54 protein-coding genes (2 of these 54 cut by a window edge) are annotated in these 56,664 nt (G+C 63.4%); 24 read left to right on the plus strand and 30 right to left on the minus strand.

The window, feature by feature from the left end:
• Positions 1-618: the 5' portion of a PhnD/SsuA/transferrin family substrate-binding protein gene (locus tag CK230_RS01610; protein ID WP_095815449.1), read on the minus strand. 222 nt of this gene lie to the left of the window's left edge; only the first 618 of its 840 coding nucleotides appear in the window; its start codon is at positions 616-618; the stop codon falls past the left edge of the window.
• Between the two features lie 75 nt (positions 619-693).
• Positions 694-1,695 (minus strand): fatty acid desaturase, encoded by a 1,002-nt coding sequence (locus CK230_RS01615; RefSeq protein ID WP_176479980.1) that lies wholly within the window; start codon positions 1,693-1,695, stop codon positions 694-696.
• A 248-nt stretch (positions 1,696-1,943) separates the two neighbouring features.
• Between CK230_RS01615 and CK230_RS01620 the strand changes: the two genes are divergently transcribed.
• Both CK230_RS01620 and bmt read left to right on the plus strand, forming a co-directional pair.
• A complete protein-coding gene (locus tag CK230_RS01620) occupies positions 1,944-2,801 on the plus strand; it encodes a helix-turn-helix transcriptional regulator (RefSeq protein ID WP_095815450.1) in 858 nt (285 codons plus the stop codon).
• Positions 2,802-2,968: 167 nt separating this feature from the next.
• Positions 2,969-3,985 carry a betaine--homocysteine S-methyltransferase gene (gene bmt, locus CK230_RS01625; protein ID WP_095815821.1) on the plus strand — a complete coding sequence of 339 codons (1,017 nt, stop codon included), beginning with the start codon at positions 2,969-2,971 and terminating at the stop codon, positions 3,983-3,985.
• Positions 3,986-3,995: 10 nt separating this feature from the next.
• On the opposite strand, the gene CK230_RS01630 is transcribed toward bmt, so the two are convergent.
• The 7 genes from CK230_RS01630 to CK230_RS01660 form a co-directional block, all read right to left on the minus strand.
• Positions 3,996-4,259 carry a hypothetical protein gene (locus CK230_RS01630; protein WP_245429786.1) on the minus strand — a complete coding sequence of 88 codons (264 nt, stop codon included), beginning with the start codon at positions 4,257-4,259 and terminating at the stop codon, positions 3,996-3,998.
• A 150-nt stretch (positions 4,260-4,409) separates the two neighbouring features.
• A complete protein-coding gene (locus CK230_RS01635; protein WP_095815451.1) occupies positions 4,410-6,599 on the minus strand; it encodes a VWA domain-containing protein in 2,190 nt (729 codons plus the stop codon).
• A gap of 2 nt (positions 6,600-6,601) precedes the next feature.
• Positions 6,602-7,165 carry a sigma-70 family RNA polymerase sigma factor gene (locus CK230_RS01640; RefSeq protein WP_095815452.1) on the minus strand — a complete coding sequence of 188 codons (564 nt, stop codon included), beginning with the start codon at positions 7,163-7,165 and terminating at the stop codon, positions 6,602-6,604.
• Positions 7,166-7,267: 102 nt separating this feature from the next.
• Positions 7,268-7,999: a dienelactone hydrolase family protein gene (locus CK230_RS01645; protein WP_095815453.1), complete on the minus strand. Its 732-nt coding sequence runs from the start codon at positions 7,997-7,999 to the stop codon at positions 7,268-7,270.
• A gap of 204 nt (positions 8,000-8,203) precedes the next feature.
• Complete coding sequence (locus tag CK230_RS01650; protein WP_095815454.1) at positions 8,204-8,884, minus strand: hypothetical protein; 681 nt, start codon at positions 8,882-8,884, stop codon at positions 8,204-8,206.
• Positions 8,881-9,330 (minus strand): hypothetical protein, encoded by a 450-nt coding sequence (locus CK230_RS01655; protein ID WP_141245972.1) that lies wholly within the window; start codon positions 9,328-9,330, stop codon positions 8,881-8,883. The genes CK230_RS01650 and CK230_RS01655 overlap by 4 nt, the downstream gene beginning before the upstream one ends.
• Positions 9,331-9,473: 143 nt before the next feature.
• Complete coding sequence (locus CK230_RS01660) at positions 9,474-11,048, minus strand: trimethylamine methyltransferase family protein (RefSeq protein ID WP_095815456.1); 1,575 nt, start codon at positions 11,046-11,048, stop codon at positions 9,474-9,476.
• A 272-nt stretch (positions 11,049-11,320) separates the two neighbouring features.
• Between CK230_RS01660 and CK230_RS01665 the strand changes: the two genes are divergently transcribed.
• Positions 11,321-12,019: a B12-binding domain-containing protein gene (locus CK230_RS01665; RefSeq protein ID WP_095815457.1), complete on the plus strand. Its 699-nt coding sequence runs from the start codon at positions 11,321-11,323 to the stop codon at positions 12,017-12,019.
• A gap of 76 nt (positions 12,020-12,095) precedes the next feature.
• Here the strand turns inward: CK230_RS01665 and CK230_RS01670 are convergent, their stop codons facing one another.
• Positions 12,096-12,230: an entericidin A/B family lipoprotein gene (locus CK230_RS01670; protein WP_041003961.1), complete on the minus strand. Its 135-nt coding sequence runs from the start codon at positions 12,228-12,230 to the stop codon at positions 12,096-12,098.
• Between the two features lie 52 nt (positions 12,231-12,282).
• Between CK230_RS01670 and CK230_RS01675 the strand changes: the two genes are divergently transcribed.
• The 7 genes from CK230_RS01675 (at position 12,283) to CK230_RS01705 (ending at position 17,612) form a co-directional block, all read left to right on the plus strand.
• Positions 12,283-12,912 (plus strand): DUF1638 domain-containing protein, encoded by a 630-nt coding sequence (locus CK230_RS01675; RefSeq protein WP_095815458.1) that lies wholly within the window; start codon positions 12,283-12,285, stop codon positions 12,910-12,912.
• Between the two features lie 23 nt (positions 12,913-12,935).
• Complete coding sequence (locus tag CK230_RS01680; RefSeq protein ID WP_095815459.1) at positions 12,936-13,514, plus strand: DUF4893 domain-containing protein; 579 nt, start codon at positions 12,936-12,938, stop codon at positions 13,512-13,514.
• A 93-nt stretch (positions 13,515-13,607) separates the two neighbouring features.
• Positions 13,608-14,390 carry a formyl transferase gene (locus tag CK230_RS01685; protein WP_095815823.1) on the plus strand — a complete coding sequence of 261 codons (783 nt, stop codon included), beginning with the start codon at positions 13,608-13,610 and terminating at the stop codon, positions 14,388-14,390.
• 135 nt (positions 14,391-14,525) lie between these two features.
• Positions 14,526-14,828, plus strand: a complete 303-nt coding sequence (locus CK230_RS01690; protein ID WP_095815460.1) for a virulence factor — start codon at positions 14,526-14,528, stop codon at positions 14,826-14,828.
• Positions 14,821-15,411, plus strand: coding sequence for a methylenetetrahydrofolate reductase C-terminal domain-containing protein (locus tag CK230_RS01695; protein WP_095815461.1), 591 nt, complete (start codon positions 14,821-14,823; stop codon positions 15,409-15,411). Before CK230_RS01690 ends, CK230_RS01695 begins: the two co-directional genes overlap by 8 nt.
• Positions 15,408-16,499 (plus strand): methylenetetrahydrofolate reductase, encoded by a 1,092-nt coding sequence (locus CK230_RS01700; RefSeq protein ID WP_095815462.1) that lies wholly within the window; start codon positions 15,408-15,410, stop codon positions 16,497-16,499. Before CK230_RS01695 ends, CK230_RS01700 begins: the two co-directional genes overlap by 4 nt.
• A gap of 138 nt (positions 16,500-16,637) precedes the next feature.
• Complete coding sequence (locus CK230_RS01705; RefSeq protein WP_095815463.1) at positions 16,638-17,612, plus strand: methyltetrahydrofolate cobalamin methyltransferase; 975 nt, start codon at positions 16,638-16,640, stop codon at positions 17,610-17,612.
• Positions 17,613-17,691: 79 nt separating this feature from the next.
• On the opposite strand, the gene CK230_RS01710 is transcribed toward CK230_RS01705, so the two are convergent.
• Positions 17,692-17,934 (minus strand): hypothetical protein, encoded by a 243-nt coding sequence (locus CK230_RS01710; RefSeq protein WP_245429787.1) that lies wholly within the window; start codon positions 17,932-17,934, stop codon positions 17,692-17,694.
• Between the two features lie 89 nt (positions 17,935-18,023).
• Between CK230_RS01710 and CK230_RS01715 the strand changes: the two genes are divergently transcribed.
• Complete coding sequence (locus CK230_RS01715) at positions 18,024-20,093, plus strand: ASKHA domain-containing protein (protein WP_095815464.1); 2,070 nt, start codon at positions 18,024-18,026, stop codon at positions 20,091-20,093.
• 19 nt (positions 20,094-20,112) lie between these two features.
• Here the strand turns inward: CK230_RS01715 and CK230_RS01720 are convergent, their stop codons facing one another.
• Positions 20,113-21,135 carry an acyltransferase gene (locus CK230_RS01720; RefSeq protein WP_095815465.1) on the minus strand — a complete coding sequence of 341 codons (1,023 nt, stop codon included), beginning with the start codon at positions 21,133-21,135 and terminating at the stop codon, positions 20,113-20,115.
• Positions 21,136-21,430: 295 nt separating this feature from the next.
• On the opposite strand from CK230_RS01720, the gene CK230_RS01725 reads away from it, so the two are divergent.
• Positions 21,431-21,616, plus strand: coding sequence for a hypothetical protein (locus CK230_RS01725; RefSeq protein WP_095815466.1), 186 nt, complete (start codon positions 21,431-21,433; stop codon positions 21,614-21,616).
• Between the two features lie 411 nt (positions 21,617-22,027).
• Positions 22,028-22,993 (plus strand): alpha/beta hydrolase, encoded by a 966-nt coding sequence (locus CK230_RS01730; RefSeq protein ID WP_095815467.1) that lies wholly within the window; start codon positions 22,028-22,030, stop codon positions 22,991-22,993.
• A 1-nt stretch (position 22,994) separates the two neighbouring features.
• Here the strand turns inward: CK230_RS01730 and CK230_RS01735 are convergent, their stop codons facing one another.
• Positions 22,995-23,894, minus strand: coding sequence for a LysR substrate-binding domain-containing protein (locus CK230_RS01735; RefSeq protein ID WP_095815468.1), 900 nt, complete (start codon positions 23,892-23,894; stop codon positions 22,995-22,997).
• 219 nt (positions 23,895-24,113) lie between these two features.
• Between CK230_RS01735 and CK230_RS01740 the strand changes: the two genes are divergently transcribed.
• From CK230_RS01740 to CK230_RS33955, 4 genes are all read left to right on the plus strand, one after another.
• A complete protein-coding gene (locus tag CK230_RS01740) occupies positions 24,114-24,299 on the plus strand; it encodes a hypothetical protein (protein WP_042645026.1) in 186 nt (61 codons plus the stop codon).
• A 352-nt stretch (positions 24,300-24,651) separates the two neighbouring features.
• Positions 24,652-24,786, plus strand: coding sequence for a hypothetical protein (locus tag CK230_RS33950; protein WP_095815825.1), 135 nt, complete (start codon positions 24,652-24,654; stop codon positions 24,784-24,786).
• Between the two features lie 309 nt (positions 24,787-25,095).
• Positions 25,096-26,034, plus strand: a complete 939-nt coding sequence (locus tag CK230_RS01750; protein ID WP_210325303.1) for a GlxA family transcriptional regulator — start codon at positions 25,096-25,098, stop codon at positions 26,032-26,034.
• 4 nt (positions 26,035-26,038) lie between these two features.
• The gene (locus tag CK230_RS33955) at positions 26,039-26,215 is read left to right on the plus strand and encodes a DUF1778 domain-containing protein (RefSeq protein WP_280952511.1); all 177 of its coding nucleotides are present in this window, start codon (positions 26,039-26,041) and stop codon (positions 26,213-26,215) included.
• A gap of 10 nt (positions 26,216-26,225) precedes the next feature.
• On the opposite strand, the gene CK230_RS01755 is transcribed toward CK230_RS33955, so the two are convergent.
• The 16 genes from CK230_RS01755 to CK230_RS01830 all read right to left on the minus strand — a co-directional run bounded on the left by CK230_RS01755 (position 26,226) and on the right by CK230_RS01830 (position 45,687).
• Entirely contained in the window at positions 26,226-27,008 is a 783-nt protein-coding gene (locus CK230_RS01755; RefSeq protein WP_095815827.1) for an ABC transporter ATP-binding protein, read from the minus strand.
• Positions 27,005-27,781, minus strand: a complete 777-nt coding sequence (locus CK230_RS01760; RefSeq protein ID WP_176479981.1) for an ABC transporter permease — start codon at positions 27,779-27,781, stop codon at positions 27,005-27,007. The genes CK230_RS01755 and CK230_RS01760 overlap by 4 nt, the downstream gene beginning before the upstream one ends.
• A 165-nt stretch (positions 27,782-27,946) precedes the next feature.
• Entirely contained in the window at positions 27,947-28,897 is a 951-nt protein-coding gene (locus CK230_RS01765) for an ABC transporter substrate-binding protein (RefSeq protein WP_095815469.1), read from the minus strand.
• A 125-nt stretch (positions 28,898-29,022) separates the two neighbouring features.
• Positions 29,023-29,865: a DUF1194 domain-containing protein gene (locus CK230_RS01770; protein WP_095815470.1), complete on the minus strand. Its 843-nt coding sequence runs from the start codon at positions 29,863-29,865 to the stop codon at positions 29,023-29,025.
• 78 nt (positions 29,866-29,943) lie between these two features.
• Positions 29,944-30,885 carry a phosphoribosylaminoimidazolesuccinocarboxamide synthase gene (locus tag CK230_RS01775; RefSeq protein ID WP_095815471.1) on the minus strand — a complete coding sequence of 314 codons (942 nt, stop codon included), beginning with the start codon at positions 30,883-30,885 and terminating at the stop codon, positions 29,944-29,946.
• 59 nt (positions 30,886-30,944) lie between these two features.
• Positions 30,945-31,709 (minus strand): site-2 protease family protein, encoded by a 765-nt coding sequence (locus CK230_RS01780; RefSeq protein ID WP_095815472.1) that lies wholly within the window; start codon positions 31,707-31,709, stop codon positions 30,945-30,947.
• A 202-nt stretch (positions 31,710-31,911) separates the two neighbouring features.
• Positions 31,912-34,473, minus strand: coding sequence for an FAD-dependent oxidoreductase (locus CK230_RS01785; RefSeq protein WP_095815828.1), 2,562 nt, complete (start codon positions 34,471-34,473; stop codon positions 31,912-31,914).
• A 157-nt stretch (positions 34,474-34,630) separates the two neighbouring features.
• A complete protein-coding gene (locus tag CK230_RS01790; protein WP_095815473.1) occupies positions 34,631-35,386 on the minus strand; it encodes an FkbM family methyltransferase in 756 nt (251 codons plus the stop codon).
• On the minus strand, positions 35,383-36,615 hold the full coding sequence (locus tag CK230_RS01795; RefSeq protein WP_095815474.1) for a hypothetical protein: 1,233 nt from the start codon (positions 36,613-36,615) through the stop codon (positions 35,383-35,385). Before CK230_RS01795 ends, CK230_RS01790 begins: the two co-directional genes overlap by 4 nt.
• Positions 36,616-36,618: 3 nt before the next feature.
• Positions 36,619-38,061: an aspartate aminotransferase family protein gene (locus CK230_RS01800; protein ID WP_176479996.1), complete on the minus strand. Its 1,443-nt coding sequence runs from the start codon at positions 38,059-38,061 to the stop codon at positions 36,619-36,621.
• A gap of 58 nt (positions 38,062-38,119) precedes the next feature.
• A complete protein-coding gene (locus CK230_RS01805; protein ID WP_095815476.1) occupies positions 38,120-39,127 on the minus strand; it encodes an NAD(P)-dependent oxidoreductase in 1,008 nt (335 codons plus the stop codon).
• A complete protein-coding gene (locus CK230_RS01810) occupies positions 39,124-39,573 on the minus strand; it encodes an EamA family transporter (RefSeq protein WP_095815477.1) in 450 nt (149 codons plus the stop codon). The genes CK230_RS01805 and CK230_RS01810 overlap by 4 nt, the downstream gene beginning before the upstream one ends.
• Before the next feature lie 123 nt (positions 39,574-39,696).
• Positions 39,697-41,049, minus strand: coding sequence for an FAD-binding oxidoreductase (locus CK230_RS01815; RefSeq protein ID WP_095815478.1), 1,353 nt, complete (start codon positions 41,047-41,049; stop codon positions 39,697-39,699).
• Positions 41,049-42,482, minus strand: a complete 1,434-nt coding sequence (locus CK230_RS01820) for a UbiA family prenyltransferase (RefSeq protein WP_095815479.1) — start codon at positions 42,480-42,482, stop codon at positions 41,049-41,051. Before CK230_RS01820 ends, CK230_RS01815 begins: the two co-directional genes overlap by 1 nt.
• 260 nt (positions 42,483-42,742) lie before the next feature.
• A complete protein-coding gene (locus CK230_RS01825; RefSeq protein ID WP_095815480.1) occupies positions 42,743-43,006 on the minus strand; it encodes a hypothetical protein in 264 nt (87 codons plus the stop codon).
• Between the two features lie 191 nt (positions 43,007-43,197).
• Positions 43,198-45,687 carry a mechanosensitive ion channel family protein gene (locus tag CK230_RS01830; RefSeq protein WP_095815481.1) on the minus strand — a complete coding sequence of 830 codons (2,490 nt, stop codon included), beginning with the start codon at positions 45,685-45,687 and terminating at the stop codon, positions 43,198-43,200.
• Between the two features lie 193 nt (positions 45,688-45,880).
• Here CK230_RS01830 and CK230_RS01835 point away from each other — a divergent pair, with 193 nt between their 5' ends.
• The 5 genes from CK230_RS01835 (at position 45,881) to CK230_RS01855 (ending at position 52,678) form a co-directional block, all read left to right on the plus strand.
• Positions 45,881-47,140 carry a sarcosine oxidase subunit beta gene (locus tag CK230_RS01835; protein WP_095815482.1) on the plus strand — a complete coding sequence of 420 codons (1,260 nt, stop codon included), beginning with the start codon at positions 45,881-45,883 and terminating at the stop codon, positions 47,138-47,140.
• A gap of 12 nt (positions 47,141-47,152) precedes the next feature.
• Positions 47,153-47,446 carry a sarcosine oxidase subunit delta gene (locus CK230_RS01840; protein ID WP_095815483.1) on the plus strand — a complete coding sequence of 98 codons (294 nt, stop codon included), beginning with the start codon at positions 47,153-47,155 and terminating at the stop codon, positions 47,444-47,446.
• Positions 47,443-50,436 carry a sarcosine oxidase subunit alpha gene (locus tag CK230_RS01845; RefSeq protein WP_095815484.1) on the plus strand — a complete coding sequence of 998 codons (2,994 nt, stop codon included), beginning with the start codon at positions 47,443-47,445 and terminating at the stop codon, positions 50,434-50,436. Before CK230_RS01840 ends, CK230_RS01845 begins: the two co-directional genes overlap by 4 nt.
• Before the next feature lie 7 nt (positions 50,437-50,443).
• Entirely contained in the window at positions 50,444-51,031 is a 588-nt protein-coding gene (locus CK230_RS01850; RefSeq protein ID WP_095815829.1) for a sarcosine oxidase subunit gamma, read from the plus strand.
• Positions 51,032-51,295: 264 nt separating this feature from the next.
• The gene (locus CK230_RS01855; RefSeq protein WP_245429790.1) at positions 51,296-52,678 is read left to right on the plus strand and encodes an MFS transporter; all 1,383 of its coding nucleotides are present in this window, start codon (positions 51,296-51,298) and stop codon (positions 52,676-52,678) included.
• Between the two features lie 26 nt (positions 52,679-52,704).
• On the opposite strand, the gene CK230_RS01860 is transcribed toward CK230_RS01855, so the two are convergent.
• A complete protein-coding gene (locus CK230_RS01860) occupies positions 52,705-53,409 on the minus strand; it encodes a nitroreductase (protein WP_095815486.1) in 705 nt (234 codons plus the stop codon).
• Positions 53,410-53,645: 236 nt separating this feature from the next.
• On the opposite strand from CK230_RS01860, the gene CK230_RS01865 reads away from it, so the two are divergent.
• Together CK230_RS01865 and CK230_RS01870 are read left to right on the plus strand one after the other, a co-directional pair.
• Complete coding sequence (locus CK230_RS01865; protein WP_245429791.1) at positions 53,646-54,233, plus strand: XRE family transcriptional regulator; 588 nt, start codon at positions 53,646-53,648, stop codon at positions 54,231-54,233.
• 19 nt (positions 54,234-54,252) lie between these two features.
• On the plus strand, positions 54,253-56,664 hold the 5' portion of the coding sequence (locus CK230_RS01870) for an FAD-dependent oxidoreductase (protein WP_095815487.1). It continues 42 nt past the right edge of the window; 2,412 of the gene's 2,454 nt are visible here — the first part of the coding sequence; its start codon is at positions 54,253-54,255; its stop codon lies beyond the right edge, outside the window.

Below are 56,664 nucleotides of genomic sequence, written 5' to 3' on the forward strand. Positions count from 1 at the left end.
CCTGCCTTCGGCGACGGCGACGATCGACGACCGGTGGCCTCCGCTCTCACCGCGCGAGGCAAAGATGTCCAGGCTTTCGCCCATCGCCTCCAGGTCGCGCGTCAGCCCGATCAGCCCGGACATCGAATCGGGACTGTTGAAGATGAAGCGCTTGCCGCGCAGAAGATCGATCGGGATGACGGCGTTGCCGTCCTGCGGCGATGCAGCCGACGAACCGCCGTCCGCGGCCATCATCAGCGCGCTGGAATAGAGTTCGCCCTGCCCGCCCTCGAATGCATCGTAGTTCGGCTGCGCGATCACTTGCACATGCCGGGCAAGGCCGAGTTCCAACGGCCCCCAGCAGGTTTGCCCGAACAGAAGCGCTGGGCTCAGCCACAGCTGGTGGAAATCGAACTCGTCCGGGGGCAGCGTCGCCGGATCCGATGCGATCACCTCGCCGACGGCGTCGAGGATGCCGCCGGACACCGGCGGCAGTTCGCGGTTGCTGCGCACGACAGACTCCGGCGCATCGATGCCGCGTTGCCGGAAGGCGTCGCGGAGAAGCGCCCATTGCGCATCGACCTCGCCCCGCGCTTCGGGCCAGTCATACATCGGCAGGGCCGCAACGAACTTGCTCATGTCGAATAGCTTTCAAGGACAGGTGATCTTCGGCGCCTGCATTCCGCCGTGAAAAGCGGTCGCGGAAAGCCGAGATTACTCCTTCGGCGGCTCCGCCGGAACCGGCGCGGTTCCAAGCCCGTTGACATTGCGCGCCCTGACGCGTGGCTTGAAGGCGCGGCCAGGTTCGGGCGAACGGCGCAATACCGGATGGATGACCGGCTCCTTTGCCTTGAAGGCGAAGGATTTGATCAGGGCCAGATAGTTCGGATAGACATAACCATTGTTCATCCGCAACCATTCCTCGCGGCGCTCGCGAAACAGCTTCGGCAATCTGTACCACGCAACCGTCGGGCTCTTGTGATGCACGAAATGCAGGTTGTTGTTGAGGAACAGGAACGACAGCGGCGAGCGTTCGACGATGATGGTGCGTCCTTCCGGATGTTCGGACCACTGGTGCTCGGCATAGGTGCGCACCGAGATCAGCGACTGTCCGAGCCAGACCGGCACCAGCACATAGAGCCAGAGCGGGATGCCGAAGCCGAAGGTGACGATCGGCGCAACCACGGCAATGCCGATGGCATGCAGCAGCCATGCCTTGCGGATTGCCTTGTCGCCCGCTGCGATCTGCCTGGCGTCATCGATGAAGAAGCCGACCGAGGACAGCCACGGGCCGAGGATCAAGCGGCCGACCATGGTGTTGTTGACCTTGAGCAGGAACTTCATCGTTGGAGGCAGTTCCTCATGCATCCAGAGCGCCTGGTAATAGGTCTCCGGGTCGTCGAGCGGATCGGTAAGCCGCTCGTCGGCATGGTGTCGAAGATGGATGGTCTTGAAACGCCGGAACGGCCAGACAAGTCCGATCGGCAGGAAGACGAAGGCTTCGTTGATGCGCGCGCTGCGGGTCGGGTGGCCGTGCAGCACCTCATGCATCAGCGAGGATTGCAGCGCCAGGATCACCGCCAGGGCGATAAGTGCGATCAGTGGATGGGCTGGCCAGAGCAGGAAGCCGACGGCGAGCCATGCGCCGTAGCAGAACAGTGCGAGGAATACCGTCGGCCATTCGATTGCCGGTGCGCTGCTACGTCTCTTGTTCATGCCGGTATTCATGCTTGCCATGCTATCGACCACTGCCTTTCAGTCGCCGGAACCCCTCGATTCCTGACAGCATTGTGTCAGGAGCCTGCAGTGACATCAACGCGACAATGCGCACAAACTGTTGCGAGTGCGCATTTTCGGCCGCATATGTTATACATTGTAAACAAATATGGGGATTCATTTCCGCCTGAGCGACGTTCAAAACGCTCCCGGCGCAAATTTTTCCTCTCCGAAGCAGGAACAGCGTGATGGACAAGCGCGATCTGTCGACCCTCTTTCGGGAGCGGTTGAAAATGCTCTTGACACGGTCCGACCTTAACCAGTCGGCCTTCGCGGCCACCGTCGGCATCGATCGCTCGGCGTTGTCGCAGCTCCTGTCAGGCGCCTCGACCCGCCTGCCCCGCGCCGAGACGCTTCTCAACATCGCGGCCGAGTTCAAGGTGTCGCTCGACTGGCTGCTCGGCCTCTCCCAGGACGAGGGCGTCACCGGCGAAATTAGAGAGAGCCTCGAGATCGAGGAGGCGCCGGACGGTTTCGACCGCACCTTGCTCGCCAAGTGGCATGCCGAGGCGGCAGGCACGAAAATCCGCTACGTGCCGGCAGGCATCCCTGACCTTTTGCGCACTGAGGCGCTGGTCGAATATGAGGCCGGAATAACCAACAAGAGCCGTGAAGCGCAGGCCGGCGAAACGCAGTACCGCATCGACTACAACCGGCGGCCGGAGACCGACATGGAGGTCTGCATGCCCCGCCACACGCTGGAGATCTTCGCGCGCGGCCTCGGCGTCTGGGATCGTTTTCCCGAAGCCGACCGGCGTGCCCAGTTGCTGCACATGGCAGCGCTCCTCGACGACCTTTACCCGACCTTCCGCCTGTTCCTCTATGATGGACGCATGCGCTACTCGATCCCATATACGATCTTCGGCCCCTACCGCGCTGCCATCTATGTCGGTGACATGTATCTGGTGTTGAACGCCACCCAGCCGATCCGCACCCTCACCAGCCATTTCGACAATCTGATCCGCGCCGCCGATATCAACGCGCATGAGGCGGCGAGCTTCGCGCAGAAGCTGGCCGCAATGTCCTTCCCGTCAGGCTCTGTCTGAGCGCTTGCCTGCCCGGTCGACCAACATCCGACCAATGGTGAGCCCTGCACCGGGATCGAGGTCGATATCACGCCGGCCCATAAAGTCCTCTCGGCCGCAAGCTCGTTGACTGGACATAAAGACTTCTTTATATCGTTATTTGAATTCCAAATACGAAAGTTATGGCCATGACCGCGACCAACCCCATCCACGCACTGCTGGCCGAAAAGGGTGTGCTTCTGGCCGACGGTGCCACCGGCACCAATCTGTTCGCCATGGGTCTTGAGGCCGGCGAAGCGCCTGAGCTGCTCAACGAGACGTCGCCCGGGACCATTGCCAGCTTGCATCAAAACTTCGTCGACGCCGGCGCCGATATCATCCTCACCAATTCCTTCGGCGGCACCCGCCACCGGCTCAAGCTGCATCACGCGCAGGACCGCGTGCATGACCTCAACAGGCGCGCCGCCGAAATCGCCCGCTCCGTCGCCGATAATGCCGGCCGCAAGGTGATCGTCGCCGGCTCGGTCGGCCCGACCGGCGAGCTGCTGGTGCCGCTCGGCGCCCTGACCTATGACGACGCCGTCGATGCCTTTGCCGAGCAGATCGAAGGCCTCAAGGCCGGCGGCGCCGAAGTCGCCTGGATCGAGACCATGTCGGCGCCCGACGAGATCCGCGCCGCGGCCGAAGCCGCGATCCGCGTCGGCTTGCCCTATACCTATACCGGTTCCTTCGACACCGCAGGCCGCACCATGATGGGGCTGCTGCCGAAGGACATTCACGCCGTCGCTGATGGCCTGTCGCAGGCTCCGCTCGGTGTCGGCGCCAATTGCGGCGTCGGCGCTTCCGATATCCTCGCTTCGCTGCTCGACATGACCGAGGCGAAGCCGGAGGCGACCGTGATCGTCAAGGGCAATTGCGGCATACCGGAATTCCGCGGCAGCGAGATCCATTACTCCGGCACGCCGGAGCTGATGTCAGACTACGTCCGGCTGGCGGTCGATGCCGGCGCCAAGATCGTCGGCGGCTGCTGTGGCACCTCGTTCGCTCACCTTGCCGCCATGCGCAAGGCGCTCGACGCGCACACCAAGGCCGAGCGGCCGACGGTGGAGACGATCGTCCAACGCATCGGCCCGATGCGCAACAAGACGGCAAGTGCCGGTGATACGGGTGAAGGCAGGCGCGAACGCCGGCGCAGCCGCGCCTGACGGGCCTGCTTTATTCGCTGCTTTCGGCGTAGCGCGACAGCGCCGTATTGAAATCGACAACCTTCTGGCTGTCGGAACCCATCGTCATCAGGGCGCCCGACGTGCCCGGGTCGCTGATCTGCTCCAGCATCGCGCGGAAGCGATCGTTGGTGAGCGCCGATAGCGCGGTGTTGCGGGCGGCGTCGACTTCACTGCGGATGCGCGTCGATTCCGGCGTCGGAGCACGCGTCGTGTTTGCCGTCGCCGTCGCGCTCCAGTTTGTGGTGATATGCAATGCCCGCCCCTGATGCTCGTCTATCGGCACGAACTAACAAAAGTTAATTGCAATGATATTCCGGAAAAGCAGCGCAATTTAACGATCGCGGAAAAGGCCGGCAGGAATTGCCCGCCGGCCTTCGCTATTTCGGCCCTTGGTTTCGGCTCTCTACTTGTTGCCGCCCAGCGATGAAGCCAGGCGCACCAGCGACAGGAACTCCGCCCTGTAGCCGAACGGATCGGCGCCGCGCGCGGCATTGGCGATCTCGGCGATCCGGTCATATTCGAAATTCGCCGTCTGGTCCTCGTCGCGCAGCTTCTGCCCGAAAGCCGCGACGGCGACCGAGAAACGCTGGTCGGCGCCGGCCGCATCGAAGGACTTGACCTCGTTGGCGGCGGTCACCGGCGTGGTGATCAGCTTCGAGACATTCTCGCTCGGCAGCTTGTAGCGGATCTTGACGAAGGCATATTCGTCGGCATTGGCGACGCCGCCATTGTCGACCTTGGCCTGGCCGTAGCGCAGCGGATCGACCTGCTCGCCGCCGCTCCCTTTCGGTGTGATCTCATAGAGCGCCGTCACCGAATGGCCGGAGCCGATATCGCCGGCATCGACGCGGTCGTTGTTGAAATCCTCGCGCTTCAGCGCCCGGGTCTCATAGCCGACGAGACGGTATTCGGAGACCTTGGCCGGATTGAACTCGACCTGGATCTTGACGTCCTTGGCGATGGTGAACAGCGTCGAGGAGGCATCCTCGACCAGTACCTTCTCGGCTTCGGCCAAAGTGTCGATATAGGCGGCCGTGCCGTTGCCGTTCTGGGCGATGGTCTGCATCATCTGGTCGTTCAGATTGCCTTGCCCGAAGCCGAACACCGACAGGAACACGCCGGTCTTGCGCTCTGTCTCGATCAGCCGCTTGAGATCCTCGTCATCGGTCTGACCGACATTGAAGTCGCCGTCGGTGGCAAGCATCACCCGGTTGACGCCATCCTTGACGAAGGATTGCTGGGCAAGCTTGTAGGCTTCGCGAATGCCTGCCTCGCCGGCCGTCGAGCCACCAGGCTCCAGATTGTCGATGGCCGCGAGGATCTTCTGCTTTTCCGCCGCCTTGGTCGGCATCAGCACCGTGCCGGCATTGCCGGCATAGGTGACGATCGAGACGGTGTCGTCGGGTTTGAGCTTGCTGATCAGGAGCCGGAAAGCGGATTTGAGCAGCGGCAGCTTGTCCGGCTCGTCCATCGAACCCGAGACGTCGATCAGGAAGACCAGGTTGGCCTTGGGCTGCTCGGCCGGCTTCACGTCGAAACCCTTGACCGCGACATGCATCAGCTTGGTGTGCTCGTTCCACGGCGTCGGCATGACGGTGACGGTCGAGTTGAACGGCGTTGTGGCCGAATCCGGACCCTTCCAGTCATAGGGGAAGTAGTTGATCATCTCCTCGACGCGCACCGTGTCGGCCTGAGGCAGCGCACCTTCCTTCAACGAGCGCCGCACGAAGGAATAGGAGGCCGTGTCGACATCGATCGAGAAGGTAGAGACCGGATCCTGCGCGGTCTCATGGACCGGATTGGTCTTGAACGTCTCGATGCGGTCGCGGTTTTGCTCCTGCGGCTGCATCTGGTCGGAAGGCATCGGCGCAGGCTGCACCATCAGCTTGGAGTCGGCGACCTTGGGCGGAGATGCCGGTATGGCGGCAGCGACACCGGCCGGTGCCTTGTCGGCCCGCTCCAACTCGTCGGCGCTCCGCTTCGCGGAATAGCCTGCAACTACCCCGGCCCCGTCCTTCCCGCCGGCCGCGAGCTGGCCGCTTTCGGCTGGCGCAGGTTGCGGGGCAGGCATCGCCTCTGGTGCCGCCTCCTGCTTAAGCAGGCTGTCGACCTCGGTCGCCGGCTTGGGCGCTGCGGGCGCCATCTGCGAATTGGCGCGCGTCTCGGTGTCCGTGTCGGTCTTCTTCTCCTTCGCCGGCGCCGCAGCCAGCGGCTCGTTGGTCGCCAGTTGCTCCGGCGCGGACTTCTGCGCCAGAGGCTTGTCGGCCAGCGTCTCTGCGATCTTGCCGTTGCCGGTAATGACCGGCGGCTGCTCCTTCAGCATCTCGAAAGCGGCATATCCGGCAATAGGCAGCGCAACCAGCGCGGTGATGGCCGGCGTGGAAATGAGTTTCCGTTGCATGATGTCTCTCCAGAGCTTTTGTGCTCGCTCCGTGAGACGAAGGCCTGCGGACGTTCCTTGGGAGGCCGTCGAATTTTTTTCATCGAGGTCGAACGCCTGCATTGCGGCGGCCAGCGCGCGCGCCTTTGCTTCGCCGCCCGGCGCCGGTACGGCGAGATTGTGCAGCCTTTCGAGTTCGTTGTCGTCGACCATGGTCACACTTCCCCGGCTGAGCGCATCAGCACCTTCAGCCGTTTCTTCGCTTCATGGATGTGCCAGGAAACCGTCGTCTCCGAGATCGCCATCACCTCCGCCGCCGCCGCGTGGTTGAGACCTTCGCCATAGACGAGCAGCACCGCGTCGCGCTGCTTGTCGGGCAGCATCCGCACCGCGACCCACAACGCCTCGGCGGGATCGTCGGTCTCCGCCGGCGCTTCGCCCGCGATCGACGCATAGGCGCCATAGGCATCGGCCTTGGCGGTGTCGCGGGCGCGCTTGCGCATCATGTCGCGCGCCGCGTTCAGCGTCATGGCGTAGAGCCATGTCGTGAACGCGCCGCTGCCCTGATAGTCGCGGATCGCGCGGCCGAGCCGCACGCAGACATCCTGGGCGATGTCCTCGGCATCGGCCTTCCTGCCGCACCAGCGATAGGCGGCGCGATAGACGAAGCCATAGTGCCTTTCGACCAGTTTGCCGAAAGCCCCCCTGTCTCCGCACCTCGCCCGCCCGATCAAGTCGGCATCGGAGGCTTCGCCGTCGTCCAGCATCATCGCCGTCATTTGCCTGTTGGACGAAGGCTAATGACCAATCCTTGGGATGATGGAAAGATTTTTTTGCGGCGGCACCTTTTCCTACGCGGTGCCCTCTCGGCGATCTGCGGGCTAGCCGAGCGTCTCTTTGAAAAACGTCGTCAGCCGCTTCCAGTGACGTTCGGCGCCCGCTTCGTCATAGACGCTATGATCCGGCACGCACCAGCCATGGCCGACGCCTACATAGTTCTCGATCGTATGGTCGACCTCTGCCACCCTGAGCGCCTCCGCCAGCCGCGCCGATTGCTCCGGCGGGAAGCTGCGGTCGATGCCGGCGACGCCGACATAGACGCGAGCCTCGATCGAGGCCGCCTTGCGATGCGGGCTGTCGGGCGCGTCGCTGGCCAGGTTGCCGCCATGGAAGCTTGCCGCGGCAGCAATGCGGTCGGGATAGGCCGCGGCCGCGTTGAGCGCCCGCGCGCCGCCCATGCAATAGCCGACGACGCCGATCGGCCCCTCAACCGCTTCGACCGCGAGCGCGTCGAGGAAGGCGCTGCCGTCGCGGATGGTCATGCCCTGCGTCGTGCCGCCGCTCAACGCAGAGAGCGCGGCCTTGCTCTTTTCCTCGGCAAAGGCGGTTTTGGGATCGAACGGACCGTAGGGCGCATTGCGGTAAAAGAGATCGGGCACCAGCACGGCATAGCCAAGCCCGGCGATGCGCTCGGCCATCCGGTCGAGTGCCGGACGCGGGCCGAAAATATCCATGTACAGGACGATTCCCGCCTTGGCCGGCGCGGCCGGACGAAACAGCCGTGCTTTCGCCGTACCGTCCTGGGTTTTGATCTCGACGTCCTGCTTCGTCATTGCGCGCTCCGCTTGTTGCTAGAGCGGTTCACCGTTTCACGGAAACGGTGAACCGCTCTATCTCCTTGTTTTTACGCAATTCCGGACGGAAAACCGCTCACACTTTTCCTGGAATTGCTCCAGCCGATAGATATCCGCGTCGCCCGTCAGGGCAAGCCACGACATCTCAATGGTGGTCAAGTTTCCGTGCGGATCAGAGAATGCCTACACCCCAGCGAACGCCGCCATATGGAAAGCCTGCACGTCAGCCGGATAGCGATACGCAGCGCCATAGGGACAGGCGTTGCGGTCGAGGCAGCCGCCGGCGCGGCAAGGCGCGCCATCAGCGCCGCGCACATGCGCCAGACAGGCCCGGTGCGCGAAACCGTCCGCCGAATAGGCGTCCACCGGACAGGATTTCAGGCAGGGTTTTGCGACACATGTGTCGCAAATATGAGTCGCTTTGTGAGCTTGGGCGAGAGAAATCTCGTCTTCGAACAGCAGCGCCCCGCGATAGGCATGCCAGAGCCCGTAGGTTGGATGCATCAGAACGCCGAGCGGCGACGGCTTCAGCCCTTCCGCGCGCATCGCCCATTGCTGGAACGGCAGATAGGGCCGATCCGAAGGCGACACCGCGCGCGCGCCGAATTCCTGCGCAAAGGCGCCGATCACCTCGCGCGACCAGGTGTCGAGCGGATTGGCGATGTCCCTCGCCTGCTGCCCCAGCCACCGCTGGAAATGCGGCCAAGGCGCCGCGCCCGCCTGCCCGATGAGCAGCGCAGATTTGGCGGAAACGCCTGATGGACCGAGGGGAACGTCTTCGTCATCGACGAAATTGAAGCCACCACGGACGATTAGTCCATATCGGACCAGAGCCTCACTGACAGGATGATAGCCACCGATCATAGGGCGATAGCTTCGCCTTGAGCTCGCGAGCTACGTCGCTCTCGTTTTGGATCATGCGGGCGGGAGCAGCCGAGGGCCTTGCGGATCCAAGCTTGCCCTCGGTCGTCAACGATTGTCACCGCGCAGATGAATCCGGCTTCGTCCGCCGAGCACTGGTTGGTTTTCGGAAGATCGAACTCGACTTCAATTTGACCGGCACGAATTCCCAAGCCCTTCGCGGCAGCCTGAGCTTCGATCATTGAACCGTATTTGGCGGCTATCGAAGCGAATTCGGACAGCGTGCTCGGCAACTTGCCCGATACATCGATCAGGATTTTAGTCGTCGAGTGTTCTCTCGCGTACGAATGAAGTTTGCCGACGGTCCAGTAGCCATCGCAATCGTTGTTACGGCTGATGAAAGACGCGGCGACATCAGCCGCGATCCCCTTCAACGCCCTTCGACGCATTTGGACCTCCGACTTGAACCGCCGGAGAATACTCGCGTCACGGGCAAAAATCATCCCTTCCGGTCCGGGTCGGAGAACGCGCTCCGCCAGACTTCCTTGTGGATGATGTCGGCCACTTTAGCCCGGCCTGACTCGGGCTCCTTTCAAGTGAAGGCGTCGGGCATCGAGCCCTTCTTTTTGGCGATGAACTCCTTCAGCGCCTCGTCGATCGCCGGATCGAGATGCGGCGCCTCGTAGCTCTCCAGCCAGCGGCGGGCGAGCTCGTTGGCACGCTGCGGCGCGGTCTTCTCGCCCTCGGCCAGCCACTGCTCGTAGGAATTGTTGTCGGCGATGTTGGAGCGGTAGAAGGCCGTCTGGAAATTCGCCTGGGTATGGTCGCAGCCGAGATAATGGCTGCCCGGACCGACCTGGCGGATGGCGTCCATCGCCTGGCCATTTTCCGACAGGTCGACACCCTCGGCAAACTTCTGCTGCATGCCGAGCTGGTCGATGTCCATCATGAATTTCTCGTAGCAGGAGGCGAGACCGCCCTCGAGCCAACCGGCCGAATGGAGCACGAAATTTGTGCCGGCAAGGATGGTCGAGTTGAGCGTGTTGGCGCTCTCATAGGCCGCCTGCGCATCCGGGATCTTCGAGGCGCAGAGCGAACCGCCGGTACGGAACGGCAGGCCGAGCCGGCGAGCGAGCTGCGCGGCGCCGTAAGAAACCAGCGACGGCTCTGGCGTGCCGAAAGTCGGCGCGCCCGACTGCATCGAGATCGACGAGGCGAAGGTGCCGAACAGCACCGGCGCGCCGGGCTTGATCAGCTGCGTGAACGAGGCGCCGGCCAGCACTTCGGCCAGCACCTGCGTCAGCGTGCCGGCAACCGTCACCGGGCTCATCGCGCCCGCCAGGATGAAGGGCGTGACGATGCAGGCCTGGTTGTGGCGCGAATAGACTTTGAGCGCCCCGAGCATGGTCTCGTCGAACACCATCGGCGAGTTGGCGTTGATCAGGCTGGTCAGAACCGTGTTGTTCTCGACGAAGTCGTCGCCGAACACCAGCTTGGCCATCGCCACGGTGTCCTCGGCCCGCTCCGGCGCCGTCACCGAACCCATGAACGGCTTATCCGAATAGCGAATGTGGCTGTAGACCATGTCGAGATGGCGCTTGTTGACCGGCACGTCGACCGGCTCGCAGACCGTGCCGCCCGAATGGTGGATCGACGGCGCCATGTAGGCGAGCTTCACGAAATTCTGGAAATCCTCGATCGTCGCGTAGCGGCGATTGCCGTCGAGGTCGCGCACGAAGGGCGGGCCGTAGACCGGCGCGAACACCGTCGCATTGCCGCCGATCTGCACCGAACGTTCCGGGTTGCGCGCATGCTGGGTGTAGATGGAGGGCGCGGTCTTGAGCAGCGAGCGGCAGAGCCCCTTGGGGAAGTGCACGCGCTCGCCCTTGACGTCGGCGCCGGCATCCTTCCACAGCGCCAGCGCCTCGGCATCATCGCGAAAAATGATGCCGATCTCTTCCAGCACTGTGTCGGTGTTCTTCTCGATCAGCGCCAGGCCTTCCTCGTTGAGGACCTCGTAGACGTTGATCTTGCGCTTGATATAGGTGAGCTGGGTGCCTGGGCCGCCGCCCGAACGCGCTGCTCGGCGTGCCGCCGCACCGCCGCTGGCGCCGCGACCGCGCCGTCCGCCCGACGCTTCCTGCTCGACTGCCGCGTTATCGCTCATGATCGTTCTTCCTATAACTTGGCCTGAATTGGCTGGGGCGGCTCATCGTCGCCGCTTCTTGCCGGATCGTAGCCATGCACCCTATTGGAAACGGCCAGCCAGCGCCAACGCCTGTCGCAAAATCGACAAGAAAAGCGCCAATTTTTCAGTCGCTTTCCTTTTGCGGGAAGTCGCAAATCAGCTATGGCTGGCTTGCCCTCGCGGGTTAGGTATTGGCGCATCGATTTTTAGGCTGCCGCAGTCATTCCGAGCAGCAAGGAGCCCGAGGAAAAATGGCCGACGACGAGATCATCCTTTCCGAGCTTTCCGACGAGGAGCTTGTGCAGCAGATGCATGACGACCTCTATGACGGTCTGAAGGAAGAAATCGAGGAAGGCACGCATATCCTTCTCGAGCGCAATTGGGCGCCTTACAAGGTGCTGACCGAAGCACTGGTCGAAGGCATGCGCATCGTCGGCGAAGATTTTCGCGACGGCATCCTCTTCGTGCCGGAAGTGCTGCTGTCGGCCAACGCCATGAAGGCCGGCATGGCCATCCTGCGTCCGCTGCTCGCCGCCACCGGCGCGCCGAAGCAGGGCAAGATGGTGATCGGCACCGTCAAGGGCGACATCCACGACATCGGCAAGAACCTCGTCGGCATGATGATGGAAGGCGCCGGCTTCGACGTCATCGACCTCGGCATCAACAACGCGGTCGAGAAATATCTCGACGCCATCGAGCAGCACCAGCCCGACATCATCGGCATGTCGGCGCTGCTCACCACCACCATGCCCTATATGAAGGTCGTCATCGATACGATGAAGGAAAAGGGCATCCGCGACGATTATGTCGTGCTGGTCGGCGGCGCACCGCTCAACGAGGAATTCGGCAAGGCCGTGGGCGCCGACGCCTATTGCCGCGACGCGGCGGTGGCGGTCGAGACCGCCAAGGATTATATGAAGCGCAAGCACAACGTTCGCGCTTCCGCCTGACCCAAGGCATCAGGATGGATCAAAAAAAGCCGCGCCTTGCAGCGCGGCTTTTTTGTTCCCAGATGATGGGAGAAGATCAGTTGACAGTGTCTTTGACCGCCCTTGCCGTCGATTTGACGTCCTTGCCGACGCCGCGGATGGTGTTGGCGCAGGCGGTGAGTGCAAGCGCGCAGGCCAGGATGGCGATCGGCGCGATGCGTAGCAGTTTCATGGACGGTGTCTCCCTCGACAGATATTAGCCCCGCAGCGAAAGCCGGCCTGACTTGGTCAAGACGCAAAAAACGGAACCGAATCAAACAGACAGGCTGCTCGTCATCGCCTGCGGAATGATTGCGCGCGAAGTTTTGGCCGTCAAGCAACAGCTAAAGCTCGACCATCTCGAACTGACCTGTCTGCCGGCCGAGTTCCATTTCTATCCGGACCGCATCGTGCCGGCGATGGACAAGGCGATCGAGAAAGCCAAGGCCGAAGGCTACGGGCGCATCTTTGTCGGCTATGCCGACTGCGGCACCGGCGGCATGCTGGACCGCGTCATCGAGAAGCATGGCGTCGAGCGGATGGCCGGGCCGCACTGCTTTGCCTTCTACCAGGGCATGGACGCCTATGCGAAGGTCGCCGAGGACGACATGATGTCGTTCTACATGACCGACTTCCTCTGCCGCCAGTTCGAGGCCTTCTTCATCAGGCCGCTCGGCCTCGACAGGCACCCCGAGCTGATCAAGGACTATTTCGGCAACTACGAGAAGCTGGTCTATCTCGCCCAGACCGACGATCCGGAACTCGACAAGGTCGCCGAGAAAGCCGCAATCATGCTCGGGCTTGCCTATGAGCGCCGACCGACCGGCTATGGTGATCTGACGAGCGAACTGGCGCGGGCGGCGGCATCTGGTTGAGACTTTCGATCGGGGGGAATTCCATGCCTGTTAGACCTTTGCTCCTCGCTTTGCTTGTGAGCGTCTGCGTAGCCTTGCCCGCCTATGCCGACGGCGAAGTGCAGAAGCTGATCACTGCCGCCGACAAGGCGCGATTGGACAAGTATGGCGAGACGCGCAAGGCGGCCCTCGAGGAGGCCAAGGCCGGCGATCCGGCCGAGGTGAAGCAACTGGATGAACTGCTCGCCAAGCCGCTCGTCGCCTTCTCCGACAAGGACCTCACCGGCAACTGGAAGTGCCGCACCATCAAGGCAGGTGGCCTGAGCCCGCTGATCATCTATGGCTGGTTCAAGTGCAAGGTGACAGACGACGGCTCGGGCTGGCGGCTTACCAAGATCACCGGCTCGCAGCGCACGATTGGCCGCTTCTTCGACGACAACGACAAGCGCGCCATCTATCTCGGCTCGTTCTCGGTCAATGACGACAAGCCCAAGCCCTATGGCAGCGGCCCGGAGAGCGACCAGGTCGGCTACGCCTTCCGCAACAGCGCCAGCGAATGGCGGATCGAATTCCCCGCGCCTTATTACGAATCGAAGCTCGACATCATGGAATTCAAACGCTGAACCACGCTCTGGCGGCTGACCGAAGACCTCCGGCACACCAAGGATTAACCCGCCCCGCATAGCATGCGCCCGGTCTTTAGACGGGTGCTTGCCGTGGCAGCGTTGGAATCGAGTACGCGACCTATCGTGGTCGTTACAGAAGGTGGCCCGCATATCTGGGCCATCATCAATGCGATTGCCGATCGCGTCGGTCCCGTCAGCGTCATCCTCGAGAACCCTGAATCCAAAAGGCGGCTGCTCTTGGGCCGTGCCCGGCGACAGGGCTGGATCTCGGCCATCGGCCAGCTCGGCACGATGGTGCTGACCAGGCTCGGCAAGCGCTTCCTTGCCGGCCATGCCGAGCGGCTGATTGCCGAGGAGAAGCTCGCGACCGAGCCGCGGCAAGGCCAGGCGATCATCCATGTGCCCTCGGCCAACGGGCCGGAATGCCTGAAGGAAATCACGGGCATCAAGCCGGGTGTCGTCCTGCTGGCCGGTTGCCGGCTGCTGTCGAAGGATACGCTGTCAAAGATGCCTTGTCCCGTTCTCAACTATCACGCCGGCCTCGCCCCGAAATATCGCGGCATGAACGGCGGCTACTGGGCGCTGGCTTCGGGCGATCAGGGGAACTTCGGCACGACCGTGCATCTGGTCGATGCCGGCGTCGATACCGGCGGTGTGCTGAAACAGGCACGCGGCAAACCCAAGACGGGCGATACAATCGCCAGCTACGCACTGCGCCAGGCAGCCTTTTCGCGCGATATCTGCGTCGAGGCGGTCGGCAATGCGCTGGCCGGCAGACTGGAAACGATCGATCCCGGCCTGCCGTCGAAGCAGTGGTATCACCCGACGATCTGGTACTATCTCTGGACCGGCTTGACCAAGCGCGTCTGGTAATCGGCCGGCGACGGATTTCCGCATTCGCTTTGCGTCATTGCCAGCGTCGCTTTTGAAGGGGCGCGCGTCGTCCCATAACAAGCGGCCCAACAGCGCATGCGGCAATGCTCCGACATATCGAGGAGTTGAGAATTCATGGCCGATCTGATCGTCGTCTATTGGCGCGACATTCCTGCCCAGGTCATCGTCAGGAAGGGCCGGCAGAACGCCAAGCGCGAGCTGCCGCTGCGCTTCACCGAGGCGATCGACATGTGCGCCATGCGCACCGGCGCCGGCGGCACCGACGACTATCTGGCGGAATGGCGCAAGGCCGACCCGGTCCCGGTCGGCGACGACATCGAGGCCGAGGTCGAGAAGGCTTTCCAGGAACTCGACGCGAAATATGACCGCGAGCGGCTGGTCGCTCTGGTCAAGGCTGGCGGGAAAGAAAATGTCTGACAAGCAGCCGGCGGTTACCCAGGCCACATTGGTCAAGAAGGCAGCGCCGAGATCCGACTACAAGCCTGCCGACGTGTCGCCGCAACGCCGCGTCCAGCGCACCTTCGCCGTGCGGCTTTGGTCTATCCGACACTCGCGACTGCTCGAATGGTTCTATAGCCGGTTCGCCGACGTCTTCCTGCTGTTGCATCCCCTGTGGAAAGGTATCGGCTATGGCCGTGTCGAAGCTCCGGTGAAATTCGTCGAAAAGCGCGTCAAGGGCTTCATGTTCGACTGCCGCATGTGCGGCCAGTGCGTGCTCTCCTCCACCGGCATGTCGTGCCCGATGAACTGCCCCAAGCAGCTGCGCAACGGCCCGTGCGGCGGCGTGCGCGCCAACGGCAATTGCGAGGTCGAGCCGGACATGCCCTGCGTCTGGGTCAAGGCCTGGGAAGGCTCGCGCAACATGGTGCATGGCGACAAGATCCTGACCGTGCAGAAGCCGGTCGACCAGTCGCTGCGCGAAACCTCGGCCTGGCTGCGGGTCACCGCGCAGGCCGCCGCCGCGCGTGAGACGGACCAGAACACCGGAGCTTCGGCATGAACGCCCGCCAGCGCGACGAGAATCCGGCCGGCATCCATCTGCCGCTCGAACCCCTGCCCGGCCACACGTCGCGCGGCCGGCTGGAGCGCGTGCTACGCCGCGGCGAGTTCGCGGTGACGACCGAGCTCAACCCGCCCGACAGCGCCGATCCGGAAGACGTCTACAACCGCGCCAAGATCTTCGACGGCTGGGTCGATGCCATCAACGCGGTCGACGCCTCGGGCGCCAACTGCCACATGTCCTCGGTCGGCATCTGCGCGCTGCTTACGCGCATGGGCTATGCGCCGATCATGCAGATCGCCTGCCGCGACAAGAACCGCATCGCCATCCAGGGCGACGTGCTGGGCGGCGCCGCCATGGGCGTCGCCAACATGCTCTGCCTCACCGGCGACGGCGTGCAGGCCGGCGACCAGCCGGGCGCCAAGCCGGTGTTCGACCTCGATTCCATGTCGCTGCTCGAAACCATCCGCATCATGCGCGACAACGGCAAGTTCCTGTCCGGCCGCAAGCTGACGACGCCGCCGCAGGTCTTCCTCGGCTGCGCGGTCAATCCCTTCGCGCCGCCTTACGACTTCCGCCCGATCCATCTCGGCAAGAAGATCGCTGCCGGCGCGCAGTTCGCGCAGACGCAGTACTGCTTTGACGTGCCGATGTTCAAAACCTTCATGCAGAAGGCCCGCGACCTCGGCCACACCGAGAAGCTCTTCCTGCTTTGCGGCGTCGGTCCGCTGGCTTCCGCCAAGACGGCGAAATGGATCCGCTCCAACGTGCCTGGCATCCACATCCCAGACGCGGTGATCAAGCGGCTGGAAGGCGCGCAGGACCAGAAGAAGGAAGGCAAGCAGCTCTGCATCGACATCATCAACGAGGTGAAGGAAATCCCGGGCGTCGCCGGCGTCCATGTGATGGCCTACCGCCAGGAGGAATATGTCGCCGAGATCGTCGATGAATCCGGCGTGCTGAAAGGCCGCCAGCCCTGGCAGCGCGAAATCCGCCGCGACGACCAGATCGTCGCCGAGCGGCTCGACCACATACTGCATGACGAGATTACCGAAACCCAGGTGGACATGGTGAAGACCGCGCATTGATGTATGTCGCCCAAAAGTGGGAACCGGTTTTGGGACAACGACATACATGAAGTTAGAGTCTAGGTGGCAGTCACCATTCGCTTGAACAAAATCAGATAACGATATAAAGAACTCTTTATATCCCGACGGAGAGATCGCATGACCCGCACCATCGTCGCCTCGGCGACCCGAGAAATCGTCATCGGCTTCGATCAGCCCTTCTGCGTGATCGGCGAACGCATCAACCCGACCGGCCGCAAGAAGCTGGCCGCCGAGATGGTGGCCGGCAATTTCGAAACCGTCATCAAGGACGCGCTGGAACAGGCCGCCTGCGGCGCCACCATGCTCGATGTCAATGCCGGCGTCACCGCTGTCGACCCCAACGCGACCGAGCCGGCGCTTCTGGTGCAGACGCTGGAGATCGTGCAGGGCCTGGTCGACCTGCCCCTATCGATCGACTCTTCGGTCACCGCCGCCATCGAGGCCGCGCTGAAGGTCGCCAAGGGCCGCCCGCTGGTCAATTCCGTCACCGGCGAGGAAGAGAAGCTCGAGGCGATCCTGCCGCTGGTCAAGAAATACAACGTTCCGGTCGTCGCCATCTCCAATGACGAGACCGGCATTTCGATGGACCCGGACGTCCGCTTCGCTGTCGCCAAGAAGATCGTCGAGCGCTGCGCCGACTTCGGCATCCCGGCGCATGACGTCGTCGTCGACCCGCTGGTGATGCCGATCGGCGCGCTGGGCGATGCTGGCCGCCAGGTGTTCGCGCTGCTGCGCCGCCTGCGTGAGGAGCTCAAGGTCAACACCACCTGCGGCCTCTCCAACATCTCCTTCGGCCTGCCGCACCGCCACGGCATCAACGCCGCCTTCATTCCGATGGTGATCGGCGCCGGCATGACCTCGGCAATCATGAACCCGGTCCGTCCGCAGGAAATGGAAGCCGTGCGCGGCGCCAATGTGCTCAACGGCACCGACGAGAACTGCACCAACTGGATCCGCACCTACAAGGACTACAAGCCGGCCGAAGGCGGCCATGCCGTTGCCGCGCCGGTCGCGGTCACCGCTCCCGGCGACGGCGCTGCCGCCGGCGGCCGCCGCCGCGGCGGCCGTGAAGCCCGCATGGCCAGGGGATAAGCGCGCAATCGTGGGCCGCATCGCAAACAAGGCTGGTCCGATCGCATCGTGGATGCGGTCGGACAGCTCTGCTTTGCGTTCAGGCCATACCCACTATGGCGTCGAACAGCGCCATGCCCGCCCACGACCCGAAAATGCCCGTGACGCCGCCGACGATGAAATCATCGTCATAGGCGGGCCAGTATGCATGCAGGACCAGCGCTCCGACGATCGCGCCGAGAATTCCGGTGGCGAGGTATTGCGGATTGCGCAGCCACGAGCCCTTGATCACGCGCACCATGGTGAAGGCGGTGAGGACGGCGGAGAGCAGCAGATCCGACATGGTTGGCCCCTGGACCAGCGGACTCTCCGCCCAATAGTAGAACGATCCGTTAAACGGCATCGGCAATTGCCATCGAGACGCGTGCCAGCATGAATCCTCCGCCCAACATCACCGATCCGCTCGTCCTGTTCATGCCGTCAGGCAAGCGCGGCCGGTTCCCGGTCGGAACGCCGGTGCTCGATGCCGCGCGCCAGCTCGGCGTCTATGTCGAAAGCGTTTGCGGCGGCCGTGCCACCTGCGGGCGCTGCCAGATCGAGGTGCAGGAAGGCAATTTCGCCAAGCATAAGATCGTCTCGTCCAACGACCACATCTCCCCCAAGGGCGCCAAGGAAGAGCGCTACGAGCGCGTGCGCGGCCTGCCCGAGCGGCGGCGCCTGTCCTGCTCTACCCAGATCCTTGGCGACCTCGTCATCGACGTGCCGCAGGACACGGTCATCAACGCCCAGACCATCCGCAAGGACGCCGACACCAGGGTGATCGCGCGCGATACGGCGATCCGCATGTGCTATGTCGAGATCGAAGAGCCCGACATGCACAAGCCGCTCGGCGACCTCGACCGGCTCAAGATCGCCCTGATGAAGGATTGGGGCCTCAAGAATCTCGAATTCGACTTCTACCTCATGCCGCAGGTGCAGGGCATCCTGCGCAAGGGCAACTGGACCGCGACGGCGGCCATCCACAAGGATGCCGACAGCGACGTCGCGCGGGTCATTGCGCTGTGGCCCGGACTCAAGAACGAAGCCTATGGCCTTGCCTGCGATATCGGCTCGACCACCATCGCCATGCATCTGGTGTCGCTGCTGTCGGGCCGCGTCGCCGCCTCGTCCGGCACGTCCAATCCGCAGATCCGCTTCGGCGAGGATCTGATGAGCCGCGTCTCCTATGTGATGATGAATCCGGATGGACGCGAAGGCATGACGGTCGCCGTGCGCGAGGCCATTTCCAGTCTGGTCGACAAAGTCTGCGCCGAAGGCAACGTCCAACGCGCGGACATCCTGGATTCCGTCTTCGTCGGCAATCCGATCATGCATCACCTTTTCCTCGGCATCGATCCGACCGAGCTCGGCGGCGCGCCCTTCGCGCTCGCCGTCTCGGGCGCGGTGCGCATCAAGGCCTCCGATATCGGCCTTAAGCTCAACCAGGGCGCCCGCCTCTACATGCTGCCTTGCATCGCCGGCCATGTCGGCGCCGACGCTGCCGCCGTCACCCTGTCGGAAGGTCCGCACCGGCAGGACGAGATGATGCTGATCGTCGACGTCGGCACCAACGCCGAGATCGTCCTCGGCAACTCCACGCGCGTCGTCGCGGCCTCCTCGCCCACCGGTCCGGCCTTCGAGGGCGCGGAAATCTCCGGCGGCCAGCGCGCGGCGCCCGGCGCCATCGAGCGCGTGCGTATCGATCCGGACACTTTAGAACCGCGCTACCGCGTCATCGGCTCGGAATTGTGGTCGGATCAGCCGGGCTTCGCCGAAAGCGTACAGGCGACCGGCGTCACCGGCATCTGCGGTTCGGGCATCATCGAAGTGATCGCCGAGATGTATCTGTCGGGCATCATTTCGGAAGACGGCGTCGTCGACGGATCGCTGGCAGCGCGCTCGCCGCGCATCGTGCCCAACGGCCGCACGTTCTCCTATGTGCTGAAGGAAGGCGAGCCGAAGATCACCATCACCCAGAACGACGTTCGCGCCATCCAGCTTGCCAAGGCGGCGCTCTATGCCGGCACCAAGCTTTTGATGGAAAAGCAGCACACCGACCACGTCGACCGCATCCATTTCGCCGGCGCCTTCGGTTCCTTCATCGATCCGAAATACGCCATGGTGCTCGGCCTGATCCCCGACTGCGATCTCGACAAGGTCTCGGCCGTCGGCAACGCCGCCGGCGCCGGCGCGCGCATGGCGCTGCTCAACCGCGGCTACCGCCGCGAGATCGAGGAGACCGTGAGCCGGATCGAGAAGATCGAGACGGCGCTGGAGCCGAAATTCCAGGAGCACTTCGTCTACGCCATGGCGCTGCCGAACAAGGTCGACCCGTTCCCGAAGCTGGCTGCAGCGGTGAAGCTGCCGCCGCGCAAGGCAATGAGCGAGGACGGCACCGCCGGCGACGTCACCCCGCGCCGGCGTTCGCGCGAGGAGCGCGCGGCACGCCGCGGCCGCGACTAGAACAAGGCTTTAGCCGATCTCATTCCGCGGCCCCTGCGGCCGCAGCGTTGCTTGCCTTGACGGCGCTCTTGGGACCTTGCGGGTGCAGCAGCCCGATCAACGGCTTTTCGACAATCAGATAGAGCATCGCCGAGAGTGCAAGCGTGGCGACCAGGATCGTCGCCGGTTGCAACACCGCCGGGACGCCGGTCCTCAAGATGACGCCCGTCGCCAGCACGCCAACCACGACGTGCCACAGATAGATCGAATAGGACGCGTCGCCGAGAAAAGTGGGCAAGGCAGCCGGCTTGAACGGCCGGGCGCGCTCGGCAAAGACAGCGCCGGCCACGATCAATGTGGCCGGGAGTCCCCAGCGCAGGACGCGCGGCAAATCGTCATCGAACAGCGGGCCGGCCGCAAGCAGAAGAAATCCCGCGCCAGACATCGCCAGTCCCGCCCCGAGCGGCAGCCTGGCGCCCTGAAGCCACAAGCGCGCCACGACGACGCCGGCCGCGAACTCGATCACGACAGGATCGGTGAAGGCACGCGCGTATCCCGCGGGAAGGGCGAAATGCAGCGCGACGATGGCGACAAGTGCGCCCACGAGAACGACGAACCGCCAGCGCTCGCCCAGAAACAGGACGAGCGTGAAAACGAGATAAAACATCATCTCATAGCAGAGCGTCCAACCCTGTATGACGATGGGATGCAGCGCATCGTCCTGCAGCACCGGCAGGAAGAACAGCGAGCCGACGAAATTCGAGACACTGAGGAAATGGCCGTAGAAGAACTGCGGCTTGAGCAGGATGCCCGCCGCAGTCAGCAGCGTGACGATCCAGTAGAGAGGCACGATGCGGGTGATCCGGCGGCTCATGAAACGCCAGGGATTGGCCGGCCTGCCCGCCGTCGTCACCCACATGATGAACCCGCTGATGACGAAGAAGACGTCGACGCCGGCTGCTCCGACATCGAACGGACCGCCGAACTGCTCGCTGACATGGAAGCACACGACCGCGCACGCGGCGAGGCCGCGTAGATATTGGATGCTGTGTATGCTTGTCATGATGCCCTGACCCGTCTCGCATCATGCTGCGGTGCACATACCCCCACGCCGCATTGCACAATAACTACGCAGCCGCTCCGCTGTGTCAACCACCCATGGCAGCTATTCGGACCGGGCTCGGCCGTCGGTCTGCTTAAATCATTGGCATGCAAATGTTTCCGGGTCGGCACCGTCCGGAAACCGAAACGCTGTTTTCGCGAAATCGACCCGATACATGCCTGACGCATTTAGCGGCCATCGCATGGCGGCAGCGACCAACCCTCGGCCGCCATTGCTCTTCAAGGGAGAAGAAAAAATGTCGATGTTCGGAAATCTCAGCCGCTTCGGTGTCACCATCCGGCAGGCTCATACCAGGAACAAGGCGATCCGCGCGCTCAACGATCTGCCGGCGCATGTCCAGAAGGATATCGGCTGGCCGGCCTCGCCGCCGAGCGACCCGCAGGCAGCACTGCACAAGCTGCTTCTGGGCACGTCGCGCTGATGACCTTCGCCGACAAATACAAGCTGCTTGGCAAGCGCCGGGGTCGCAACGCGGCCCCGGCGACCGGCGACAACAAACTGCGCGCCGCGCTGCTGCCGAAGCGGCGCTAGAGCATGATCCCGAAAAGTGGAACCGGTTTTCGGAGAAGATCATGCTCCAACAAGAAGTTAGATCGGGTTGACGATTCAGCGAAATGTCATTCTGATCTAAGCCAATTCCAGGGAGAGCGCGCGCGGTTGGGCTCGGCCACTCGCCGTAGCCTTCTGTCCGGAATTGCCCAAACAAGGAACCGGTGCCATCGGATCACGTCGATGTGCCAGCGTGAATCCTTGACATTTTCAACAGCGGTACGATCTTCAAAAAGCGGGGGGGAATTCTCTTAGTCGGCTCCGCCGAGATCCGTGTATCCGCATGCCCAGTTTGAAAAGCCATCTCGTTTCGTTTGTTCTCAGGCACAGCCGCAAGAAGGCGTTTTCCAGCCCCGAGAACCTGCAGCGCTGGATCGCCTACGCCCGCAAGACCGAGGACTATCATCCACCGGCCTTGCTGAAGGCGCGGCTGGACATTGCCGAGACCGAAATCGACGGCTTTCCGGTCTATGAGATCGCGCCGAAAGCGGGCGAGCGCCGGCGCATTCTTTACATGCATGGCGGCGCCTATGTCTTTCAGATCACCTCCTACCACTGGGGGCTGATCGCCGAGATGGCGGAACGTCTCGGTTTCGGCATCACCGTGCCGATTTACCCCATCGCGCCGGAGCATGGTTTCCACGACATGTTCGGTATGGTCGGCGACGTCTACCGGCGCATGCTTGAAGAGACCGACGCTGAGGACATCGTCTTCATGGGCGATTCCGCCGGCGGCAACATGGCGGTCGTGCTGACCATGATGGCGGCCGAGGAGGGCCTGCCCCCGCCGTCGCATCACGTGCTGATTTCGCCCGGCCTCGACGTTTCGCTTGCAAATCCTGAAGTCTTCGAGGCCGAGCGGCAGGATCCGTGGCTGGGTATTCCGGGCGGGCTGGAAGCGGTGCGGCTTTACAGCGCCGGTTTCGACCGCAAAGACTGGCACATCAGCCCGCTTTACGGCGACTTGTCCGTGCTGCCGAAGACGCTGCTGCTGACCGGTTCACGCGACATGCTGACACCAGATAATCTCATCTTCGCCGAAAGGGCGCGGGCTGCCGGCGTCGAGGTGGACGTGGTCTATGAGGAGGGCATGTTCCACGTCTGGCCGCTGATCGAGATGCCCGAGGCACGCCGCGCGCGCGACAGCATCGTGGCATTCCTCAACAGCGCTCCAGCAGTGCGCCCGGCGCACGCGCGACGCACGGCAAAGGCCGATTTCGCAGCGCGCCCGGCGCCGGCGGCCGAATAGCTCAGAACTTGCCGGTTTCGCGGAACAGTTCGAAGGTCGCGCGGATATGGTCGGCGACGGCCTTGACCGGCGCGCTGGCGTCGGGCGCCACCACCATGGCGAGATTGTAGTTGCCGATCTCGGGCATGCCGTCCTTGGCGCCCAGCGAGACCATCTCGTCTCCGAGGAAGGACTTGGGCAGCGGCGCCACCGCGAGGTCGGCCATGATCGCGGCGCGCTGACCGGCCGTGTGGGCGCTCATATAGGCGATGCGGTAATTGCGGCCCTCGCGTCCAAGCGCTTCCAGCGCACCGGCCCGCCAGGCGCAGCCCTCTTCCCACAACGACACCGGCAGTGGTTCGCGCAGATGCGCGCAGCCGCCCTTGGCGCCAGCCCACACGATCGGTTCGGTCAATAGAACCTCGGCGCCGATCGCGCTGGTCTTGTAGGAATTGGTGAGCAGCGTGATGTCGAGCGCGCGGTCATCCATGCGCCGGCGCAGATTGATGCTCTGGTCGATGGTGACGTCGACGGCGATCGAGGGATGCGACTGCGCGAAGCGCTTCAGCACATGCGGCAGCACGCGCTCGCCATAGTCGTCCGGGGAACCCAGGCGCACCACGCCGACAATGTCGGGGATGATGAACTTCGACACCACCTCGCGGTTGATCGACAGAAGCCGACGCGCATAGCCGAGAAGCATCTCGCCATCCGTGGTCAGTGTCACCGAACGCGCGTCGCGCGCGAAGACGGAACGGCCGAGAATATCCTCCAGCTTCTTGATCTGCATGGACACGGCCGACGGCGTGCGGAACACCGCGTTGGCGGCGGTGGTGAAGCTGCCGGTCTCGGCTATCGCCACGAAGGTGCGCAGCACATCGAGGTCAAGCAGCGGCAAGGGATGATTGAGCGGGGCATTCATGGGAGCGTGCCTTCAATTTTTCTGATGCAATCCATCATTCCATTTCGTTTGATTGAACATCACTCCAGGCGCATAGTCAACTCGATCGATGCAGGATGCTGCCAAAAGCAGCCATGAAACGATCCTGACACAGTCCTGCAATCGACATGAAATGAAGCTGAAACAGACCTGAATTAACGCAATGACGGGCGCCTCCCTGCCCGCATAGAGGAGAAGAAAATGTCTATTCTGTCATCCATTGGTCGGCTTGCGACCGAATTCAGCGCGGCCCGCGCCCGCTACCAGACCGAACGCGCCATCCATGCGCTGCCGATCGAACTGCAGAAGGATATCGGCTGGCCTGAAGCCGCCGACGTCAAGACCGGCTTGCGCCACGGTGTCGGAAGCTGGGCCGGAGCGAAGTAGTCACGTGTGTATGGAGTTCTGAAGGCCTGTCGCGTCAGCTCGGCAGGCCTTTTTGTTTGTTTTAGGCCTTCTTGTTTGCATTCAAACGACTTTTCAAGCCATGCCGCCGCTGCATGACGCATATGAACCACTCGCATAGCGGGTTAATAGGCCAGATAAGGCACTGTAAATAATAGGAAATTATGGGCACACTGCCCAAAAATGTCGCAAATCGTGTCGCTTTTCATATCAAGCGCTTCGTTTTTGCGATTTAGTTTTTGCCGAAGCGAGCCTATATCAGCGCCAGCAAAAACGAGCTGCCCCACTCCATCAAGCGAAGGCGACCCGTCTGAGCAACCAAATGGAGATGATGATGAAGCTCTTTGCCCGCCTTTTCGCCCGCCGCGAGATGAACCTGACGACCGCTCTGGAGCGTCAGCGCCTCGCCAACACCATGCCCGGACAGACCGGCGCCGTGGCCGCTGCCCGTCTCGGCTTTATTGCCTGAGACAATCCAGCACCGATAAGCTGAATTCAACGCCGCCCGGCTTGCCGAGGCGGCGTTTCCATTTGGGCCCGGCAGTTGTCGACCACGTAGTGACGCCCTGCGGTTGCACCTATTGCCCATTTGCGACCCGTGTCGCAAATTTAATCTTCACTTAGCCGCCTACCCGATTGACAGGAATGGTTTTTCCTGTTGTCGCTATGCTGTTCGCGACATCCTGTTCGCGTCATGGCTGCGTGAGGTTTCACCGTGAATGCCGTAAAGCACCCGATCAAGAGATCGTTTGTATTTTTCCTCGTTCCCGATTTCACGATGATCGCTTTCGCGACGGCGCTCGACCCGCTGCGTTCGGCCAACCGGATGCTGGGCTATGAGGCCTATAGCTGGCGCCTGGCAAGCATCGACGGCAAGCCGGTTCGCGCCTCGAACGGCGTCGAATGTGCCGTCAACACCTCGCTCGAGGAGGAGCGCAGGAAGATGGCCGGGCCGGACCGGCCAAACATGGCGATCGTCTGCAGCGGCATCAATGTCGAGCGCTACCACAACAAATCGGCCTTTGCCTGGCTGCGCGAGGAGTATAATCGCGGTGTCGCCGTGGGCGGCCTGTGCACCGGCGCCCATATCCTGGCCGCCGCCGGCCTGCTGTCCAACAAACGCTGCGCCATCCATTGGGAGAACCTTCCGGGCTTCTCCGAGGCCTTCCCGAAAGCCAATGTCTTCGCCGACCTCTTCGAGATCGACCAGAACGTCTACACCTGCGCCGGCGGCACCGCCGCGCTCGATATGATGCTGAAGCTGATCGGCGACGATTTCGACGAGAGCTTGGTCAACCGCGTCTGCGAGCAGGTGCTGACCGACCGCGTGCGCAGCCCGACGGACCGCCAGCGCCTGCCGCTGCGCGCCCGCCTCGGCGTCCAGAATTCCAAGGTGCTGACCATCATCGAGCTGATGGAGGCGAACCTCTCCGAGCCGCTGTCGCTGATCGAGATCGCCGACCATGTCGATCTTTCCCGCCGGCAGATCGAACGCCTGTTCCGCACCGAGATGGGCCGCTCCCCCGCCCGCTACTATCTGGAGATCCGGCTCGACCGGGCCAGGCACCTGCTCATCCAGTCGTCGATGCCGGTGGTCGAAGTGGCGGTTGCCTGCGGCTTCGTCTCCGCCTCGCATTTCTCCAAATGCTATCGCGAGCTTTACGCCCGCTCGCCGCAGCAGGAGCGCGTCGACCGCAAGCAGCTTCTGGCGGCCTGATCGAGTGTCACATGACTACGAGAGCTACCCAATTCGACAATCTGACCGGCGCAGCTTCCGTCTCGACGCGGAGAAATGGACTGCGTTCATGGCGGCTCTGGAAGCTCCCGTCGGTGATCTTCCACGGCTAAAACGTCTCGTGAACGAACCGAGCATTTTCCCCGACCCCGATCCAGTATGAGCCGAACTGACTACACCTGTGCCGTCCGCATCGCCTCAACGCGGATGTCTTCGGTGAGCTGTGCCTTGAGCGCGGAGAATTCCGGGCTGGTCTTCAGCGTGTAGTGGCGCGGATGCGGCAGGTCGACCGGGACATCCGATTTGATGCGGCCGGGCCGGGCGGTCATCACGATCACCCGCGACGCCATGAAGATCGCCTCCTCGATGTCGTGGGTGACGAACAGCACCGTCTTCTTGCGCCGCTCCCAGATGCCGAGCAGCAATTCCTGCATCAGCCCGCGCGTCTGGTTGTCCAGCGCCCCGAACGGCTCGTCGAGCAGCAGGATTTCGGGATCGTTGGCCAGCGCGCGGGCTATCGCCGTGCGCTGCTGCATGCCGCCCGAAAGCTGCTTCGGCCAATGGTTCTCAAAACCTTTGAGGCCGACCAGATCGACGTAGGAGGCGACGATCTCCTTGCGCTCGCGCTCGGGCCTGCCTTGCTCGCGCAGTCCGAAGCCGATGTTCTCGGCGACCGTCAGCCAGGGAAACAGCGTGTAGGACTGGAACACCATGCCGCGATCGGGTCCCGGCCTTGTGACTGCTTTGCCGTCGAGCAGCACCCGGCCCGTGCTCGGCGCCTCCAGTCCGGCGACGATCCTGAGCAGCGTCGACTTGCCGCAGCCGGATGGCCCCAGGATGGTGATGAAGTCATTGGCCGCGACCGCGAGGTCGACCGGCTGCAGCGCCCGCACCGGCCGCCCGCCGCCGACCCCGGCAAAGGTCCGCGAGACGCCCTCGATCAGAAGCTTGCTCACGCCAGGCTCCATGGAAAGAGCCAGCGGTTGAGCGCCTTGAAGGCGAAATCGGACAGCAGCCCGATCAGCCCGATGACTATGATGCCGAAGATGATCTGCCCGGTCGCCAGCCGCGACTGGCTGTTGATGATCATGTAGCCGATGCCCGACGATGAGCCGATCAGTTCGGCGACGATGACATAGGTCCACGCCCAGCCGAGCACCAGCCGCAGCGTTTCGGCGATCTCCGGCGCATTGGCCGGCATGATGACGCGCTTGACGATGCCGTTGTCGGTCGCCCCCAACGTATAGGCGGCTTCGACCAGGTCGCGGCGCGTAGCGCCGACCTTGACGGCAACGATCAGGATGATCTGGAACACCGAGCCGACGAAGATCACCAGGAGCTTTTCAAATTCGCCGATGCCGGCCCACAGGATGAGCAGCGGGATGAAGGCGGATGCCGGCAGGTAGCGCGCAAAGGACACGAACGGCTCGAGGAAGGCTTCGACCGGCTTCCAGGCGCCCATGGCGATGCCGATCGGCACCGCCACGATCGAGGCCAGCACAAAGCCGCCGAAGACACGCCAGATGGTAATCAGGATATCGAGCCAGAAGTGGTCTTCGACGAGCAGCCGCCAGCCATCCTTGAGCATCGACAGGGGATCGGCGAGGAAGATCCGGCTCACATGGCCGCCGAGCGTGATCCACGCCCAGAAGGCCACGAATAGCACGAAGAAGGCGATGCCGAGCACGGTTCGCGTGCCCGGCGCAACGGGATGTAAGGGACGCAGCATCAGGCCCTGTCCTTAAAGCATGTCTCTCGGAAGTGGGAACCGGTTTCGGGTAAAGACATGCGCAAAATCAAAGAGCTAAAGCGCGAGGGGCGTTTCCGGAGGATCGCGACGCGCTTTAGCGAGAAGGGATCGGCGGCCTTGCGCCGCCGATCGGGTGATGCGCGATCAGTTGGCCACCGCTCTGGTGTCGGCAAGCGTCGTCACATCCGGAATTTCCTTGATCAGCCCCATCTGCAGCAAAAGGTCGGCCGCGGTCTTGGAAAAATCCTGGAACTCCTTGGTGAAGAACTGCTTGTTCTCTTCCTTGTCGGCCCATTTCAGGTATTTGGCCGAGTCCTCGAACTCCTTGGCCGATTGCTTCACGTCGGCGCCCATGATCTCGTAGGATTTCTGCGGATCCTTCTTGATCAGGTCGAGCGCGTCGAAATAGCTGTCGGCGAGCGCCTTGGCGGCGTCGGGATTGGCCTTGAGGAAGTCCGGCGTGCAGCCGACCGTGTCCAGCACCATCGGGTAGTCGAGCGTGGTCGCCAGGATGTGACCCTGGTCGGCCTTGTCGCGGACCGCCGAAATGAACGGCTCATAGGTCACGGCGGCGTCGTTCTGGCCAGCCAGGAAGGCCTGCGCCGCCGCGTCCGGCTCCAGATTGACGACGGTGACGTCCTTGGTCGACATGCCGTTCTTGTTGAGCACCCAGGCAAGCAGGAAATAGGGCGAGGTGCCAGGCGCCGACGAGGCGACATTCTTGCCCTTGAGGTCGGCGACGGTCTTGATGTCGTTGCGCACCACGATGCCGTCGGCGCCATAGGATTTGTCGAGCTGGAAGATCTGTTTGGTGGTGACGCCGCTGGCGTTCCACACCATCCAGGTCTCGACCGTGGTCGCCGCGCATTGCAGGTCGCCGCTGGCAATCGCCAGCGGGCGGCTCGCCTGCGGCACTTTCTTCAGCGTGACGTCGAGCCCGTGCTTTTCGAAAAGCCCGGCCTGCTTGGCCAAGGTCAACGGCGCGAAGCCGGTCCAGCCGCTGATGCCGATTGTGAGCGAGGTGGCGGCCATCGCCGGCGCGCCGAGCACGGCAGCCGCCGTCAGCGCCGCCGCGAAAATGGTGGTTCTTTTCATCGTTGGTTCCCCTGTTTTGGTGGAGCACAATTGTCTCACAGAGGCCCAGAGGCTTGTCAATGAACCGACGTTTCAACGAAACGTCATCCTGATCGGGTGTAAGCTCAAGCCAGCTTCTCCACCCCTCAAGGCGTGCCCCAGCCGCGGTTGCGCCACATCTTCTCGCCGGCCTGGCAGTCCGCGGCTGATTTGTCGTCGGCGAGCACGATCGGTGCATGCGCTGCCTCTTCGGCCGCCCATTGCGGCGAAGCGGGACCGGCAAGCTCGAGCACCAGCTTGCGGCGGATCGCTTCGGGGAACTGCGTCCAGTCATTGACCGGGACCATGAAGGCGCCAGGCCCGCCGATGACGCAGTCGCTGTAATAGCGGTCGAGATTTTCCACATCGAAGGCGCCGCTGAACCCGCCGCGCGTCATCAGCGGCAGGCCGTTGATGGTGATGCCTTGCCTGACCACCTCGTCGCGCGTGAGGTCGACCGGCGCGCCCTGGTTGTTCGGCCCATCGCCGGAAACGTCGATGACACGCTTGGTCCCCTGGAATCCGCTTTCGGCGAACAGGTCGCTGCCGAAGCTCAGCGCCCCGGAGATCGAGGTGCGCCGGGCGCTGTCCGGCGGGTTGGCGTCCAGCTTCGCGACGAACCCCTCGGCGTCGGCGCGGTTTGCGATCACGGTCCACGGCACGACGACTCGCTGCCAGGTCGTGCCCGCCCATTCGACATAGGTCACGGCAATCTTGCCATAGGTGCCGTCGGCGATGGCCTTCAGCACATTGTCATGCGTCAGCGCCGCCGCGTAGCCGTGGCGCTGGATTTCCAGCTCGGCAGGCGACATCGAAAGCGAGACATCGACCGCCAGCACCAGCTCGACATCGACAGGCTCGGCCGGAGAAGCCGCTTGCGTCAGCCAAAGCGCCAGCGCCAGGGCGGCGCTGCCCGAAAAGATATGCCTTGCGCGGGCATAAGCAGACATGACGGAAGGTTAGGCGAAAATCGCCTCGCGCAAAAGCCGGGAATTCCCGGGGCATCGGATCCCGCCGGCCTGGATCTTTTAGAAATACCGCGCGAGGTTCGAGCGGATACGCTCCAGCACCGTGTCGCCAGACAGGTCAGGCACGAATTTGGCGCCGGTGATCGCTTCATAGGCCTGGATATAGACCGCCGAGGCCTGGTTGATGATTTCGTCCGGAATTTGCGGGATCGGGTCCTTGTAGGGATCGCAGCGCGCCGACACCCATGAGCGGACGAAATCCTTGTCGAAGCTCTGCGGCCGCCCGCCGCTTGCAAACGCCTCGTCATAGCTCGCAGCGATCCAGTAGCGGCTGCTGTCGGGCGTGTGGATCTCGTCCGCAAGCACAATGGTGCCGTCCGCCGCGGTGCCGAATTCATATTTGGTATCGGCCAGGATCAGGCCGCGCTCGGCGGCCCGCTGCTGGCCGCGGGCGAACAGCTCAAGCGCGTAGCGCGATACCGTATCCCACTGCGCCTGCGTGAGCAGCCCCTGGCCGATGATCTCGGCCTCCGACAGCGGCTCGTCATGGCCGCCATGGGCGGCCTTGCTGGTCGGCGTGATGATTGCCTCCGGCAGCTTTTCATTGTCGCGCAGCCCGTCGGGAAAGCTGTGACCGTAGAAGCTGCGTTCGCCTTTGCGATATTTGGTCAGGATCGAGGTGCTGGTCGTGCCTGCCAGATAGCCGCGCACGACCATCTCGACCGGCAGCATGTCGAGCCGCGTGCCGACGACGACGTTGGGGTCGGGATATTCCAGCACGTGGTTGGGACAGATGTCTGCGGTCTCCTCGAACCAGTAGCGCGCTGCCTGCGTGAGCACCTCGCCCTTGAACGGGAACGAGGCCAGGATGATGTCGAACGCGCTCAGACGGTCGGTGGCGATGATGATGCGGCGCCCGTCCGGCAGATCGTAATTTTCGCGCACCTTGCCCTGATAGTGATTGGGAAGTTCGGGAATGAAGGCGTCGGACAGGATGCGCATGGGGCGTAGGCTTTCGCAGGCTTCTGATCGGGCCACATAAGCCGCTGGCCCCCTGCACATCAAGCCGGATGCTGCGGAACCGGCTTCTTATTGCCGGCGGCGCGAAACGCCCGCCAGTTCGGCCTGAAGGAAGGCGGGAACCACAACAGGATTCCGGCCATTGCCGCAGGCACAATGACCGCAAAGCGCAGGATCGAAAGCACGACGCCGCAGAAGCCGACGATCCGCACGGCGGTATCCACGCCGAAACGCGGCGCCAGCAGATGCCGGGCGATCGCCCCGCCATCGAGCGGAAAGGCCGGGAGTAGGTTGAGAATAGCCAAAGCCGCATTCACCAGGGCGCCAAGCCAAAGCGTCCACTCCAAAAGTGTGTCCGGTCTCGGCGGCGGCGAACTGAAAAGACCGTCCGGATCGACAGGCAACAAGGGCCGGGCAAAAAGGTAATAGGTAGTTGCGAAACCTGCCGCCAGGACGATGTTCACCAGCGGCCCGGCGAAGGCGATCCACGCCCAGCCAAAGGGCGAAGCCGCGCCGGGCTTGAACCAGGCAATTCCGCCGAACAGGTACAGGTCTATCCGTTGGGTGCCGATGCCGCGCCGCCGCGCTGCCCACACATGGGCAAGTTCGTGCAGAAACACCGACAGGAACAGGAGCGCGGCGGATATGACTGTATGTGTCAGGGCGAGCCTGGGATGCCTCGACCATTCATGTACAAACGGCAGGACGGCGGGAATGGCAAAGGCCCAGCTGACATGAACGGGAATATCCCCCTTCATCACGAAAACGAACGCGTCGTTCGTCCTGTCCCAACCGAACTGTTGCAAACCTGCTTACTCCGCCCGGCGCAACGCTAGAGCAATTCAAGGAAAAGTGTGAGCGGTTTTCCGTCCGGAATTGCGCCAAAACAAAGGAGCTGGAGCGGTTCGCCGTTTCCTTCGACGGCGAACCGCTCCAGCGGAGATTCACGGCCCGCACAAAAGCAAAAGCCCGACCGGAGCCGGGCTTGCATCTTTCTGCCTCCGATCCTCAGCTCCTCGGCTTGAGGTTCTCCGGGTCGTAGAGCGGCTTGTAACCGACTCCCGCCACCTCGACCGGATAAGTCTCGCCGAAATACTCCACCTGCAGCTTCCGACCTTCTTGGGCATAGGCCCAGGGCAGATACGCGAGCGCGATGTTCTTGCCGATCGTCGGACCGTAGGCGACCGAGGTGGTGAAGGAACGCCGGCCGAGCTCGTCGACCAGCGTCTCGCCGCTCGCTGGATCCTGCACCGGCATGGTGCCGACCGGATAGCGCGCGACGCCCTTGGAATCGATATTTTCGGTCATCACCAGCGTGCACAGCATCGCCGGCTGGTGCTCGCGGGCGCGGTACTCCAGATGCTTGGCCTTGCCGCAGAAGTCGTTCTCCTTGACCTTCGGACGGGCAAGGTCGGCTTCGAGCAGATTGTATTCGGTGAGGAGGTCGGCGTTCTGGAGGCGCAGGCTCTTTTCCATGCGGCGCGTGTTGGCATAGGTCTCGACGCCGAACGGCATGACGCCGGTCGAGCGCAGCGCGTCCCAGACGGCAAGGCCGTCCTCGTAGCGCATATGCAACTCCCAGCCTTGCTCGCCGACATAGGAGATGCGGAAGGCCGTCACATCCTTGCCTCCGATCTTGATCGGCTTGATTGCGGCGAACGGAAAGTTCTCCGGCGTCAGGCCGTTCGGATCCTCGACCACCTTCTGCAGGGTCGTGCGGGCGTTCGGCCCCCAGATACCGATGGTGACGTATTTCTCGGTCACGTCGGTGACGGTGGCATCAAAACCTTTGTCCTGCGCGGTGCGCTGCATGTAGCGGAAGTCGCGCGGGCCGGCGTCGGCGCCGTCGATCACCCGGCAGCGGTCGGCCATGCGGATGACGGTGAAGTCGGCGCGCACCATGCCTTCCTCGTCGAGGAAGTGGGTGTAGATGCCCTTGCCGATGTTGTTGTCGCCGCCGATCTTGGCCGCGCACAGCCATTCGAGCAGCGCGACATGGTCGGGCCCTTCGACGTCATACATCGAGAAATGCGACAGGTTGACGATGCCGCAATCCTCGCTCATCGCCAGGTGCTCGGCATTGGAGACGCGCCAGAAATGGCGGTTGTCCCACTCGTTCTCGCGCACCGGCACGCGGTTGCCGTATTTCTCCAGGAGATGCTCGTTGGCAGCGTAGCCATGGGCGCGCTCCCAGCCGCCCAGCTCCATGAAATAGCCGCCAAGTTCCTTCTCGCGCTCCCAGAAGGGCGAGCGGCGGATGTTGCGGCCCTTCGAGAACGGCTCGCGCGGATGGACGGCCGGATTGTAGACCTTCATCGCCGTCTCGGTGCAGCGATCCCAGATGAACTGCTCCTGCGTCTGGTGCGGGTAGAAGCGCGAATAGTCGATCTGGTGATGGTCGATCGCGGTGCGGCCATCGGTCATCCAGTCGGCGATGAGCTTGCCCATGCCCGGGCCGTCCTTGACCCAGATGGCGACGGCGTACCACAGCCCCCTCACGTTCTGGCTCTCGCCCATGGACGGGCCGCCATCGCTGGTCACCTGCAACAGACCGTTGAAGGAATGGCCTTCATTGTAGCCGAGCTCGCCCAGGATCGGCGTCAGTTCCATGGCGCGCTCCAGCGGCGCCAGGATCTGCTCCATGTCGAGGTCGCGCTGCGACGGCGACAGCCGCGCCTCATGCTTTTCGAGCAGATCGCGCGGGTGGCAGAGACGCGGATTGGTCTCCTCGTAATAGCCCCATTCGATCTGCCCGCCCTCGGCGGTCTTCGGATCGCCGGTGTCGCGCATATAGGCCGAATTGCCCTGGTCGCGCAGCAGCGGCCAGCCTATCTCCTTGCCGGTGCCGGCAAACTCGTTGTAGGGGCCGAAGAAGGTAAGCGGATGGTCGATCGGCATGACCGGCAGATCCTCGCCGACCAGCGCCGCGGTGAGCCGGCCCCAGATGCCGGTACAGACCACGACATAGTCGGCCTCGATCGTGCCGCGCTCGGTGACCACGCCCTTGATGCGGCCGTTCTCGACGATCAGCTCCTTGGCCGAGGTGTTGGCGAAAGCCTGCAGCTTGCCGGAAGCGACGTCCTGGTCGACCAGCTTGCCGGCCACTGTCTGCGAGCGCGGGATGACGAGGCCGGCATCCGGGTCCCACAGGCCGCCCTGCACCAGATGTTCCTCGATCAGCGGGAATTTTTCCTTGATCTCGGCCGGCTCGATCAGCCGGGCACGGGTGCCGAACGCCTTGGCGGAGGCGATCTTGCGCTTGATCTCGTCCATGCGCGCATCGTCGCCGAGGCGGGCGACTTCGAGGCCTCCGACGCGCGCGTAGTGGCCCATCTTCTCGTAGAAATCGATGGAGTAAAGCGTCGTCCAGCAGGAGAGGAAATCGTGGCTGGTCGTGTAGCAGAAGTCCGAGGCATGCGCGGTCGAGCCGATATCGGTCGGAATGCCCGACTTGTCGATGCCGACGATGTCGTCCCAGCCGCGCTCGATCAGATGATGCGCGACGGACGCGCCGACGATACCGCCCAGACCGACGATGACGACCTTCGCCTTTTTCGGAAACTCTGCCATTGCCCGCGACTCCAGAAGCATAAAACGGGCGCGCCTGCGCCCTTTCGAATGGCGCACAATATGCAGAGGACGCGGATCGGGCTACCGCCTGTTTGCGACACGCCGCAGGTACGCCGCGACCCGGCGTCCGGACTCTGCTCGGAATGGAATTCCCGCTCTACGCGAAAGCCCAGATGTCCTCGGCCTGGAAGCCGACCTGGTAGCCGGCAGTCTTGAGCTTGACGACGACCTGGCCGATCTCGGCGGCAGGCAGCGCGCCGACCTCGACCTTGATCATGCCGGGGCGGTAGCGCTCAAGGTCGAGCTGCTCGAACACCATCCAGTCGGCGCCCTCGCAATCGACCAGGAAAGCGTCGATATGGGCGATGCCGTTGCGGTCGAGCAGCGTCTGCAAGGTTTCCGACGGCACCTCGATGTCCTTCAGATGCGGAGCGAACTTGTTGAAGTTGGCGTCCGCCTCGCCCCAGGCGTTCTTGCCCGACATCAGATTGGTGTCGGTGACCGACGAGCAGCCGATGAACTCGATCGGCAACGTGCCCGCTTCGAGCGCGGCGGCATCGAAGGTGTGAACGGTGATGGTGCCCTTGGTTTTCGTGACAGCCACCGGTTCGATGATGAAGCGCGTCGTGTCCGGGTAATTCGCGCGAAGCCGCTTCTGATTGTAGGGGATCGGCTCGACCAGCATGGCGCGCGCCCCGGGGATCCGGTGCAGCCAGGGCGTCACGTCGTCGAACAGCGCACCGTCGCACGCGCCGACATTCACCATCTGGAACGGCCGGCCGCCGCCGAAACGTGCCTTCAAGGCAGCATTGGCCAGGAACTTCGTGCCATGCAAAGCCGGCCCGCGATCGAGCAGGCCGGCCGGCAGGCCAAGCGACAACAGAATGCGCGCGAAGCTCGAAAGCGAACTCATGACTTGTCTCCGGGAATGACCTGCAGCGCCGCGCGGCGCCTGCCCTGGCCCGCCGCCGCCCACAGCGCCATCAACGGCGCGGCGAGCAACAGGAAGGGCGGCAGAAGAATGGGGAAGTAGATCCGGGTGTCGTGGATCGGGAAGACGGTGAACTTCGCCAGCACGCCGAGCACCAGCGCCGCCAGCAGGATGCCGGCGCGGCGGTCGAGTTGGAAGCCGGCACAGCTCAAGCCGAACCAGCCGGCCAAAGCCAGCACCGAGACACCGACCCAACCGTTGACGGTGACGGCGCGCACCACCGAGGCAGCGAAAGCCTTCAGATAAGCTACGACCGAAAAGGGCGGCTCGAAGCCTTCCATGTTGTAATGCTGCTCGATGCTTGAGAACCACAGATGCGGCCACCAGCCCGGGTGTTGCGCCCAGTGCGAGATGGCGAAATAGGCGACAAAGGAAGCAACGAAACCGGCCAGCGCGCCCCATGCCTTTTCGCGGAAAGCGACGAGCAGCACAGCGAAAACGGCGAGGAAGACGATGTTGTCAGGCCTGGCCATGAAAGCGAGGAACAGCAAGACCGCCGTCGCCGCCTCGCGCCTGCGCACATAGGCAAAGAGCCCGCCGAGGAACAACGCCGAGCACAAGAGATCGGGCGTCGAGGCCCGCGCCGCGTCGCCGAAATCGGCCATGATCAGGATCGCGCCGACGAGAGGCGCCAGCGCCAGCGCGCCTTCCGCGCGCAGCCAGGCGAGCGTGATGGCGCCGAACAGAAGCACCGAAAACACCTGAACCAGCCGCATCGCTTGCACCGGCGACACGACGTGGCTGAGGCTCGACAGGATCTCGGCATAAAGGAACTTGATCCGGTACATGCCGAGCAGCGAGTGGAAGTCGGCGGCATTCTCCGCCATGTGGCTGCGGAAGCCGCCGCCATCGTCGGTCAATGTCTTGTAGTCGGCAGTCGACAGGCCGGCCTTGACCGTGCCGTAGGCATAGTCATGCAGGGTCTGCGGATCGGGATAGGTGCCTTCCTCGGCGATCGCCAGATAGGGCAGCATGTCCCAGTTGGCGTCCGGCATGAACCAGGCGGTAGCGGCGGCGAGCAGGATGTAGAGCGAGAAGGCGACCGCCCCGATCGATGCCGCCCATTTCGCGTAAGTCCCCTCGCCCCACGCCAGGCCGGCGCCGGTCAAGCGGTCCAGCGGATTGGTCGGTGCGGACGGCCTGGTCAGCATGCTCTACTTACCGACCTGGCTTTTCACGAAATCCTTCACGATCGCCACGATGCCGCGCGACAGAAGGCTGTCGAAGGCATCGACGAAGCGGTCGACATGCTCGCGCTGGCAGATAAGCGGCGGCTCGAGCCGGATGACGTTGCGGTTGTATTCGGTGAAGGCGACGAGCATGTCGTAATCGCGCAACAGCAGCGACCCGACGAAGCCCGACAGCGAGCCCTTCAGCTTGTCGTCGAGCACGCTCACCACCGGACGCAATACCATCGGCAGGGTCTGCGAGAAATCGTGGAACTCGAGCCCGATCATGAAACCCTTGCCGCGCACGTCCTTGATGATCTTGGGGTATTTTTCCTTGAGCGCCTTGAGGCGCTGCAGAAGGTACTCGCCGGTCGAGGCGGCGTTGTCGATCAGCCCCTCGTCATAGAGGACATTGATGCCCTCGATCGCGGTGACGCAGGCTTCACCCATGCCGCCGAAGGTCGCCATGGCGTGGATCATCGCCGTCTTCGGCGTGCCATAGGCCTTCATGTAGACGTCGCGCCGGGCGATCATCGCGCCCACCGCCGCCTTGCCGGCGCCCAGCGATTTCGCCAGCGCCGTCACATCCGGCACCACGCCGTAATGCTCGAAGGCATAGAAACGGCCGGAGCGGCCATAGCCGCACTGCACCTCGTCGGCGACCCATAGCACGCCATGCCGGTCGCAAAGCGCGCGCAGCTTCTGCCAGTATTGCGCCTCTGCCTGGATGATGCCGCCGCCGCCCTGGATGGTTTCCAGCACGATGACGCCGATCTCGGGATCGCTCTTGAACAGCCGCTCGACGGCGTCGATGTCGGCGAAGGGCACGCGCACGACATTGTCTGCGACCTTGAAGTCGGCGCGGTAGAGCTGGCCGTCGGTGATCGCCAGCACGCCCTTGGTCTTGCCGTGAAAGGAATTCTCCGCATAGACGACCTTAGGCCGCTTCGAACCGGCGGAGCGCTCGGCGAGCTTCACCGCCGCTTCCATGGCTTCCGAGCCGGATGAGCCGAGGAACACCATGTCGAGGTCGCCGGGCGAGCATTTGGCGATGTTGTGCGCAAGTGCGGCCGCATATTGCGACATGAAGGCAATGGCGATCTCCTGGCGCTTCTCCTCCTGGAACTTTTTGCGGGCTTCCAGGATGCGCGGATGGTTGTGGCCGAAGGCCAGCGAGCCGAAGCCGCCGAAGAAATCGAGGATCTTGCGACCGTTCTGGTCGATATAGAACATGCCCTCGGCGCGCTCGATCTTGACCTTGTGGAAGCCGAGCAGTTTCATGAAATGCAGCTGGCCGGGATTGAGATGCGCTTTGAACAGGTCGGTGATGCGAGCGACATCCAATGCCTTGGCCTCTTCGACGCTGATCAAATCGGGCTTGGCGATGGAGGCAGGCGACAGCGCCGGCGCCTCGACCAGCGTTCGCATGCCTGTCTGTTCCGGCTTGGCCATGACGGTCATCTGAAAAATCTCCCCTTGGTCGCCTTTATTCGGCGGGCACGTGTCTGGTGACGACGGCCTGGCCGTCCTTCTTGGCGCGGTACTCGCTGTAGGCGGCGATCAGCATGTCCTCGTCGCGATATTGCGGCACCCAGCCGAGCTGGCGCTCGGCCTTGGACACGTCGAGCACGCATTCCTCGTCGGCGATCAGATACTGCTCCGGATCCATAATCGGCATGTTCAACAGGTCGAGCAGGTCGAGCGTGCGCTTGACCGCCCAGCCGGGCGTCGGCAGCAGGATCGATTTCGAGCCGGCATGGCGGATGAGGTCGCCGAGCAGTTTCTTGACCGGCGGCGGATTGAGCGAGCCCAGATTATAGGCCTCGTTCGGCACGCCGGCCTTCCAGGCGGCGCGGGCGGCTTCGGCGCAGTCGAACACCGAGATGAACTGATAGGGATTCCTGCCCGAGCCTATCATCGGCACCGGAAGATTCCAGTCGATCAGCTTGAACAGCTTTTCCAGGATGCCGAGCCGGCCGGGACCGATGATGAGGCGCGGCCTGAACAGCGAGATCGACATGCCGCGCTTGCGCCATTCGGCGGCGAGTTCTTCGGTCTTGAGCTTTGACAACCCATATTCGCCGAGCGGCGCGACCGGGTGATCCTCCGTCATCGGCAGCACCACCGTGTGGCCGTAGATCATATCGGTCGTGTAGTGGACGAGCTTCGAGGCGCCGGCCTTGTCCATCGCCTGGATGATGTTCTCGGTGCCGTGGAAATTCACCGGAAAGAAGAAGTCGTGCCGCTTGGCGCGCACCTGGATCGGCGAGAGCATCTTGGCCGACAGATTGTAGACCATGTCGTCGGCCCTAAGCCCGACCGCCGCGACCGAAGCCGGATCGGTGACATCGCATGTGATGAAGCGCATCGAGCGATAGTGCGGCAAGTCGCTCTTCACGATGTCGGCAACGACGACATTCTCGCCGTCGGCGACGAGCTTGGGGGCAAGGTGACGGCCGACGAAGCCGTCGCCGCCGAAAATCATATGTCTCATCGAACAATCTCGCTTGTGCCGATTTTGTCGGGAGTGATGGAGGCGGTCCGGTCCTCGTGTCCGCGCCCACCCATTTCTCTGCCACTCTGGGCAATCAGGATCGTGCCGACGCAGATGCAGGCGATGCCGGCGATGCGCCAGCCATTGAGGTCCTCGCGGAAGACGAAATAGGCAAAGATCGCCACGGCGACATAGGCGAGGCTGAGGAACGGATAGGCGAAGCTGAGCTCGACCTTGGACAGCACATAGAGATGCGACGCCATCGAGATGACGAAGGTGCACAGGCCGAGGAACACCCAGGGGCTGAACACGATCTGCAAAAGCCTGACGAGCGGATTGACCCCTTCGAAGGAGATCGGCCCCATCGACATCATGCCTTGCTTCAGCATCAGCTGCGCAGCGGCATTGGTCATGACCGTGAAGAGAATGAAGATTATGTATTTCATTGTTGCCACCCCGCCCCTTGGGCGGTCCTATTACAAACCTGCAAATATTTCGTGAAGCCGTGATATTGTTTCGAGTAAACCCTGGCGTAACACTTTATTTACCATGATCTATTCGAATTTTATCTATTCCGCGGCTTCAGCCCTCCCTTGTCCGATCTCCAATCTCATGGCGGTACGCGCCCAGAAGCTTGACAGGAAAGCCGGGTCGCGAAGCGCCTCCAGCCGCTGCCATTGCGGGAACGACGCGGCGAATGTCTCAGGCCCCATCCGGGCGTCCTTGTAGGGGTTCACCGCGCCACCCGCCTCGACCGTGATGCGATCGAGCTCGGCGAGCAGCCACAAAGTCCTTTGGCCCTTGTTCGGGAAATCGAGCGTCAGCGTGTAGCCGGGGCGCGGGAAGGACAGCAGCGCCGGTGAGCGGACGTCGCCGAAGCGCTTGAGCACCGTCAGGAACGACCCCTGCCCTGCCCGTCGTGCCGCCTCGAGCAGCGCCGGTACGGCGTGGCGGGCGTTGGCCTCCGGCACCAAGCTTTGGTGCTGGAAAAGTCCGCGTGGCCCGTAGAGCCGGTTCCAGTCGCGGACGCCGTCGAGCGGAAAGAAGAAACCCTGATAGCCCGCTTGGCGCGGAACCGGAGACTTGCCCTTTTTCCAGCGGTAGGCCGCGTTGAAGACGGTGAGGAACGGCCGGTTGAGGACATTGAATGGCGGCTGCACCGGCACGGAAAGCCGGCTGCCGGCGCGCGCGGCGGCATGCGAGCCGTGCTCGGCATGGTTGCCGGTGAGCAAAAGCCCGCGCCCGCGCCCATGGCCACGGGCAAGCTGGTCGATCCAGGCGACGGCATATTCATTGGCCTGGTCGGCCGCCTCGGCAAGATCGAAGAATTCGCCGAGGTCGCGAAACCGCGTCGCCTTTTCCGCTATGTCGAGCGAGGGCACCCGCATCAGCCTGATCGATGCCGAAAGGATCAGCCCGGTCAGCCCCATGCCGCCGATCGTTGCCGCGAACAGACGGACATTCTCGGTCTGCGAGCAGCGATAGGTTCGGCCGTCGGACCGAAGCAGCGTCAGGGCCTCGACATGGCAGCCGAAGGTACCGCGCCGATGGTGGTTCTTGCCATGGACGTCGTTGGCGATCGCGCCGCCCAGCGTCACGAACTGCGTGCCTGGAACCACGGCCGGAAAGAAGCCGTAGGGCGCGGCATGCGCGATGATGTCGCCAAGCAGCGTACCGGCACCCGCTTCGAGCACGCCGGTCTCGGCGTTGAAGGAACGGATGCGGTCGAGCGGCCGCATGTCGACCACCATGCCGGCATCATTCTGGCAACTGTCGCCATAGGAGCGGCCATTGCCGTAGCCGAGCAGCGATCCGGCTTTCGCATCGCCGCGCTTCAGCAAGGCGATCGCCTCGTCCGCCGGGATCGCCTTGCGTGCCGGCGGCGTCGCCAGTCCGAAGCTGCCGAAGCGCCTTTCCCCCATCACCAGCCTCCCGCGACGAGGAAGACCGCGCCGATGGCGACGACGATCTGGCTGCGCCAGTCGCGGATGATGAAGACGACCGGATCGTCATGCATCTCGTCGCGCCGGGCGAGGATCCAGACGCGCATCGTCAGGTAGAGCACGATCGGCGCCAGCGGCCATATCAGCCAGGGATGCGGGTAAAGCTCGCGCACCGCCGGGCTGTCCATATAAAGCGCCAGGACCAGCGCCGAGGAGAAGGCCGACGCCATGCCGGCCTGGGCGACGATCTCCTGGTCCTCGGTGCGATAGCCGCGGCCGGCAATGCGCTCGCCCGGGGGAATGGCGGTGGTGCGAAGTTCGACGAAGCGCTTCACCAGCGCCAGCGACAAGAAGAAGAAGATCGAGAAGGCAAGCAGCCAGAAGGAAACGTCGACGCCGGTGGCGGCCGCGCCCGCAAGCACGCGGATCGTGTAGAGACCCGCAAGCGTCAGCACGTCGATCAGAAGCATGCGCTTGAACGACAACGAATAGGCAGTGGTGACGACCAGATAGCCGGCAAGCACGCCGAGGAATTCGATCGGAAGGAAGAGGCCGGCCGCGATGCCGATCGCAAGCAGCGCCACGATCGCGCCCATGCCGAACGGAATCGACAATGCGCCGCTGGCGAAAGGCCGGTTGCGCTTGGTCGGATGCTTGCGGTCGAGGGCCAGGTCGAAGAAATCGTTGAGGATGTAGATGGCGGACGCCACGGCGCTGAAGGACACGAACGCCAGCAGGCATTCCCAGATCATATTGGGATTGAAATATTCGTGCGACAGCACCATCGGCACAGCGATCAGCGCGTTCTTCAGCCACTGATGCATGCGCAGCATCTTGATGTAGGTCCTGAGCGTCGACTTCGGCGCCGGCATGGCCTCGGCTTGATGCGCCGCCTGCCAGCGCCGCGCGCTGCGGTCGGGCGCCACCACGAGCGCGTTGCGCGCCGCGTCGAAAACCTTGAGGTCGTGGCGGCTGTTGCCGGCATAATCGAAGCCCGCATCGCCATAGGCGGCGACCAGAGCGGCACACTTGCGGCCCGAGGTCATGTTATGCGGGCCGTCGGTCGCCAGCACGCGATCGAAAATGCCGAGATGCGCCGCGATCGCCTCGGCGAATTTGCGCGGCGTTCCCGTCGCCAGCACGATCGCGCGGCCCTCCCGATGCTCGGCGCGCAAACGGTCGATCAATTCCTGACGGTAAGGCAGCGAGGCCGGGTCGATGTCGACGCGCAGGGAAATCTCCTGCTTGAGCCGCGCCGGACCGCCGGTCAGCCAGAGCGGCAGCAGAAAGAGATAGAGCGGGTTCTTCTTAAGGAGGATGAACAGGCCTTCCCACAGAAGGTCCGTTGCAACCAACGTACCGTCGAGATCGACCGCAAGCGGAATTGCGTTCCTGTCCGACCTCGCGTCCATTGTCCTGCCCTGATCGAGCGCAGGATCCCGAAACTCCAAATCTCGGAAAGGACCACGCGCCAATTCAACCCACGCCGTGTGCCGGCGTCCTTGGGGCAGATATAGCCGGGGTTGACGCAGCGAACGTTAAAACGTCCGGTTGCAGCGCGTAGTCATACCGGTTTTTCGGGTGTCATCGTTAAGCGTCGGCTACCGGAAACGATAAAAGGCCGGACAATGGTCCGGCCTTTGCCAATCTTACCGCGCCAATCTGTGGCGCGTTACTTGATGCGGGCGGTCCCGCCCGAAATTTCGACCGTTTCGGAACCGGTCAGCGCTTCGAGGTCACCGTTGGGCAGGGTGACGAAGCAGCCGTTCGGGCAGAACTCCACCGTCTCGCCGGCACCGAGCGTCAGCTCGCTCTTGGCGCCGCCTTCGGTCACGACCAGGGTCCGCGTCTGAGCGTCCCTGTTGATCGCGCTGGCGGCGAAAGCCGAACCGCCCAAGGCCAGCAAAGCGATGGCGGCAACGACAGACTTCCACATTGCATTTCCGGTGTTCACACACCGCCTCTGTTCAAATTTGCAAGGCATTCTCGCCCTTTGCATCGGAGCTTATATGAGATGTTACCTGAACCGCAACTGAATGCCGCATTCATGCCACAATCGGTTTCGGCTCCGGACAAGCGCAGGAAGCCGCTGTTTGCAGGCCGGCCTCACCTGAATATCGATGCACCTTAGCCGGGGTCGGGCTTGCGGCCCCTGCGCTTCATCTTGGCCAGCCGTTCCCGTTCGGCAGCGGCTTCCTCCTCCAGCCTCTGGCGCTCGGCGAATTCGGCTTCGATCTTGTCGTCGTCGATCGGCCAGGCTTCGTGCTTCTTGGTCTCGACCACCGCCCGCGGCGTCGAAGGGATCTCGATCTGCTCCTCCTCGAAGATATCGAAGATCGCGAAGCGGATATCGTTCTGCACGACACTGCTGTTCATGATGTCGGCCACGAACACGCGGATTTCGAACTCGAGCGCGGCAAGGCCGAAATTGGCGAAGAGAATGAACGGCTCGGGATTCTTCAGCACCATTGGATGGGCGCGCGCAATGTTGGTCAGCAGGGCATGGACGCGTTTGACGTCGCTGCCATAGGCGACGCCGACTTTGATGTCGACGCGCCCCAGCTTGTTGCGATGCGTCCAGTTGCCGACCGCATTGTTGATGAGGTTCGAATTGGGCAGGATCACCGACTGCCGCTGGAAGGTCTCGATCTCGGTGGCGCGCACGCTGATCTTGCGCACCGTGCCGCTGACGTCGCCGGCGACGATCCAATCGCCGACCTTGAAAGGCCGCTCGGCAAGCAGGATCAGGCCCGAAACGAAATTCGACACGACATTCTGCAGGCCGAAGCCGATACCCAGCGAAAGGGCGCCGGCAACCAGCGCCAGGTTGGAAAGATCGATGCCGGCCGCCGAGATGCCGACCAGGCCGGCAATCGCCACGCCGGCATAGCCGACACCGAGCCGGATCGAATTGCGCACGCCGGCATCGACCTTGCCGCGCGCCATCACCGAGCCGTCCAGCCAGCCCTGGAACCAACGCGTCAGGAAATAACCGATGACGAAGACGACAATGCCGCTGAGGATGCCGAGGAAAGAGATGGTCACCGAGCCGATCGAGACGCCGGTTGCCAGCTTGTAGGCCCAGGCCTCGATATCGCCGGGCTGGAATCCCCACATCAAAAGGATCAGCGGCAGGAACACCACGACGATCATCAGGTTGATGGCGATGCTGACCACCAGGCCGAGCTGGTCGAGGGCGGTATCCTCGTAACTCGAATTTGCCGAAAGCCAGCGCCCTACGGACGTGTCGGCGAAGCCACCCTCCTCGCCGATCGCGCGCGCCGACAGGAAGCCGATATAGGCCGTCACCAGGACCGTGCCGGTGACAACCACCTGCAGCGAAACGAAGATGGCCAGGCCGATATAGCCGAGCAGGGCCGCAGCGATAGTGAACAGGCCGAGCCCGATCGTAAGAAAGCGCAACCATGCCGGCCACGGGCGCCAAGAGCCATCGCTGGCCCTGAACGGTCTCAGCAATCCCATCAGAATCAGGATGACGCCGACAATAATGGTGGCGACGAAGCTTCTGGCGATGGTCAACGACAGCGGCGAACCCATCTTGTCGTTCACAACCGTCAGAAAATTGTTGAAGCCGAGAACAAGCGCCATCGCCGTCGCCAGGCGCACCAGCCAGCGCGCAGGGCGGGTTGCGACCGGGATCAGGCGCCAATTCGGCAGGCGCGGCTCCAGCGCCGCGTTGGCCAGCCGGTTGACGCAGAATACCAGCGCGACGACAGTCAGCAGTGCATTGAGGAACGTGCCGATGTCGCCGCGCAGCACATTGTAGTAGTTGAAGAAAAACACCGTCGAGGCGAGAAACACGCCAAGCGCCAAGGTCGGCAGCAGCGTCGACCAGAACGCCACGGAAAGCCGGCTTAGATAAGACGGCTCCTCGACCGAGGGATCGGGTTCGAAGATACGGCCGAACAGACGTCTGCCACCAACCAGAAGCACCGCCGCCAACATCAATGCCATCAAGGTCGCGGCAAGCATCGCCTGGAATTTGAATTTCAGCGCGAAGGTCAACCAGGAAGTTACTGCTTTATAAAGTCCGGTAAATTGCTCATGCGCGTCCGAGAAGGCCTGCGGGCTCAGCGCGTCGGTCAGATCATAATGCTTGGTGATGAAGCTCCGGAAAAGCTCGGTTCGCATCGTGCCAATCTTCTCGACCAGGCCGTTGATGCGAATCGCCAGGTTCTCCGCACTGGCGACAACCGCGTTGATCTCGGCCTTCTCGGAAGTGAGCGCGCCGCGTTCATTGCTGACGACCTCAGGCTCAGGCGGCTGCCCTTCGGCCGGGGGCGGTCCCAGCACCTGGACTCGGTTGTTGATGTCGGTGAGGCGCGAACGGAATGCCAGCGCGCTCGTCAGCGCCGCGCGCGAAATATCCTCGAGCTGCAGCCGGATGTCGACCAGCCCCGCATCGTCCTGGTCGGGGTCGCTGAGTTTTTTCTCCAGGCCGTCGGTCTTGGTCGTAAGGTCCTGGATGACCTTGGTCTGGTCGGCAATGAGCTGCGACGAGCCGTGGCCGATCGCCTGCGCCGACGCCTCGAACGCCGGCTGACCGAAGACAGCGACGATGACGACCAAGATCAGGCGTAGCAATCGGAAAAACATGGCGCTGTGGCGACTCGCGGCCGAAAAACCCTCGAAATTTCCGCCCTTGATAAAGACCGGCCTATCGGGCGGCAAGCCGTCCCGGTCGTGTCGGGCGGAGTCGGCCTGTCGAAAAGCAATGGCGCAATCTTGGCTTTGCGCTTCCCGCCTGCTCTATAGTCTGCCGCCTCGCATCATAAGGACGATAGGAAGAATGGCGGAATATTCAGCCTTTTCGCTGCTCAAGAACGCGCTGACGGGCAACAAGGATTGGAAGCCCGCGTGGCGCAAGCCGGACCCCAAGGCTTCCTATGATGTCATTGTCATCGGCGGCGGCGGCCACGGCCTTTCGACCGCCTATTACCTCGCCAAGGAACACGGCATCACCAACGTCGCGGTGCTGGAAAAAGGCTGGCTCGGCTCCGGCAATGTCGGCCGCAACACTACCGCCGTGCGCTCCAACTATCTCTTGCCGCAGAACACCCGCTTCTACGAACATTCGATGAAGCTGTGGGAGAACCTTTCGCACGACCTCAACTACAACGTCATGTTTTCGCAGCGAGGCTGCCTCAATCTCGCGCACACGCCCGCCCAGCTCGACGACTACGCAAGGCGCGGCAACGCCATGCGCCATCTCGGCGTTGATGCCGAACTGATGAGCGTCGACCAGATCAAGCGCCTCGTGCCGGCGCTGGACGTCTCGGGATCGGCGCGCTTCCCGGTTCTCGGCGGGCTGATGCAGCGGCGCGCCGGCAGCGCCCGCCACGACGCCGTCGCCTGGGGCTATGCGCGCGGCGCCGACCGGCGCGGCGTCGACATCATCGAGAATTGCGAGGTCACCGGCTTCCTGCGCGACGGCGGCCGCATCATCGGCGTTTCGACGACGCGCGGCGAGATCCGCGCCAAGAAGGTCGCGCTTGCTGTTGCCGGCAGCACCGGCCGCGTCATGCAGCTTGCCGGCATTTCGCACATGCCGATCGAGAGCCATGTGCTGCAGGCCTTCGTCTCGGAATCGCTGAAGCCGATCATCGACACGATCCTGACCTTCGGCATGGGTCACTTCTACATTTCCCAGTCGGACAAGGGCGGCCTCGTCTATGGCGGCGACCTCGACGGCTACAACAGCTACGCCCAGCGCGGCAGCCTGCCGATCGTCGACGAGGTGATGAGCGAGATGCTGGCGCTGTTCCCGGGTCTCGCCCGGGTGCGCATGCTGCGCTCCTGGGGCGGGCTGTGCGACATGACGATGGACGGCTCGCCGATCATCACCACCGGCCCGCTGCCGGGCATGTATCTCAATTGCGGCTGGTGCTATGGCGGCTTCAAGGCGACGCCCGCGTCGGGCTGGTGCTTTGCCTACACCATCGCCAAGGACGAGCCGCACGAGTTCAACGCGCCCTTCACGCTCGACCGTTTCTATCGCGGCTTGATCATCGACGACAAAGGCCAGGGCGCGACGCCCAGATTGCATTAGGTTTCGAAATACATGCTGATCACCTGTCCCTATTGCGGCCCGCGCGACGTCATCGAATTCACCTACCAGGGCGACGGCAATCGCGAACGGCCGCAGCCGGCCTCGCAAGATCTCGATGCCTGGAACGCCTATGTCTACGACCGCCTGAACCCGGCCGGCGACCACAATGAGATCTGGCAGCATTCCGGCGGTTGCCGCGCGCATCTGAGGGTCGTGCGCAACACCATCACCCATGAGATCCTGAGCACGGCCTTCGCCCGTGGCGGCCACAAATCCACTGAGAACAGGGCGGAGGGCCGCTCGTGAGCCCGCGCCGCACAGAGACCGGCGGCCGCATCGACCGGCTGCGCACCATCCGCTTCACTTTCGACGGCGCGCCTTACACCGGCCATGCCGGCGACACGCTGGCCTCGGCCCTGCTCGCCAACGGCGTGACGCTGTTCGGCCGTTCGTTCAAATACCATCGCCCGCGCGGCGTGCTTTCCGCCGGCGTCGAGGAGCCGAACGCGCTGGTGACGGTGCTGCGCGGCGAAGTGCGCGAACCCAACATCCCGGCCACCATGGTCGAGATCTATGACGGGCTCGTCGCCGTCAGCCAGAACCGCACGCCTTCGCTCGCCTGGGACATCGGCGCCATCAACCAGCTCGGCGGCAAGATCCTGTCGGCCGGCTTCTACTACAAGACCTTCATGGGGCCGGTGATCGGTCCGCTGAAAGGCACGCGCTTCTGGATGTTCTGCGAGCATTTCATCCGCCGCGCCGCCGGTCTCGGCAAGGCAGGCACCGCCCCAGACCCGGAGCGCTACGAGCGCATGAACGCATTTTGCGACGTGCTGGTCGTCGGCTCCGGTCCGGCCGGCCTGATGGCGGCGAAGGCCGCTGCCGACCAGGGCGCCCGCGTCATCCTCGCCGATCTCGAAGCCCACTTCGGCGGCTCCGCCAACTGGTCGGGCGAAACCATCGACGGCATGCCCGCCGCCGACTGGGCCCAGCGCATGGTGGGACAGCTCGGAGGCAACGACAATGTGCGACTTTTGCCGCGCACCACGGTTTGGGGCTATTACGACGGCAACACACTGGCCGCGCTGGAACGGGTGACCGACCATAAGGAAGTGGCGGCCAAGGGCGAGCCGCGCCAGCGCTACTGGGCGATCCGCGCGGGCAGCGTGGTGCTCGCCACCGGCTCCTTCGAGCGGCCGCTGGTGTTCCCCGGCAACGATCGTCCCGGCGTCATGCTGGCCCATGCGGCCGAACGTTACGCCAATGAATATGGTGTGCTGCCGGGACAGCGCATCGCGCTCTTCACCAACAACGACAGCGCTTACCGCTCGGCCGTCGCCTTGAAGAAGGCCGGCGCCGCGGTCGTTGCCATCATCGATGTCCGCAGCGACATCTCGAACGAGATGCGCCGGATGGCGAGCGAAGCCGAGGCCGAGCTGCTTGCCGGTCATGCCGTGGTCGCGACCGAAGGCGGCAAGGCGCTCACCGGCCTCAAGGTGCAGCGCTTCGACGCCATGAGCGGTTCGCTCAGCGGCGACGAGCGCAGCATCCATGCCGACAGCCTTCTGATGTCGGGCGGCTGGTCGCCGACCATCCATCTCGCCAGCCAGGCCGGCGCGAAGGCCGAATGGGACCCGGCGAGACAAGCCTTCCTGCCGCCGAAGCCGACGCAACGCTGGATCGGAGCCGGCGCCTTCACCGGCAGTTTCTCAACCGCCGAGGCGATCGCCGAAGGCCGCGCTGCCGGTCTCCAGGCCGCCGGGGGTGCGGCATCGTCCGCTCCCCTGCCCATCGTTGAGGCTGTACCTGGCGATCCCGATCCCGCGCCGGTCTTCGAGATCAAGGCCAAGGGCAAGAGCTTCGTCGACTTCCAGCACGACGTGACCGCCGAGGACGTGCGGCTCGCGCATCGCGAAGGCTTCGTCTCGGTCGAGCATCTGAAGCGCTACACCACGCTCGGCATGGCGACTGATCAAGGCAAGAACTCCAACGTGCCAGGCCTCGCCATCATGGCCGAGGCGCTGGGCAAGCCAATCCCCGAAGTCGGCACGACGCGCTTCCGCCCGCCCTATACGGCGGTGTCGATCGGCTCGCTGGCGGCCGAGCGCTTCGGCGACCTCAAGCCGGAACGGCTGACCCCGATGCATGACTGGCACATCGCGAATGGCGCAAGGATGTATTCCGCAGGCCTCTGGTACCGGCCGATGATCTACGGCCTTGCCGGCGAAACCGTCGAGCAGGCCTATGTCCGCGAATCCAAGGCAACGCGCGAAAGCGCCGGCATCGTCGATGTCTCGACACTGGGCAAGATAGCGGTTCAGGGGCCGGACGCGGCCGCGTTCCTCGATCGCGTCTACACCAACATGTTCTCCACGCTTGCGGTCGGCAAGGCGCGCTACGGCCTGATGCTGCGCGAGGACGGGCTTGCCTTCGACGACGGCACCACCTGGCGGCTCGGCGAGCAGGAATTCCTGATGACCACCACCACCGCCAATGCCGGCAAGGTGATGCAGCATCTGGAGTATTTCCTCGACGTCATCTGGCCGGAGCTGAAGGTCACTGTCACGTCGGTCACCGACGAATGGGCGGGTGCCGCGATCGGCGGCCCGAAGGCGCGGGTTATTCTTGCCGCTTGCGTCACCGGCACCGCCGTCGACAACGCCACCCTGCCCTTCATGGGCATCGTCCATGGCCGGATCGCCGGCGTGCCGGTGATGATCTGCCGGCTGTCCTTCTCCGGCGAAATGGCGTTCGAGGTCTATTCCGGCGCCGGCTACGGCACCCGCGTCTGGGAAGCCTTGATCGAGGCCGGCAAGCCTTTCGGACTTGTCACCTACGGGCTCGAGGCGCTCGGCACGATGCGCATCGAGAAGGGCCATGTCACCGGCGCCGAGATCGACGGCCGCACCACGGCGCGCGACCTCCATCTCGACTGGATGCTGTCGAAGAAGAAGCCCTTCATCGGCTCGGCCATGATGGACCGCGAAGGCCTGATCGCGTCCGACCGGTTGCAACTCGTCGGTGTGGTCGCGCTCGACAACCGGCCACTCAATGGCGGCGGACATATTGTCGAGGAGCTGGACGAGGCCAATCCGCACGACTCGCTCGGCCACATCACCGCCTGCTGCTATTCGCCGGCGCTGGGCAAATATATCGCGCTGGCCCTGGTCAAGGGCGGCAAGGCGCGCCACGGAACCCGCGCCTTCGTCTCGGATCCGCTGCGCAACCGGTTCGGGCCGATCGAGATCGTCTCCAACCATTTCTACGATCCGGACGGGAGCCGCATGCATGGCTGAGCCGCATTTGCCCGAACGCCAGTCGCCGCTCGAGCCGGAGCACCACCCGGGCTCGCATGGCAATTTCGAACATGGCGTCGATGTCATCTTGTCCGAGACGCGGGCAGGTTCGATCCTGCAGCTCGCCGCATGGCCGGGCGAAGAGAAGCGGCTGATCGAGATTATCCGCAAGGTCACCGGTCTCGCGCTGCCCGACGGCGCCGGCGGCGGCGTGAACAGCGGCGCCCGCGCCGTCTTCGGTTTCGCGCCGGGAAAGTTCACAGTGGTGGATGAGGCTGAAGGCCTGGCTCAGGCCTTTGCCGGGTCGATCACGCCGGCCATCGGCACGCTCACCGATCTCTCGCATGGCCGCACCGCGATCCGCATCGCCGGCCCGAAGGCCGAATGGGTGATGGCGAAGTTCTTCGCCATCGACTTCGCCTTGCCGGCCTTCCCCCTCGGCGCCGGCCGCTCGACCAACCATCACGACATCTTTGCCCAGATCCAGCGCAGCGGCGCCGACCAGTTCGACATCTACGTCTTCCGTTCCTTCGCGCGCTCGTTCTGGAAGGCCTTGTGCCACGCCAGCGAGGAAGTCGGTTATGAGGTGCAGTAGGGCATTTAAGGTGTGTTGAGATTCAGGTCAGGCCAACGCCGGCCTCACTTGAAAATCACGCACCTTTGGTCCAGCCGCTATCTGGCACTATGGACGGCTACAACTGCTGCTTGAGCCTTGGGCCAGCAGGGGCGATAGGTAAGCAATCACCGGCGTTTGCCAAGCAGACGTCCGCTCAGGCATCCAATTCGACCATACCCTTCCATGACTGTTGAGACTTCGGCGACGGCCACGACCCGCTTTGCTCCGGCGGAGGGTCCGTCGATGCTGTTGCCGGCAACCGTCGCTTGCGGCGTGTTCATGACCAGCCTCGACCAGAACGTCGTGGTCACCGCGCTGCCCGGCGTCGGCGAGAGCCTCGATCGCCCGCCAAGCCAGCTTGGGCTGCTGATCACCGTCTATGTCGCGAGCCTCATCGTCACCATGCCGCTCGGCGGCTGGCTGGCCGACCGCTTCGGCCTGCGCAACGTCTATTGCTTCGCCCTGCTCGTCTTCGCCAGCGCCTCGGCCTTGTGCGGCCTTTCGGAAAACATCTGGATGCTGGCCGGCTCGCGTGCCTTGCAGGGCTGCGGCGGCGCGCTGATGGGCACGCTCGGCCAGGTCGTGATCCTGTCGAGCTTCCCGCGCGACCGTACGCTCAAGATCAACATGTATATCTCGCTCGCCGGGCAATCAGGACCGCTGGTCGGGCCGCTTGTCGGCGGCGCGCTGACCACTTACGTCTCCTGGCGCTGGATCTTCTACATCAACATCCCGATCGCGCTGACCGCGGCGCTGCTGGCCGCCTCGCTGTTTCCGTCAACGACCAAGCCGGTGCGCACGCCGTTCGATTTTCCGGGCTTCCTGCTCGTCGGCAGCGGCATGGGCCTGCTGGTCTTCGGCATGGATTCGCTTGCCGCCAAGGATGCCCCGGGCAGCCTGATCGGCATCGAGCTTGGCCTGGCGATCGTCATCCTGGCGGTTGCCGCCTTCTACTGCCTGCGCGCCCGCAATCCGCTGCTCGACCTCAACCTGCTGCGCATCCGCACCTTTCGCATCTCCTTCCTCACCGGCGGTAGCCTCGACACGATCGGTCTCAGCTCCGTGGTCTTCCTGCTGCCGCTGATGTTCCAGCTCGGCTTCGGCATGAGCGCCGTGCAGGCCGGATCGCTGACCTTCGTCGCCGCGATCGGATCCCTGATCATGCGCTTCTTCATGCCGCGGCTTCTGAACCGCTTCGGTTTCCGGCGCGTGCTGGTCGCAAACACGCCGATCGTGGCTTCTCTGGTCGCCGGCTTTGCCCTGATGCAGGCGAGCACGCCAGCCTGGATCGTTCTGGCCTACATCTTCACTTTCGGCGTCTTCCGATCGGTGCAATGGGCCTCGACCGGCAATCTTTCCTATTCGGACATCGCGCCGGAGCAGCTCGCCCGCTTCAGCGCGCTCTATTACATCTTGTGGCAGCTCGCGGTGGCGATCAGCGTCGGCCTCGCGGCGGCGCTGCTCTCGCTGCTTGCCGGCGGCGGCAAGGCCAGCGTCGACGACTACCGCATCCTGTTCGTCGTCGAAGGGCTGATCACGCTTTGCGCGCTATCGGCTTACCTGCGGCTGACGCCGCGCGACGGCGCCCATGTCAGCGGCCACGGCGCGCACATGAGCACCGATTAGCTGGCCGAGATATTCGGCGAGCGGGCTTACTCCGAGAACGTCACCCAGTCCTCGATTGGCGCGCGGTCGGTGCGGAACTCATTTTCGGGCTTGGACGTGTCTTCGTAGCCGAGCGCCATGCCGCATACGACGATCTCCTCGTCGGGAATGTTGAGCACCGGCCTGATCTGCCGATGGTAGGGCGCGAAGGCGGCCTGCGGGCAGGTATGCAGCCCCCTGCCCCGTGCAGCGACCATGATGTTCTGCAGGAACATGCCGTAGTCGATCCACGAGCCCTGGTTCAGTCTGCGGTCGATCGTGAAGATCATGCCGACGGGCGCATCGAAGAAGATGAAGTTGCGGTCATGCTGCGCCCGCATCTTGTCCACCTCGCGCCGGCCGATGCCCAGCGCGCCGTAAAGCCCGAAGCCGTTGGCGCGGCGGCGCGTGAGGTAAGGTTCAAAGAACTGGTCGGGATAATAGCGATACTCGTTCCACTCCGCCTTTTCGGCGCGGATGCCGGAGTTGAGGATCGCGTCGCTGATGCGCTGCTTGACCTCACCCTTGATCACATAGACGCGCCAGGGCTGCATGTTGGTGCCGGACGGCGCGCGCGCGGCGACCGCCAGGATCGCGCGGATCGTATCGTCATCGACCATATCGGGCAGGAAAGCGCGCACCGACCGGCGCGAGGTGATCGCCTCATCGACGATCTCCGCATCCGACGCGATCCGGATGTTCTTCTCAAGCATGGGTCGTCCCTTTCGGCATGGCCAGAAACCCGCAACCCGGTTTCCTTGACGACCATCCGCAGACTATAAACTAGAACTGGTCTCCGACCGGGCGCCCCACTCGCCGCTCGTGCGCGAGCCTTTGCATCAACCGCCGAAAACGCGCAAGCAAATCTTGTGGCCTATGAAAATCTCCTTGATTTTTTCATGGTTTTACCCTCTCATGAAATTTATTCGGATTTTTTCATGAGAAGCCCTTGAGCTCGACCACGGCCAGATCGGAGCAGGACAATGGCGACCGGCTGCTGGCCGGCGACATCCGCGCGCTGCGCAAGGCGCGCGGCCTGACGCTCAGTGAAATTGCGCTCAAGTTGGGCCGTTCGGTCGGCTGGGTCAGTCAGGTCGAGCGGGGCCTCTCCGTGCCTTCGGTCGGCGATTTGCGCGCCTTCGCCGACCTCTTCGATGTGCCGATCAGCCTGTTCTTCAGCCATGACGTGCCGGCCGAGGAAGAGCGTGGCGTGATCGTGCGCGCCGGCCGCCGCCGCGTGCTTGGCACAAGCGAATCGGGTCTGGTGGAAGAGCTTCTGTCGCCCGATCTCGGCGGTAGTTTCGAGGTTGTGCGCTCGGTATTCGCGCCCGGCGCAGAGATGAAGGCCGCAGCACTGCGGCCGACCGAGGAGGCCGGATACATCGTCTCCGGACTGTTCGACATCGAGATTGCGGGCGTCTGGCACCGGCTTGGCGAAGGCGACTCGTTCCGCTTCGACGGCAAGCCCTATCGCTGGCGCAATCCGGGCACCGAGCCGGCGGTCGTCATCTGGGTGGTTTCACCGCCGGTATATTGATTTATTTTGGAGGACAAATATGGCCGGTTTACCGACCACGGCACGCGTGGTGATCATCGGAGGCGGTGTCGTCGGCTGCTCATCGCTCTATCATCTCTGCAAGGCGGGCTGGACCGATTGCGTGCTTCTGGAAAAGAACGAGCTGACCTCGGGCTCGACCTGGCATGCCGCCGGCAACGTGCCGACCTTCTCGTCGTCCTGGTCGCTGATGAACATGCAGCGCTATTCCACCGAGCTTTACCGGGGTCTGGCCGAAGCGGTCGACTATCCGATGAACTACCATGTCACCGGCTCGCTCCGGCTCGCCCACACCAATGAGCGCATGCAGGAATTCAAGCGCGCCAAGGGCATGGGCCGCTACCAGGGCATGGACATCGACGTCGTCGGCCTCGACGAGATCAAGCGCCGCTACCCGTTCATCGAGACGCATGAATTGAAGGGCGCGCTCTATGACCCGAGCGACGGCGACATCGATCCGGCGCAACTGACGCAGGCGCTCGCCAAGGGCGCGCGCGACATGGGCGCCAAGATCATCCGCTTCTGCCCGGTCACCGGCGTCCGTCGCGAGAACGGCGAATGGGTGGTCGCGACGCCGCAAGGCGAGATCCGCTGCGAGATCGTCATCAACGCGGCCGGCTACCGCGCCGCCGAGGTTGGAAAAATGTTCGGCCGCGACGTACCGATGATGGTGATGAGCCATCAGTACGTCTTGTTCGAGGAGATCCCCGAGCTTGCCGCCTGGACGAAGGAGCAGGGCCACAAGCTGCCGCTGCTGCGCGACGTCGATACGTCCTATTACCTGCGCCAGGAAAAGAGCGGCATGAACCTCGGCCCCTATGAGCGCAATTGCCGCGCGCATTGGGCAACCCATAACGATCCGATGCCGGAGGATTTTTCCTTCCAGCTGTTCCCCGACGATCTCGACCGTCTCGAGCACTATCTTGCCGATGCGGTCGCGCGTGTGCCGATTCTCGGCACCGCCGGCCTGTCCAAGGTGATCAATGGGCCGATCCCTTACGCACCGGACGGCAACCCGCTGATCGGGCCGATGCCCGGCGTGCCGAACGCCTTCGAGGCCTGCGTCTTCACCTTCGGCATCGCGCAAGGCGGCGGCGCTGGCAAGGTGCTGGCCGAATGGGTGACCGAGGGGCAGACCGAATGGGATATGTGGTCCTGCGATCCGCGCCGCTTCACCAGCTTCGCCTCGGCGCCCGATTATTGCGTTGCCAAAGGCATGGAGATCTACGGCAACGAATACGCCATCCAGTTCCCGCGCCATGCCTGGCCGGAGGGCCGCAATCGCAAGCTGTCGCCGCTGCATGAGCGCACCAAAGCGCTGGGCGGCCAGTTCGACGCCTATAATGGCTGGGAGCGCGCCACCTGGTATGCGAAGCCCGGCGACGACACGTCCGAGGAAGCGACGCTTACCTTCCGCCGCGACGGGCCGTGGCAGCGCGCGGTGCGCGAAGAATGCCTCGCCGTGCGCGACGCCGCTGCCATCCTCGACCTGCCCGGCTTCTCACGCTTCAACCTCGAAGGGCCGGGCGCCGCCGACTGGCTGGCGCTTCAAGTGACCGGCCTCGTGCCGAAGCCCGGCCGGATCGGCCTCGTTTACTTCTCGGACGACAAGGGCCGCATCGTCACCGAAATGTCGGTCGTGCGCCATGCAGAGGACCAGATGACGCTGATCACCGCCGCGGTGGCGCAATGGCACGACTTCGAATGGCTTAAATCGCGCATGCCGAAGAACGCAGCCTTCACGCTGACCGACCGTACCGAGGAATACTCGACCCAGATCCTCGCCGGCCCGAACTCGCGCAAAATCCTGGCCGAGGTCTGCGACGCCGATTTGACCCTGCCTTGGCTGACGCATCAGGAAACGACCATTGCCGGACGCTGGGCGAAGCTGGTGCGCGTCTCCTTCGCCGGCGAGCTCGGCTGGGAAATCCACACCAAGGTCGCCGACACGCTTACTGTCTTTGACACCGTCTGGGCAGCCGGCCAGAAGCACGGCCTGAAACCGTTCGGCATGTATGCGCTGGATTCGCTGCGACTCGAAAAAGGCTACCGCGCCTGGAAGGGCGATCTGTCGACCGACTATTCGGTCCTGCAGGGCGGGCTGGAACGCTTCGTCAAATGGGACAAGCCCGACTTCCGCGGCAAGGCGGCCTTGCTCAATGAGAAGCAGCAAGGCGTGAAGAAGCGCTTCGTCACCTTGGTCGTCGAAAACCCCGGCGACTGCGACGCGCCCTACATGTCGACGCTCTGGCATGACGGCAGGATCGTCGGCGAGACGACCTCAGGCGGCTGGGGCCACCGCGTCGGCAAGTCGATCGCGCTCGGCATGTTGCGCACTGATCTCACGGAGCCGGGCACGGCGGTCGAGGTCGAGATTTTTGGCGATCGCTTCAAGGCCGTCGTGCAGAAGGAC

Origin of the sequence: Mesorhizobium sp. WSM3859, assembly GCF_002295065.1 — a bacterium.
Lineage (GTDB): Bacteria > Pseudomonadota > Alphaproteobacteria > Rhizobiales > Rhizobiaceae > Mesorhizobium.

What these genes read in the sequence shown, in the direction of transcription:
- CK230_RS01665 (WP_095815457.1), top strand. Translation starts at nt 11,321, where the DNA reads ATGGCCGACGACGAGATCATCCTTTCCGAGCTTTCCGACGAGGAGCTT.
- CK230_RS01650 (WP_095815454.1), bottom strand. Translation starts at nt 8,884, where the DNA reads ATGATCGGTGGCTATCATCCTGTCAGTGAGGCTCTGGTCCGATATGGA.
- CK230_RS01800 (WP_176479996.1), bottom strand. Translation starts at nt 38,061, where the DNA reads ATGCGAACGCTGGTCGAGGCGCCGGCGCTGTCGCCTGCCTCCATCGCC.
- CK230_RS01785 (WP_095815828.1), bottom strand. Translation starts at nt 34,473, where the DNA reads ATGGCAGAGTTTCCGAAAAAGGCGAAGGTCGTCATCGTCGGTCTGGGC.
- CK230_RS01805 (WP_095815476.1), bottom strand. Translation starts at nt 39,127, where the DNA reads ATGAGACATATGATTTTCGGCGGCGACGGCTTCGTCGGCCGTCACCTT.
- CK230_RS01825 (WP_095815480.1), bottom strand. Translation starts at nt 43,006, where the DNA reads ATGTGGAAGTCTGTCGTTGCCGCCATCGCTTTGCTGGCCTTGGGCGGT.
- CK230_RS01820 (WP_095815479.1), bottom strand. Translation starts at nt 42,482, where the DNA reads ATGGACGCGAGGTCGGACAGGAACGCAATTCCGCTTGCGGTCGATCTC.
- CK230_RS01710 (WP_245429787.1), bottom strand. Translation starts at nt 17,934, where the DNA reads ATGTCGGATCTGCTGCTCTCCGCCGTCCTCACCGCCTTCACCATGGTG.
- CK230_RS01760 (WP_176479981.1), bottom strand. Translation starts at nt 27,781, where the DNA reads ATGCTGCGTCCCTTACATCCCGTTGCGCCGGGCACGCGAACCGTGCTC.
- CK230_RS01740 (WP_042645026.1), top strand. Translation starts at nt 24,114, where the DNA reads ATGTCTATTCTGTCATCCATTGGTCGGCTTGCGACCGAATTCAGCGCG.
- CK230_RS01690 (WP_095815460.1), top strand. Translation starts at nt 14,526, where the DNA reads ATGGCCGATCTGATCGTCGTCTATTGGCGCGACATTCCTGCCCAGGTC.
- CK230_RS01840 (WP_095815483.1), top strand. Translation starts at nt 47,153, where the DNA reads ATGCTGATCACCTGTCCCTATTGCGGCCCGCGCGACGTCATCGAATTC.
- CK230_RS01635 (WP_095815451.1), bottom strand. Translation starts at nt 6,599, where the DNA reads ATGGTCGACGACAACGAACTCGAAAGGCTGCACAATCTCGCCGTACCG.
- CK230_RS01770 (WP_095815470.1), bottom strand. Translation starts at nt 29,865, where the DNA reads ATGTCTGCTTATGCCCGCGCAAGGCATATCTTTTCGGGCAGCGCCGCC.
- CK230_RS33950 (WP_095815825.1), top strand. Translation starts at nt 24,652, where the DNA reads ATGAAGCTCTTTGCCCGCCTTTTCGCCCGCCGCGAGATGAACCTGACG.
- CK230_RS01615 (WP_176479980.1), bottom strand. Translation starts at nt 1,695, where the DNA reads ATGAACAAGAGACGTAGCAGCGCACCGGCAATCGAATGGCCGACGGTA.
- CK230_RS01640 (WP_095815452.1), bottom strand. Translation starts at nt 7,165, where the DNA reads ATGACGGCGATGATGCTGGACGACGGCGAAGCCTCCGATGCCGACTTG.
- CK230_RS01705 (WP_095815463.1), top strand. Translation starts at nt 16,638, where the DNA reads ATGACCCGCACCATCGTCGCCTCGGCGACCCGAGAAATCGTCATCGGC.
- CK230_RS01730 (WP_095815467.1), top strand. Translation starts at nt 22,028, where the DNA reads ATGCCCAGTTTGAAAAGCCATCTCGTTTCGTTTGTTCTCAGGCACAGC.
- CK230_RS01855 (WP_245429790.1), top strand. Translation starts at nt 51,296, where the DNA reads ATGCTGTTGCCGGCAACCGTCGCTTGCGGCGTGTTCATGACCAGCCTC.
- CK230_RS01810 (WP_095815477.1), bottom strand. Translation starts at nt 39,573, where the DNA reads ATGAAATACATAATCTTCATTCTCTTCACGGTCATGACCAATGCCGCT.
- CK230_RS01715 (WP_095815464.1), top strand. Translation starts at nt 18,024, where the DNA reads ATGAATCCTCCGCCCAACATCACCGATCCGCTCGTCCTGTTCATGCCG.
- CK230_RS01795 (WP_095815474.1), bottom strand. Translation starts at nt 36,615, where the DNA reads ATGCTGACCAGGCCGTCCGCACCGACCAATCCGCTGGACCGCTTGACC.
- CK230_RS01700 (WP_095815462.1), top strand. Translation starts at nt 15,408, where the DNA reads ATGAACGCCCGCCAGCGCGACGAGAATCCGGCCGGCATCCATCTGCCG.
- CK230_RS01775 (WP_095815471.1), bottom strand. Translation starts at nt 30,885, where the DNA reads ATGCGCATCCTGTCCGACGCCTTCATTCCCGAACTTCCCAATCACTAT.
- CK230_RS01735 (WP_095815468.1), bottom strand. Translation starts at nt 23,894, where the DNA reads ATGAATGCCCCGCTCAATCATCCCTTGCCGCTGCTTGACCTCGATGTG.
- CK230_RS01645 (WP_095815453.1), bottom strand. Translation starts at nt 7,999, where the DNA reads ATGACGAAGCAGGACGTCGAGATCAAAACCCAGGACGGTACGGCGAAA.
- bmt (WP_095815821.1), top strand. Translation starts at nt 2,969, where the DNA reads ATGACCGCGACCAACCCCATCCACGCACTGCTGGCCGAAAAGGGTGTG.
- CK230_RS01670 (WP_041003961.1), bottom strand. Translation starts at nt 12,230, where the DNA reads ATGAAACTGCTACGCATCGCGCCGATCGCCATCCTGGCCTGCGCGCTT.
- CK230_RS01620 (WP_095815450.1), top strand. Translation starts at nt 1,944, where the DNA reads ATGGACAAGCGCGATCTGTCGACCCTCTTTCGGGAGCGGTTGAAAATG.
- CK230_RS01815 (WP_095815478.1), bottom strand. Translation starts at nt 41,049, where the DNA reads ATGGGGGAAAGGCGCTTCGGCAGCTTCGGACTGGCGACGCCGCCGGCA.
- CK230_RS01790 (WP_095815473.1), bottom strand. Translation starts at nt 35,386, where the DNA reads ATGAGTTCGCTTTCGAGCTTCGCGCGCATTCTGTTGTCGCTTGGCCTG.
- CK230_RS01660 (WP_095815456.1), bottom strand. Translation starts at nt 11,048, where the DNA reads ATGAGCGATAACGCGGCAGTCGAGCAGGAAGCGTCGGGCGGACGGCGC.
- CK230_RS01765 (WP_095815469.1), bottom strand. Translation starts at nt 28,897, where the DNA reads ATGAAAAGAACCACCATTTTCGCGGCGGCGCTGACGGCGGCTGCCGTG.
- CK230_RS01830 (WP_095815481.1), bottom strand. Translation starts at nt 45,687, where the DNA reads ATGTTTTTCCGATTGCTACGCCTGATCTTGGTCGTCATCGTCGCTGTC.
- CK230_RS01835 (WP_095815482.1), top strand. Translation starts at nt 45,881, where the DNA reads ATGGCGGAATATTCAGCCTTTTCGCTGCTCAAGAACGCGCTGACGGGC.
- CK230_RS01725 (WP_095815466.1), top strand. Translation starts at nt 21,431, where the DNA reads ATGTCGATGTTCGGAAATCTCAGCCGCTTCGGTGTCACCATCCGGCAG.
- CK230_RS01680 (WP_095815459.1), top strand. Translation starts at nt 12,936, where the DNA reads ATGCCTGTTAGACCTTTGCTCCTCGCTTTGCTTGTGAGCGTCTGCGTA.
- CK230_RS01655 (WP_141245972.1), bottom strand. Translation starts at nt 9,330, where the DNA reads ATGCGTCGAAGGGCGTTGAAGGGGATCGCGGCTGATGTCGCCGCGTCT.
- CK230_RS01860 (WP_095815486.1), bottom strand. Translation starts at nt 53,409, where the DNA reads ATGCTTGAGAAGAACATCCGGATCGCGTCGGATGCGGAGATCGTCGAT.
- CK230_RS01720 (WP_095815465.1), bottom strand. Translation starts at nt 21,135, where the DNA reads ATGACAAGCATACACAGCATCCAATATCTACGCGGCCTCGCCGCGTGC.
- CK230_RS01750 (WP_210325303.1), top strand. Translation starts at nt 25,096, where the DNA reads ATGATCGCTTTCGCGACGGCGCTCGACCCGCTGCGTTCGGCCAACCGG.
- CK230_RS01695 (WP_095815461.1), top strand. Translation starts at nt 14,821, where the DNA reads ATGTCTGACAAGCAGCCGGCGGTTACCCAGGCCACATTGGTCAAGAAG.